Source organism: Acinetobacter sp. YH18001 (assembly GCF_013416975.1).
GTDB lineage: Bacteria > Pseudomonadota > Gammaproteobacteria > Pseudomonadales > Moraxellaceae > Acinetobacter > Acinetobacter pseudolwoffii.
On the sequence record NZ_VPEU01000001.1, the window covers coordinates 115344 to 173014 of the forward strand.

Here is a 57671-nt window from a genome sequence, read left to right on the forward strand (position 1 = left end):
ATTCTCTTAATATAGCAGGATCAGGTAACCATGCTTGTGGAGACTGTGTGACTTTAATGATGAGATTTGAGGAGGTTTCGTCTTCGGGTTCCGGTGTACTCGGTTCAGGCGCATACTGGCACAGACGATAGGCACGTTTCAGTTCAGCAATGAAACCGCTCTTGGATAAGTGTTGTAATACGGCTACTTCGGGTGAAATCTGGCCTTTGGCTGCCATTAGTTCTTCGATCGATTTCAGCGTCGGATTGGCATCATTCAGGCGATAGTAACGCACCAGTTCCTGCAAAAATGCCAATAAAGCGCCATGTAAATGAAATACAGTCGCCTCACGTTGTGCCTGAGCCTGTTGCACATGCTGGGTTTGCTCTGCCTGCTGGCAGGCAAGACGGGAAAAATACAGTTTTTGATTGGTACGGTCCGCATGATAGCGAGCAACACGGGTCATTGATATTTCCTAAGGTTTTAAACAAATTTTGGCTTTTATAAAGTAAAAGGTTCGCTTTCATTTCGCAATCAAAACATGTTTAAACTGAATCCATCCAGTACTGAAATCCAGAAAATCTAACTGCCTGCACGAGTACAACCATGAGCACAACAAGGTTAAATTTCAGCCATAAAAAAGGAGCATATCAAGTGCTCCTTTTCCAGTTTAAGCCTCGGGCTTATCTTCTGCTTGTTTTACCCGGATTCCATGTCCGTGCAAGCGCAAAGTATTCAGGCCTTTAATGGCTTTGATGGCTTCACGTGCATGCGGCATTTCTACAAAGGCAAAACCTTTTGATTTCCCGGTTGCCGCATCGAGCACCAAAGTACAAGTATTCACTGTGCCATATTCCTGGAACAACTTCAGCAACTCGGCTTCTGTGACCGTACGTTCTAAATTACGAACTAAAATTTTCATCTGATAACCTTAAGAAGATAGGCAAAAAATATCAAAAAGCACGCGCCTACTCTACTTTTTGTATGCAACAACTTTGCTATAGTTTAATCGAGATCAATGCCAAAATCTAAATTAATCGATTGACGTTCAATTAAGGCACTTTTCACGGTCTGCTGCCGGGTTTTGTAATGGGTTTCCGTGGTACATAAATGCCGGGTGAGATCATTCAAGAAATAACTTGCGACTTTACGCCCCTGCGCATCGACCGTTTCCCGCGCCCAGTGATTCAGGTTTTGTTTGGTCAAAATCAATTCATTTTTGGCCCGGGTCAGCGCTACATACAGCACACGACGTTCTTCTTCAACATCATCAAAGTCGCCTTGGGCGCGTGCATGCGGATAATTTCCCGGCGTGACATTGGCCACATAACAGACATTTTGCTCTGTGCCTTTGGCTGAATGAATGGTAATCAGGGTCACCACATCATGATCGGACTGGCGTTCAATTTCCGAAATCGACACTGGATCGAGCACATATTCCTCTAAAAATTCACTCAGCTGTGAGTGCTTGGAGGCCAGTTGTTTCACCAGTTCAAAATCACCCTGACGACGTGGCCAGTCTTTTTTATAGTTCTCTGCCAGTTGTGTTTCAATTGCCTGAATCGCAAGACTGACACAAGCCTGTACTTCGCCTTTCAGCACGCTCATCTGCTTCATGATCAGAATCGCATTTAGAGGTATCTTGCCAAATTTCTCCAGTTTATCGGAGATTTTATCGATTTCAGGTTCCAGCAGAATGTGTTGCGCCAGCTTGCTTGCACCGACATCACCGACACCATTCCACAGGGTCAAGAAACGCATCCAGGCGATATCATCCAGCGGATTGGCGACCACACGCAGCATGCTGAGCAAATCTTTGACATGTGCCGTTTCCAGCAGCTTCATACCGCCAATAAATCGATACGGTACATTGGCCGCGATACAGGCTGCTTCAATATGCCGCGCGGCAAAACTGGAACGCACCAGTACCATATGTTCGCCCCATTTGCTGCCCTGTAGATAATGACGCTCTTTAATATCAATTGCGATCCATTTGGCTTCATCAAACTCATTCGGAAATATATGCATGCGCGGCTTTAGGCCCTCGCCACGATAAGCTTCCAGACGTTTGTTATATTTGATTTCAGACTGATCCAGCAGCCAGTTGGACAGATCCAGAATTTCCTGGGTCGAGCGGTAGTTTTTTTCCAGTTTAAAAATCTGCGCATCTGGTACCCGTTCTTTGAAATGATGAATATTTTCAAAGTCTGCGCCACGGAAACCATAAATCGACTGCGCATCATCGCCGACACAGAACAGGCTGATCCGGTCTTTCAGTGGCTCCAGCAAAGCCCATTGCAGCGGATTGGTATCCTGCATTTCATCGACCAGCATATGTCGACAGATTGAAGCCACATAATCGACCAAGCCTTCTGATTGTGCCAAAGCTGTCGCCACCACCGCCAGAATATCGTCATAATCCAGAAAGCTGCGTGCCTGCTTACGTGCTTCGTACTCTTTCATAATCTCGGCAATCTGGTCTTTTAAGGCCAGATATTCCGGCATCTGCTTTTCCAGTGCCAGACTGAGCTTCTGCCGAGTATTACGTGCAAAGGAATATAAATCGCAGAGTTCTTGTGGCTTGGGCAAATGATTGGGATTTTTCTTGTCATCACGGCCACGAATCAGACGGAACATCATCAACTGATCATCACGATCAATAATCGAGAACTGTTCCAGACCAAAGGCCTTCGGAATACGGCGCAACAGATACATACAGAAAGTATGAAAAGTCGAGGCACGCAAACCTTTGGCTTGATCCCCCAAGGCTAATTCCACCCGCGCTACAATTTCACTGGCTGCACGGCGGGTAAAGGTCAGAATCTGAATCTGGTTGGCGGGTACACCCTGCTCAATCAGGTAAGCTGCACGTGCCACGATGGTCTTGGTTTTGCCACAACCTGCCCCGGCCAGCACCAGACTATGTTTTGTTTCTGTGGTCGCTGCTTGCTTTTGTTGGGGATTTAATTCATCAATCAGGTTGGCTAAACTCATTTTCACTCATCGTTTTGTGGATGGCTGTAGTTTAGCAGATCGCTCTTATAATTATGGCTTTTCATCCGCCCTGAAACAGCAGCAAATTTTATCTCTTGATTTGTTTGCTATAGGGTAGACAGCATAGATGCCGTCTGCTGGATTGAGATATAGGAACATACCCTCAATCCAGCAAAGGATTTCTGTTACCTTGCGAAGCAGTGCTTCTCATCCATGAAAAGCAAGATCTGCTTATGCGTTATTATCTGCCATTACGTAAAGCTTGTGCAGCAATGACGATCTTGTAAAAGAAAACTAAATACGCTGTTCCTCAATATTTTTAATTGTTTTGGACACTGCTTTTTCCAGATTCACTTCCGCATTTTTTAAGGCTTCTTCCCGGCTACAATCTGGTGGATTAATCCCGATAATCTGACTAAATCCAGACTCATATAGTGACTCAATCCCATCGCCCACCAGTCCAGCAAATGCAAGCACCGGTTTATTGAATTTTTGCGCTACTTGTGCCACGCCAAATGGTGTTTTTCCTAACTTAGTTTGATGATCAAGCTTGCCTTCACCGGTCAGAACATAATCGGCTTGAGCTATTTTATTGGCTAAATCTGTCTGCTGAATGATGAGTTCCACACCTGATCGAATAGAAGCAGCTGTGAATGCCATTAAGCCAAAACCGAGTCCACCTGCCGCACCCGCACCTGCAACATGACGATGATCACGTCCAATGTGCCGAGCAACCAGATCGGCAAAATGACTGAGGTTTTGATCCAGTTGCTTGACCATTTCCGGTGTCGCACCTTTTTGTGGGCCAAAGATCGCTGAAGCACCATTGGGTCCACACAGCGGATTATTCACATCCGATGCAATGATAATTTCAATATCCGCCAGCCGTGAATCCAGTTCGGATAAATCAATTGCTATGATTTGATCTAGGTTTCCACCGCAAGCCTGTATTTCTAATCCTTGGGCATCTAAAAACCGAGCGCCTAAAGCCTGTGCCATTCCCGCACCGGCATCGTTCGTCACACTGCCACCCAAGCCAATGATGATTTTACTGGCCTCTAAATCGAGCGCAGACTTGATCATTTCTCCTGTGCCACAGGTTGAGGTCAGCAGAGGATTACGCTTTGCAGCTTCCAGCAGATCTATGCCATTGGCTTTGGCCATTTCAATGATTGCGGTTTTTCCTGCATCAATTACGCCAAAATACGTCTGGATGCGCTGATCAGGCAATGGGCCTGTCACTTCACAGGGAATGCGCTGTCCTTTTGAACTTGAGATCAGCGTATCGACAGTGCCTTCCCCTCCATCCGCCATAGGAACATGAATACACAAAGCATCAGGCAACACGTTTTGAATGCCACGCTGCATGGCCTGACAGGCTTGTTCAGCACTCATACTTTCTTTAAAGGAATCTGGAGCAAGAACAAAAGTAAGCGGCATATGGTTATTTTTATCTATCAATAAAGTCTAGATTCTGGATAAATCCAAGAGAATCTACAAGTCTTTATTTCCAGCCCAACTCAATTGCTGTGATCTCATTAATCAGGGTCTGATCCAGAGATCCCGGCATTTTACTCGTGGTTTCGGACAGCGGGATATGTCCTGCCATCAGTTCTGCCTTGGCTTGTGGGAACACAGGTTGCTGATCTGGAAATGCATAACCTATTGGATAAATCGGCTGACCTGTGGCCAGATCATATTTATCACTGGCACCAAAGGCATGCAGTAACTCATGTACCAAAACAATTTTATTTTGTTCAGACTGCTTTTGAGAGGCAAACAGGTTGACCGAACCAATCCGGCCTTTTTGCAAGGCAGTTGAATGCTTTAATTGCCGGGTTTGTGCCGGATCATAATAATTTAAAAACAGGGTCAGACTGGCAGAAGGGTCCGAACTTTGTTGCTGTTTCCAGGCATAAAATCGAAACTTTAAACTCCATACAACAGTATCGAAAATTGAGGCCTGCTCAGGGACTTTAGGCGGTAAAACTTTAAGCTCACGACCCAAATTAAAATAAAAATAAGTGGGTTGATTCCGATATTGCTGTGCTGATTTTTGTAGAAAGTCTCTTGCCGTTTCTAGATCCTGAACTGACAGTTGCTGGATGTATTGCTGTGTGGTCGGTAATCCATCTGCATTAATCGGATGCAACAGAACCATGACCGGCTTTGACCAGTTCTGATTTTGATCACGATAGGCATTGACTGCAACGATCAATAAAATACTTAATAAAATCAGAATCCGAATCTTTTTCCACATATCCCCAAGCAACCTTATTTATTTTTTTTAAAATATCGACACATCATAAATAAAAAATGCCGACTTTCGTCAGCATTTTTTTAAGTTTAAACTTTATTTAGGCTTCAACCCATTTTCCATTCTGGTAAACCAGAGACCATTTGGTTTGCTTGCCTTCCGCATTTTCAGAGCCAATATATTGCGATTGGTTCTTGCGACTGAATTTCACCAAAGTCGGGTTACCTTCCGGATCTGCATCAGGCGCTTGCAAGATAAACTGATATTTCGGATCCAGCTGTTCAGCCACAGAGCGAATCTCGGCAACTTTCGGTGCCCGTGTTTCACGCACTTTCGGGAATTTGCTGGCCGCCAGAAACAGGCCGGCCGCACCATCACGCAGCACAAAGAAGTCATCGTGCTTGGTCGAGCGTAAATGTTCCATCTTGATCGGATCGACACGCGGAGGTGCCGGCTGACCACTCTTTAATACTTTACGGGTATTGTCACAACTGTTGCAGGCGAAGTATGGCCCAAAACGACCCGTTTTAAGCTGCATTTCGCCATCACATTTGTCGCATGGAATGGTTGGGCCATCATAACCTTTGATCTTGAACTCTCCTTCTTCGAGTTCATAACCATCACAGTCCGGGTTATTGCCACAAACATGCAGTTTACGACCGCCATCAATCACATAGCTGTCCATTGCCGTTTCACACACCGGACAACGTTTCTTCGACATCAGGTCAGCGGTTTCGGCCGCATCATCATCAGACAGTGCAGCCAGAGACTCGACTGGGGTCAGGTTCAAGGTTCCCTTGCAACGTTCTTTCGGTGGCAGGTTATAACCAGAACAGCCCAGGAAAACGCCTGTGGTTCCGGTACGAATCTGCATTGGACGCTCACATTCTTTACAATGTACCGCATCCACTTCCACTGGCTGATTACGGCGCATACCGTTCTCGCCTTGTGCCGTAGTCAAACGCTGCTTGAAATCGCCGTAGAAGCTGTCTAACAGCTCTTTCCAGTTACGCTCACCATCTGCCACCTTATCTAGCTGACCTTCAAGATCTGCGGTAAAGGCGTAGTTCATCAGGTTATTGAAGTTTTCATCCAGACGGTCGGTGACGATCTCACCCATCTTCTCGGCAAAGAGACGACGGTTATCGAGCTTCACATAACCACGATCCTGAATGGTCGAGATAATTGCAGCATAGGTCGATGGACGGCCAATGCCTTTTTTCTCGAGTTCTTTGACCAGTGAGGCTTCAGTAAAACGAGCTGGTGGCTTGGTGAAATGTTGAGATGGATCAAGCTTCTCAAGTTTCAGCACTTCACCGACTTTCACTGCCGGTAACAGAATATCGTCATCCGCTTTGTTGGCACCACGCACCCGGGTAAAACCATCAAAGACCAGCGTCCGGCCTTTGGCTTTCAGTTCTACGCCATTGGCATTGACTAAAATGGTTGAAGACAGGTATTCAGCCGGTGTCATCTGACAGGCCACAAACTGGCGCCAGATCAGGTCATAGAGACGCTGTGCATCACGCTCCACACCGACCAGACTGTCACCTTTGAGGCCCACAGTAGATGGACGGATTGCCTCATGCGCTTCTTGCGCGCCGGCTTTATTGCCATAGCGGTTGGGTTTGGCCGGCAGGTACTTCTCACCAAATTCTGATTCGATATGGCCACGGACCATGCTTACCGCATCATCACTCAGGAAGGTCGAGTCGGTACGCATATAGGTAATGAAACCGGCTTCATACAGGCGCTGTGCCAGCATCATGGTTTTCTTCACAGAAAAACCGAGACGGGTACTGGCCGCCTGTTGCAACGTTGACGTGATATAGGGCGCGCTTGGATTGACTTTGGTTGGCTTATCTTCACGGGCAGAAACGGTATAATCCGCATCTTTAATCAGGTTTAAAAGTGCATCCGTTTCGTCTTTATTACGAAGCTTTAAAGTCTTGCCATGTTGCTTGACTGCTTCCAGACGGATGTCATCTTTTTTCGATTTGGTATCGGCAAACACCTGCCAGTATTCTTCAGGAATAAAGGCCCGAATTTCACGTTCGCGCTCAACCACCAGTTTCACCGCAACCGACTGTACACGGCCGGCTGACAGGCCACGGGCAATCTTTTCCCACAAGAGTGGTGAAATCATGAAGCCGACCACGCGGTCCAGAAAACGGCGTGCCTGCTGGGCATTGACTTTATTGGTGTCCAGACGTGAAGGATGCTTAAAGGCTTCCTGAATGGCATTTTTGGTAATTTCGTTGAAGACCACACGTTGATAACGTGACTCATCGCCGCCAATCACTTCTTTTAAATGCCAGGCAATCGCTTCCCCTTCCCTGTCCATATCCGTTGCCAGATAGACTTCATCGACTTGCGCTGCCAGTTTTTTCAGTTCGGCAACCACATGTTCTTTGCCAGGAAGCACTTCGTATTTGGCTTTCCAGTCATGTTCCGGATCGACACCCATGCGGTTAATCAACGCATTCTGTGATTTTTCAGCTTTCTGTTCATCTGTCAGTTTGGTGCGTGTCGCCGGCTTTTTCTCTGTCGATTTGGCAGAGCCGCCTGTTGGCAAGTCACGGACATGACCGACTGATGATTTTACGATGTAGTTTGGACCAAGGTACTTATTGATTGTTTTCGCTTTTGCAGGCGACTCCACAATCACTAAGGCACGCTTACTTCCAGCGTCGGGAGACTTTGCTGTGCTGCTTTTTGATGTGGACCGAGGAGCGTTCGCCATAATTAACCGTTAATCCTGTTTATTTCTAAATTAAAGTTCAGCCAAAGCGTGTAATAGTGCTTTGATATCGTCGAGTTGGGCTGCTCTTAAATCAGCATGTTCATCCCAATACAATCCGACACAGTTGGCCTGCATATCAATAGCATAAATGCCTTTTAATGCAATGGGAAAATCTTTAAATTTCTCATCACCCTGCACAATTTCGAGTTTATTATCGACAACACGGGCACGCATCAAGGGTAAACGCGCATCTGGCATGAGTACGCTGTAGTACGCAACCATACTGGCACGACTTTCAGTGGCCTTTGGAATTTTGGTCCAGTCGGGTGCAACCACCAAACGTGGATGCAGACCCATTTTGCGGGCTTTGTCACGCATGATGCCAAGCGCTTTTTCTCTTGGGCTGACACGTAAGCCAAAAATTGACCCCATGACAAAAATGATGATGATCACCGCTACCCAAATTCCAGTGTTTTCCATAGTTCAACCTTTATGTTCTATTATTAGAGTTGCATAAGCACAATATAAAACGCAAGTTTGCACGATAAAATTAATTCAAGAACATTTCATGACTATATAAAACTTCGTGACCATTCCAGTAAATATAACCCTTCTCAATTAGCTCTTTCAGCAGCAGACGGATATCCGATTGAGGAAAGAGCTGCTCTAGCAAATCACGTAATTCATAAATATCCTTGGGTTTGTCGCCCTGAAGTTCGCGCAGTTTACGTGCGACTTCCAGTTGCACTGGATCAATCCGGTTAAAGTTTTTAAACAGGTCTTGCTGGGCTGACTGAATTGGAGTTTGCAATGCTTCAACTGGAGCATCATCAACTTTGAGCCGGGACATGACCTGATCCAGTTTTGGATTTTCAAGCGGATCTTGTTCATCCAGATTGAGCTGTAGCCACTGTTTCAGGACTTTTTTACGGAAGCTGATCTGCTCATCATAGCGTTTGACAATTTTCAGGTTAATCAGCATGCCGACCACATGCTGGGCCTTCACGGGCATGACGTGCAGAATATTGGCAACTGAATTTTTTAAGGTTTCCAAGGTATTTGGCTTACCACTCATTTTCCCTAGAGCATCACAGTACTTTTTCACCAGTTGCAAGGCCGGTTTGTTGCGGATCGCCTCCAGACTAGGCAGGTAATTTTTAACATGCTCTGCTGGAATAGAGACTTCATCGGGCTGAATCTGAATCAGGCTACATTTAATATCAGAGGCTTGCAGCATCTGCTGCAACATCTCGCTGCTGTCCATCGCCGAGATCAACTCGACTTCGGTTTCCGGCTCCAACAACGCCATCAGCTGACCGACAATGACCGCATATTCATATTCTTTCTGGGGCGATTCAGGTGTATCCAGAATGATGATCTGTCCACTCGCAATCCAGCCGGCCAGCTCGGTTAAATCTTCTAATGAAAATTCAAATGTTCCGGCACAATTAAACAGATACAGGCTGGAATAATGCGTCACAATTTCACGCAGTAACTTGGCCGTCGGAAAATTATTTTCGAGGTCGAGTAGAACAACTTTTGGATGCATGGGACAAGCTTCTGAAATGTACCTGAAAGCCAGTATTAGAGTAGGAAGTGAGTGAAAGGTCAAATAATTTCATGGTGAATATTCAGGTTGCAGCGGATTTACCAGATTCCAACCGAGTGGAAGATTACATATTTGATCTTGCTGCAAGCAGGTCAGAAATCGCTAGATTCCAGGCTGAGAGCTGATTAAATGAATCGAATCATCGGTGAAATAGCAGCTGTAATAAAAAAACCCTTATCGCATATAAGGGTTTTATTAAATGATTGCTTGCAAATTAATAATGTGGCGGACGATCAGCAACCGGATCAAAATCCGCAATTCCTTCAGAACGGTCTGAGGACTCAACACGTTGATATAACAGGCTCATTTGCTTTTTCAGATCGGCAATTTCCAGAGTCTGTTTAGCCACCTGATCATTCAACTGTTCAACTAAATCGTCTAAAAATGCAATTCGCACTTGCAAATCTTCAATGGGTGCGGAAAATGACGCCTGATCATTTAGATTTTGTTGTTTAGTCATTTAAAGTCCTCATTGGGGATTTCAGGAAACATTATGGCCTATATTACCCTTAGGGATGTCCAACTTGCGTTTGGTGGACCCGCCCTGCTCAACGGCGCGAATTTTAACTTGGAGCGCGGCGAACGAGTGTGTTTGATTGGCCGTAATGGTGAGGGTAAGTCTACCTTACTTAAGCTGATTGAAGGAAGTTTACTGCCGGATAGCGGCGAAGTTTCATTACAAAACGGCATTACTATTTCGATGCTGGCGCAAGATGTACCGATGGATTCAGGCAAAGTGGCTAATATCGTGGCAGATGGCGCTGGTGAAGCGTCAGAAGTTCTGCGTGCTTATCATGCTGCCAGTGAAGCCTGTGTACTAGGTGACATGGACGCCTGTGATCGTATGGGCAACCTGCAACACAAAATGGATCAGCTGGATGGCTGGGCGCTGGAAACCAAGGTCAATTCGATTTTAAGCAAAATGGGTCTGGACCCGGATGCAGATCTTGCCGACTTGTCCGGTGGTCGTAAGCGTCGTGTCCTGCTGGCACGTGCTTTACTTACCCAACCTGATGTACTGTTACTCGACGAGCCGACCAACCATTTAGACGTTGAAAGTATCGAGTGGCTGGAAAAATTCCTGCTCGATCAAAACAACCTGACCCTGCTGTTCATTTCGCATGACCGTGCCTTTGTCGATAGCATCGCCACCCGTATTGTTGAACTGGATCGCGGTCAACTGCGTAGTTATGAAGGTAACTATTCACGTTATCTAGACCTGAAAGCCCAGCAAATGGAAGCTGAAGAAAAGCAAAATGCGCTCTTCGATAAAAAGCTGGCTGAAGAAGAAGTCTGGATCCGTCAGGGCATTAAAGCACGCCGTACCCGTAACGAAGGTCGTGTTCGCGCTCTAAAAGCACTGCGTGAAGAATCCAAAGCGCGCCGTTCGCAACAAGGTAAAGTGGCGATGGCGACTCAGGATGCCAACCGTTCCGGCAAACTGGTCTTTGAGATTGAGAACCTGAGTGTGAAATTCGGTGACAATGCACCGATCATTAACAACTTCTCGGCACTGGTTTTACGCGGTGACCGTATCGGTCTGGTCGGTGATAACGGTGTCGGTAAAACCACACTGATTAAAGCCATTCTGGGCGAGCTTGAGCATGGCGGCACGGTGAAAACCGGTACACAGCTGGAAGTAGCCTATTTCGACCAACTGCGTAATGCACTGGATCTGGAAAAGTCGGTCAAAGATAACGTTTCTGAAGGCTCTGACCACGTGGATGTGAATGGTAACCGTCGTCATATCTATAGCTATTTACAAGACTTCCTGTTCTCGCCAGAACGTGCACGTACCCCAGTCAAAGCGTTGTCTGGTGGTGAACGCAACCGTATCTTGCTGGCGAAACTGTTGCTGAAACCATCGAACCTGATTGTGATGGATGAGCCAACCAACGATCTGGATATGGTGACCTTAGAGTTACTAGAAGAAATGCTCGGTGGCTACAAAGGCACCTTGTTATTGATCTCGCATGACCGTGCCTTTATGGATAACGTGGTGACATCGACCTGGGTCTTTGATGGTAAAGGCAATATCGACGAATATGTCGGTGGTTATCAGGATTATCTTGAACAGCGTCCAGATCAGACCGTGGTCGATCAAAAAAGTGCCGTGAAAAAAGCCATGGCCAAAGCTGAAGCCGCACCCGTTGCTGCCAAAAAAGTCAAACTCAGCTACAAAGATCAACGCGCGCTCGAGCAACTTCCGGCTGAAATGGAAGCGCTGGAAAAAGAGCAAGCCGAGATCAATGCACAACTGGCTGATGGCTCTTTATTTGTCAGTGATTCCGATAAAGCCATGCAACTGTCTCAGCGTTTATCAGAAATTGATGAATTGTTACTGGAAAAATTGGAACGTTGGGAAGAGCTGGATAATCTTAGCAACGGTTAAATATTCCACGAGTATTTGCTCAAGCATCTGTATTCGTACAGATGCTTTTTTTTATTTCAAGAATCTTCTCTGTTAGACTGCACTTAATCTTTTAGCCCTATATTGTTCTATGAGTACCCAGCCTGCATATCAACCCGGCGAATTTCAATGGTCATTCCTGTTACCTCGATACTGGGGCAATTGGCTGGGTATTATTTTCCTGATGGTTTTGGCGATTTTACCGTGGGCCATTCAGTATCGTCTGGCCTATCTGCTGGGCCATCTGTCTTTTAAGTATCTGCCCTCACGTCGCGACACCACACTGCGCAATCTGGAAGTCTGTTTTCCTGAATGGTCTGCCGAGCAAATACAGGACAATGCGCGTCAGGTTTTTATCGATCAAATGCTGGGGGTTTTTGAAACCTTAAATGCCTGGTACAGTCCGAAATGGTTTCAGGATCGCGTCAGTATTGAAGGACTGGAACATATTCAGAATGCTCAAGCCGAAGGCCGGGGTATGCTGTTACTAGGCACGCATTCGACCTTACTGGATGCTGGTGGATATCTGTGTGCACAATATTTTGAACCGGATGTGGTGTATCGCCCACAGAATAATCCACTTTTGGACATGCTGATTTACCGTTGTCGCGCCACGATTTATGCCCATCAAATTGATCATGATGATATGCGCGGTCTGGTACGTAATCTGAAAAAAGGCCATGCAATCTGGTACAGTCCGGATCAGGATTATGGTTTAAAACAAGGGGTGATGGCACCTTTCTTTGGTGTACCGGCGGCAACCGTCACCGCGCACCGTCGTTTGTTAAAAATGACCAAAGCTGCCGCGATTCCTTTATATTTCTATCGTCATGGCGATATCAAAAATCCACGCTACCATGTACTGATTGAACCGGCACTGGAGAATTTCCCTAGTGAGAATGAAGTCGAAGATGCTACTCGCGTGAATCTGATAATTGAACAGCAGCTACGCATCGCACCGACCCAATATATGTGGTTCCACCGCCGTTTTAAAACTCGCCCTGAAGGTTATAAGGAAATTTACTAAATCTGTTTGATCCCGAACTTTAAATCGCTACAGCTCCTACAGTTTAAAATCCTGTTCATGATCTGTACCTTGATAGATCTACATAGCTTCCGTTAGTCCCGCACGCGTGAAGCCTAAAGCCTGATAAAAATCCTATTGTCTGCTGATCGGCCACTAAAATCTGCTGATGAAATCCTGAATAATATTGCAGCATACTTTGCATGATCCGCCGACCAATGCCTTGTCGTTGCCAGTCTAGACCAACCAATAAATGGGGGAAATACACCCCCAGAGAGCCATCTGAAATCGCATTCGCCAGTCCGACCAGCTGACCATTTATACGTGCAGTGACCAGACCATGCGAATGTTGTAAAGCCTGTAATAAATGTTGTGGTTTTCGGCAGTAGACCATGGATTGGCACGATAGAGCTGAAGTATTTCTGATCCATTCACTGAGTCATCACTGGCAATAACATTTTCCATTCTGCACTGTAAAAATATAGCTTTAAACCTAAAATTATCTTTAATAATCAATTAAATATTTAAAAAAATTCATCCTAAAAATAATTTAACCCGAGTTCTACATCCTGTAAAACCCGGGTTAATGAGGTTGTGCTTTCATCTATTATAATTGGTTCTATTTTTTGTGATTTCCCTTTCAGCATCATATCCATGATGTTTTCATTCAGCTTCGTCTTCCTTATGAGAATATCCTTTCTCGACTCCCTGTGCTGATAAACCTAGAATACCTGGATTGCTCATGATTGCCCATCCGCAAGAAGCGCAAACTGATGTAAGCAATCTCTTACACTTTTCTCTTAAAAAGTTAAGAAATTTTGCCGCCATCTTTATAAGCCATGGCAATTTCATCGGTCACCATTTTTTCCTCTTTCTCTGCTTTTTGAATCCCTTCTTCTATGGCCTCTTGTGCTTCCTGCTCATCTTCATCGGTTTGCTCCAATTCTTCTTGAATATGCTCAAAGACCCGACCGGTTTGTAAAACCAGAAAGACCGGAAAATGATCAGAACCAATATGGGGCAGACGTTCCATATGGACCAGGGCAAAATCGGTACTGTGAAATACGTGATCGAGCGACCAGCGAAAAAAAGGATAATCTGCATGAAAGGTGTTTACATAATGACGTCCGACGCGTGGGTCCAGCAGCCCGCTAATGCGCTGAAACAGCCGCGTAGTACGAGACCAGGCCACATCATTCAGATCCCCCATGACGATGCAACTTTCATCTAAATCTTTAATCTGATCCCCGATAATTAACAATTCCGCATCACGTAAAGTAGAATCCTTGGCTTCAGTTGGGCTCGGTGGTTTCGGGTGCAGGCAGTACAGCTGCACCGGCTGTCCCGAGCCTAAAATCACCGTGGTATGAATGGACGGAATCTCGTCACTTAAAATAAACTTGACCTGGGTATTGCGAAGTTCCAGTTTACTATATAGGTGCATGCCATACAGGTTATCCAAGGGCACAGGCACACGATAAGGATAATCTGCTTCAATCACCGACAGTTCATTTTGCCAGGTTTGATCCGTTTCCAGCGTTAACACCAAGTCTGGCTGATGGGTCTGGATCTGTTCAATCAATCGATGATATTGAGTATTGGTGGTCAGTACGTTCGAAACAATCAGGGAGATTTGCCGCTGCGGATCCAGTTGATCCTGTTTGACCTGCTTGACCTGTTTTTTCCAGATAAAGGTATAGGGCAATACCATTTTTAGCTGATAAGCCAAAGCCGCAATCAGGGCCACAAAAATCAGCTGATTCAAGACAGTCCAGGGATGTTCCACCACCAAAAACAGCACAAAGGCAATAAAGCCCAAGACCAGAATTTGTAAGCGTGGAAAATCCGCACCTCGAATCCACCATTCATCGCGTGGGATCAGTGACCAGAAACTTAACCAAATGACAATGATTGCCACAATTTGGATAACCCATATCATAAAGCGTGCTCTTAATTAAGTTATTATTTTTTCTGAAAGAAAAATGACGTTATCAATTTTGTATGTATCATAAAGCAGATATTTCGCTCAAGAATATTGATGTTTTGATTGTGTAGCACTTGCAGTTGAGTCCCTTTTTGATACACTCGAATCCCTTTAGAATTTTTAACGCACCGAGGCAAAGTGACATGAGAGTAGGTCTGGTCGGTTGGCGCGGGATGGTCGGTTCCGTCCTAATGCAACGTATGGTTGAAGAGAATGATTTTGCTCATTTTGAGCCATTTTATTTCTCTACCAGTAATGCAGGCGGTGAAGCGCCAGCATTTGGTGGTAAGACTGCCCCAGCACTTATGGATGCATCAGATATTAACAGTCTGAAGCAGATGGATGTCATTATTACCTGTCAAGGTGGCGACTATACCTCTGAGGTTTTCCCGAAACTGAAAGCTGAAAGCTGGAATGGTTACTGGATTGATGCAGCATCGACCTTACGTATGGATGATGAAGCCATCATTGTACTTGATCCGGTCAATATGCATGTGATCAAAGACGGTTTGGTAAAAGGCACCAAAACTTTTGTCGGCGGTAACTGTACGGTTTCCTTGATGTTGATGGGTCTAGGTGGTCTGTTCCAGAATAATCTGGTCGAATGGGCAACGTCTATGACCTATCAGGCAGCGTCTGGTGCGGGTGCGCAAAACATGCGTGAACTGATCAGCGGTATGGGTTATTTATACAATAACACTAAAGAATTACTCGATGATCCACGCTCTCCAATTCTGGATATCGATTCGAGAATTGCTGAATTACAACGCGGTGAAGGCTTCCCATCCAGTAACTTCGGTGTGCCTTTGGCCGGTTCACTGATTCCTTATATCGACAAGCAACTGGAAAGCGGCCAATCGAAAGAAGAATGGAAAGGTCAGGTTGAAACCAACAAGATTCTGGGCAACCAGCAAATCGTGCCGATTGATGGTCACTGTGTGCGTATTGGTGCCATGCGTTGCCACTCTCAGGCATTGACGCTAAAACTGCGTAAAGACGTACCTCTGGATGAAATCGAAGACATCATTGCACGTGCCAATGACTGGTCTAAAGTGGTTCCGAATACCCGTGAAGCCTCGATGACTGACCTGACTCCAGTTGCAGTGACAGGTACCTTATCGGTTCCAGTGGGTCGTCTGCGCAAGCTCAACATGGGTAAAGAATACCTGGGGGCATTCACTGTAGGTGACCAATTGCTTTGGGGCGCTGCTGAACCATTACGCCGTATGCTGCGCATCCTGATTGATTATAAAAACGTTTAATATCCCGAGATGGATATAAAACAAAAAGCCGATCTTTATTGATCGGCTTTTTTATGTAACTATTGCGTAAGTATTTTACAAAAAAGAAACATCCCGTTAATCTATAATTTTCGCTATGCGATAATGACTGAGCTCACAATTAAGATGACTGTATATAACAAATTAAAGCTTGCCATTTTAGCCATTGTTGCTTCACAGAATATTTATGCGATTAACGTAGATCCGGTTCAGATCCAGTCTGCGCCTGGAGAGTTACTCTATGCTGAAATGACCTTTCGACAATCTGATATGAATTTACCGATTGAGGTGAGTCTGGCTTCGCCTGAAGATTTAATGTCGATGGGTGCATCACATCAACCGCCTGGTCATCTGAACTTTTTCACCCGGCGTAGCAGTAATGGCACCGGAGTCATTACCATTACATCGTCTCGACCAATAACTGATCGGGAACTGAATATCATTATCAAAATTAAGGAAGGCAATGCTGCACGTTTGCAACATATCCGCACGCCTTTGCAAGCGAAAACCGATTTATTAAAAGCCAGTCTAAAACAGAATGAACGCCCACTTGCGCCAGTTGTCATGGTCAGTGAAAAAGATATTGCTTTAAACCTGCCAGTGACTACCCATTACAACAGCTCTCCAGCCACTTCAAATAAGCAACCGGTTTTAGAAAAGCCGCTGGCTGTGCAACATGTTAGTCCGCCGACATTGTCTAGCAGTTCAATTCCTCAAGCTGCACTCGCGCCAGCAGCACCATCGATTCCGGCTGCAGCGGAACCTATTCAGTCTTTAGCTGCAAATGAACCGGCGAGCAGAATGCCCTCAGATCAAGTTGCCCCAGAGCAAAATAAAGTATCTATGCAAAAACCGGCTGAGACTGGTTCTGAACATCAAAGCGCTTCCAGCGATCCATTGGTCAAGAAATTTGCCGAGGAACAGGCCAGAAAATCGGCTGGCTCAACTCCTCCTGTACAGACCCCAGCTCCAATTACAACAAAAGTTACACCAGCCAAGAGTGCCTCAGCCCAAGCTCAACCCACTTATATGGTTCAGTCCAATGAGTCGCTGTGGGGAATCGCATCACGAATTGCAGCAGAACAGCAACGTCCGGTTAATGAAGTGATGCAGCAAATCAAGCAAAACAATGAACATGCCTTTATCGGAGGAAATGCCAATCGTTTACGTAAAGGTGCCGCACTGAATTTAGCTATGATGAGTAGTGTAACTGCTCCGATCAAAGTCACCGCCGCCAAGCAGACACAGGTACCTTCTCAGCCTGCTACCAAAACTAAATACCGTCTGAATCAGGCTGAAATGAGTCTGGTTGCTGAGAACCAGCACGATTCCGGACAGCTTTCTGCAAACCAGAACACAGAACACAATCAAACATCGAAGGAATTGTCATTAAAAGTTATGACAGCCCGAGAAAAAACCGTTAAATTACAGAGAAACGTAACCGAATTAGAATTGGCACTCAATCAGAAGGATCACAGAATTCAATTATTAAATGCGCGTCTGGCCCAGCTGCAACAACAGCTTAAAGCCCAACAAGCAGATAAGAAGCCAGTTAATTAAAAGTTACACATGACGATTTATTGGGATGAGTGAACATTGAATACACTCTATCCTCAAGGGGTAAAACATGCTGATTTATGTGATTCCATTAGTGATATTGATCATCGTATTAATTGTCGTCAAAAAACGACAGGATGCTCAAGAATCAGATAAAGCAAAAACTAAAACGCTGAAGTCCCAAAAACCAAGCACGGCTACCAAAGTTACCCCGCAAAAGACCAAAGTGGTTCAATCAAGCGGTGTTGAAAACAAAGCTGTAGTTCCACTGTCTCCTGAAACTCGCAAAAAAATTGAAGGCCTGATTCAGGAAAGCAATTTCTTCGCGGCTGAGGCCCAGATTAACCAGGCACTGAATCGCGACAATTCCCAGCATGAGCTCTATCTTTTGCTATTAGATATTCATATCTTACAAAAAGATGATTTTGCCATTACACAGCTGATCAATCATATTCGGGCGCTGAGTATTGACGATATACTCGCTCAGGCTGAAGAGAAGAGAACTGTTTACGAAAAGATAAAAGAGACTGAGACCAAGCAAGCCTCTCTACCTGCAACCCCTACATCTGATACAACTGATTTTGATGCTCTGACACAGTCTGTACGCTCTGAAGATACAAAATCTGATTTGATCTTTGAGCAGTTACAGCAAGAAATTACACCGGTAAAAGAAGAACAGGCGCCTCTTGAGTTCAATTTTACACCTGGCACTCGATCTGCATCTCCAATAGAGAAAAAGACGAGTCTCGAAGAGAGCAATAGCTTTGATTTCAATTCTACGAGTAGCTTTACTAAAGACACCCCTACTGAGCCAGCATCAAAAGCTAGCAATGAAGTTCAGTTTGACTTTGAATCTCTTAAAGTTGAGACAGCAACACCAGAGGTTGTTTCTTCTATCACACCGAATAGTCCAGAAACAGATTTTAATACCCAGATTGGCAAGAGCCAAGTTCCTAATTTCGATCTCAAATTAGAGGTCAATAATGAACAGTTACCAACCACCACTGAAGAAATTACACCTCTGGATTTCTCATTTTCTATAGAAACTCCAGCGCCTGTCGCCGAAAAAACCTCAGAACCAGCAATTGAGTTTGATCTGTCTAGTCTTTCTGCTGCTGCACCTGTGAGTGAATCTGCGACACAGACAGACCTTTCATCAGGCTTAGACTTTAAATTAGATCATACAGAAACTAAACCTGCTGCAACAGGTGTTACTTTCGACATTCCTGCTACACCAGTTCAAACAGCAACAGACCAGCATGATCCACTGGTACAATCTTTCCCGGAATTACTGGACGTCAATGAGGCCAGTCTGAATCTGGATCTTGCGCAGCAATATATTCAGCTCGGTGCCTATGTTGCCGCACGTGAGATCATTGCAGAGCGAGAAGCTGAATATACGGCCGAGCAACAGCAACGCGCAGAGCAATTACTGAATCAAATCGCATCTTGATGCATTTCGATTTACACTAAAGCAGTCAAGGGTTGGCTGCTTTTTTTATGATGAAAAATATTGCATTAATTTATATGGGTGGCACATTCGGCTGTGTCGGCGATCCACTTGCCCCGATGTCTGCGGATTTATTTATTCCCAAGCTCGAACAGATACTCGCAGACCAATATTTCGTTGAATGCCACCGCGCACCAGCCATTAAAGACAGTAGTGCCTGCACAGCCGCGGACTGGCTGCAATTGGTGCAGTTTATTCAAAAACTGCAATCTCGAAAGATCCAATATTTTGTGATTATTCACGGTACAGATACTCTGAGTTATGCCAGTGCAGTCCTGGCACATTTTCTCGGCAACTCGGCACATGTGGTACTGACTGGTAGTCAATATCCGCTGCTGAATGCTCAGGGCAATGAGCAGCGCGAATTTAGTGATGCGCTGGATAATCTGAGGTTCGCCCTGGATTCTGTCAGCATGTGTACCGCAGGGGTCTATCTGGCTTTTCATCATCAACTAATGCATGCCCAGACGGCACTCAAACAGCATACCACCGAGTTAAATGCCTTCTCAGGTCTTGAGGCCAATATTACAATCCAGGCCAGTCAGCAGTGTTATCAAGTCAAAGCTGAAGATATTAGGAAAGCCGCTGGATTTAACTGCATGAGTATCATGATGCAACCGATTGATCTGGCCCAGCAACTGAACAACCTGCACAGCTTATTAGCCAGACCACCGCATTTTTTATTTCTGCAAGGTTTTGGCACGGGTAATCTCGCTGTCAATGAGGCCCTGATCGCACTCATTGATCAACTCTATGACCAAGGCTGTATCTCTGTACTGACCACCCAGGTGCCTTTTGGCGCGACAGATCAGCGCTATGCCATTGCAGAATGGGTCAATCACTGCAAAATTCTGCTGAATGAAAGTTATGGCCATGCGGATCTGTATGCAAAAGCCCTGAAAATGTATTTACAATACGACACTGTAGAGCAATGGCATCGTCATTGGTACGATCAATAAGGTTTTGAGGTCATTATGCAACGTTTTGCGGTGGGAATTGAGTTTTGTGGGATGCATTATCGGGGATGGCAGACTCAACAGCCGGGTGTTGCAAGTGTGCAGGAAACCATTGAAAAGGTACTGAGCCGGGTTGCCGATCAACCGATTAGCCTACATGGTGCCGGACGTACCGATGCGGGGGTACATGCGACCAATATGGTGGCACATTTTGATAGCAATGCCATTCGTTCTGAACGTGGCTGGCTGATGGGTTGCAATAGCCAGTTGCCCAAAGATATCTCGATTCAGTGGATCAAAGAGATGGATCACAGCTTCCATGCCCGCTTTAAGGCTCAGGCACGCCGTTACCGCTATGTGGTCTATAATCATCCTGTGCGACCTGCCTTGCTGCATAAACAGGTCACCCATGTCTATGCTCCACTCGATATTGAACAGATGATGCTGTCTGCGAAAAAGTTTGAAGGTACACATAATTTTGAAAGCTTCCGTGCTGCAGCCTGCCAATCCAATCAACCGGTGCGCCATGTCAGCCACTGCCGTCTGATTCAGCATGGTCAGTATCTGGTACTGGATATTCAGGCCGATGGCTTTCTGCATCATATGGTGCGTAATATCATGGGCTGCCTACTGGAAATTGGTCAGGGCATGTATGCTGCCGATCATATTGATAGTATTTTCGCGGCCGAAGACCGCAAAGCTGCTGGCGTGACTGCGCCTGCCGATGGTTTATATTTTATTCATGCCGACTATCCGGAGCAGTTTGAATTGCCTAAATTACCTTTGGGGCCGCATTGGCTGAATCTGCCGGAATAATTTTTAAATTTTTTAGAATATTTACCTCCCCTAACTCCTTCTGAAAGGAGGGGAATTCCTCCCTTTTTAAAGGGAGGTTAGGAGGGATTTTTAACGCTGCTTGCGTTTCCTATATTCCACTGGCGTTTCATTGGTCCAGCGTTTAAAGGCACGATAAAACGTACTTGGTTCCGAGAATCCGGTGAGATATACAATTCTTTCAACACTTTCACTGGTACTCGCCAGCAAACGCTTGGCCAGACGACAGCGATAATCCGACAGAATCTGTTGAAAGCTGGTATGTGCTTCACTCAGTTGTGTTCTTAGGCGGCGTGGCGTGATGTTTAGCTGTGCAGCTACAGTTTCCAGTGTGGTTTCGCCACTTTCCAAAGTAGAGCCAATCGCACGACGAACTTCACCGACCAGATCATAACGCGCCAGTTCCTGCAGTTTTTCAATTGCAAGCTGCTCATGTAATTGTAAAAGCTCTGGTTCAGCCTGCCACAGCGGAAACTCTAAAATACTTGGATCGAAATAAAGTCGGGTTTCTTTTTGACCTAAGCTGACCGGACACTCATAAACCCGGAAATATTCCTCGTCAGGAGCACCTTTGGAAAAATTAAAATCGATATAAATCGGTTCAAAACGTCCTTCGGTAATAAATTTAAAGAAACGCAGTACACCCGACATGGCACACTCGGTAAAATGACGATTGACCAGACTTTCAGCAAAAGGCTGCTCGCCATTGGTTAAATAGCAGCGATCATCTTCAATCACCAACTTGGCAGCAAAGGCATCGCTGATCAGTCGTTGATAGGCCAAGGCACGTTTTAGTCCCTCACCAAAATTTTCAGATGAAACAAACAGGTGTTCAATCACCTGACCACGATACAGTGGTAAATGTTCGCCCAGATGCAAACCAATATCCGGGTCCTTACTGACTTCTTCAGCTGCCACCCAAAAGGCATACTGGGCACTCAGCGGCGTACGGTCATTGGCCTCGACCTGATTTAAAGCAACTCCTGCTTTGGTCAAAAGTTCTTCTGTCGGCAAACCCGCACGACGAATCGCCTGATAGCCCAAACGCAATACGACTGATGCATCCGTTAGCTGACTCACTCAAAAGCCTTCCTTGTATGTACTTCATTTATACTTAAAAAGATTAATTTTAGATTAACTGCGATTGACCAAACTGACAACAGAAACCGACATTTTTTTAGTTAAAAAGTTTATCCTGATCGTTCGCTTATTTTACTGACAGATGATCAGTCTAACGCCCGTTTCACCTTGTATTTTGCAAAAAAATTGACTATAATTTGCGCCTTTCCAATTTATTCATTCAGGTAGGCTATGGCCAATAAAGAGGAACTCATCGAGTTCGAAGGCGTTGTCACCGAGACGCTTCCTAATACTATGTTCCGTGTACGTTTAGAGAACGGTCACGAAGTGATTGCCCACATCTCTGGTAAAATGCGTAAACACTATATCCGTATTTTAACTGGCGACAGTGTAAAGGTTGAAATGACACCTTATGATTTGACCAAAGGTCGTATCACCTATCGTGCACGCTAAGTTTTAGCGCAAGCAAAAGCCACTTTTAGTGGCTTTTTTATTGCTTTAATTTTTTATTGAACAATAAAATAATTTGACACTGAACTATAAACTCACGACTATTCATTTAATTAAAATAACATGTCTAAAAACCATGAATATGAAGTGCTTGGTCCTGCTGTGCAGCTTAATACTCGTCGCCTGTGCCACAGGCGGCAAACATCACCTAAATCAGTCGCTACAACACTATGTCGGTCAAACTGCCGCACAGGTTCGCAGCCAGCTTGATCTGAGTGCAATGGGATTTAAAACCGCCCAGCAACCGATTCAGACAGCAGAGTTTCTCAGCTATACTATTTTCCGGGACATGAATATTCCGATGGGCACACCGAATATTAGTCAGAGTATTTCGATCGGTGCACCAATGCCTACGCCCTCAAATGGCGGTTATAGCATCGAGATGAAATGCCAAATCCGGTTTGAGTTGAAAGATGAAATTGTCCAATCCGTTCGCTATACCGGCAGGGCTTGTTAAGCTGTCATCCTGTAGTCCAATTTCTTTGATGGATTGATGTTGAGTTAGCTCTCGCTCCCATCTGTACCGCGTGTCAAATTACAACAATACTAATCACACTTCCTGCCTACACTATTGATGAGTCGTTCCTGTGCAGGAGTGAAATGATGCGATTTTCCTATCTCCAACTATCGCTCGGTATTTTGGCCAGTGTTTTAATAGCGGGCTGTGCACATTCCCCCAATATGGGCCAATCTGACCGCGAAGCCTATTTGCAGCAGTTTATTGGACAAAGTAGCCAGCTGATCGATCAAACTCTGGATCTAAAACGTTTAGGTTATCAGCAGGTCAGTGGGCCTGAACTCAGTGCCCAGCAATTAAGCTATGTGGTACAGCGCCCTGTTGCAATTCCTTTGCCTGTAGCACAGTTTCCGGCAGCAGGCGGTGCCGTACCTATTCCGGTTCCTGTGAGTCCTTCAGGTGGCTATGACGTCAATCTGCAATGTAAGATCACCTTCTTACTCAAAGATAATATTGCAACCGCAGTTCGTACTACAGGTCGAACCTGTTAACCTGAGCTAGATACGAGAAATCTGACATAAAAAAACGCAGCCCAAAGCTGCGTTTTTTAATCATTTTTTTAATCAAAACGGACTTAGTTCAATGCAGCAACCACTGCCTGACCCATTTCAACTGTACCGACTTTGTGCATGCCTTCAGACATAATATCTGCTGTACGCAAGCCTTGATCCAAAACATTGCCTACGGCATCTTCAATCGCTTTGGCTGCAGCTTCTTCACGGAAAGTGTAGCGTAGCATCATCGCAACAGACAAAATTGTGGCCAATGGGTTCGCCAGGTTTTGACCCGCAATATCAGGGGCTGAACCATGACAAGGCTCATACATGCCTTTAGCATTTTCATCTAGCGAGGCTGATGGCAACATGCCGATTGAACCGGTAAGCATCGCTGCTTCGTCAGACAAGATATCACCGAACAGGTTAGAGGTGACAATCACGTCAAACTGTTTTGGCGCGCGCACCAGTTGCATCGCAGCATTGTCGACATACATATGTGACAAGTTAATTTCTGGATACTGTTCTTCTTTCAACGCAGTAACGGTTTGTTTCCACAACTCAGTGACTTCAAGTACGTTGGCTTTATCCACTGAACAGACCTTGGCACCGCGCAGCTTCGCCATTTCAAAGGCAACTTTGGCAATGCGTTTGATTTCAGATTCTGAATACACATCCGTGTTATAACCTTGCTTCTCGCCATTTTCCAATTCACGGATCCCACGTGGCTGACCGAAATAAATACCGCCCGTCAATTCACGCACGATCAGGATATCCAGACCTGCCACGATTTCAGGTTTCAGGCTTGAAGCATCAGCCAATTGTGGATAGAGAATCGCTGGGCGCAAGTTGGCAAACAGGTTCAGTTCGCTACGTAATTTTAATAAACCGCGTTCCGGACGGATTGAGCGCTCGATCGTATCCCATTTTGGCCCGCCGACGGCGCCCAATAAAATTGCATCGGCTTTTTTGGCCTGTTCTGAGGTCACTTCAGGATATGGTGAACCGTGGGCATCAATTGCCGCACCACCGAGTAAACCCTGTTCCCATGTCAAATCGAGATTAAATTTTTCATTTACACGATCCAGTACCTGCTCTGCCGCTTTGACAATTTCAGGACCGATGCCATCACCAGCTAAAATCAAAATTTGTTTAGACATGAGATTTTCCGTTTAAAGCGTCAGATTCAGACCTGACAAAGGTTAAATTTTCTTTTCTACAAACTCTGCAATGCCGTTGACCACATTATAAGGTTTGCAAAAACGACGAATGGTTTTTTGCTCTTGCAATAAATCCACGCAAAGCGGATCAGGTGCAGAGGCATTTAATAAACTGCTGCTACGCGCACTACGGTCGCGGAACATTTTCAAGATATAAGTTTTGTTGGCCTGAAAGCGATGAAACACATGTAAAATTTCCGCTTTATCCTTACTGATTGGATAAAAACGGACGACTAATTCATGCTGTCCTGCGGGTACTGACAAGTAAATCGGATTGGCCTGATTCAAATTCTTAGCCTGCAAACGTACCAGTTTTTGCTTTCGCGCCTCATTACTGAGGCGGCCATTGTCGTTATTGACAATGATGGTCTGGTTTAAGCGCTCGAACTGGCAATCCGATGTTCCTTTACAGTAAATCAACGCATTGTTTTTGCTTTCGGCATTTTCTTTGGCATGTTTGAGCTTCATGGTATCGATGCTTTGACATGCAGTCATCAGCACCGACACCGTACTTAAAGCAAGCCACTGTTTCCAATAATTCGCCATAATGTCTGTCTTACCCAATCAAAAAACCCAATAATCTTCCGATATTAGCAAGGGCATCGCAGTCATGCTATGACAATTTTCGCTGATTTAGCCCTGAATTTCGGCAAATACCCATGGACGTGATTGTTTGGTTTTTTCCTCATAAGCACGAATGTCATCCGCAGCTTGTAAAGTTAAACCAATATCATCCAGACCATTTAACAGGCAATGCTTACGAAATGGATCGACTTCAAATTGAAAGCTTTCACCATTTGGTGTGCGTACTTCTTGTGCGTCCAAATCGATGGTGAGTTGATAACCTTCAGTTGCAAGGCATTCTTTGAATAACTGATCAACAATCTCTTCAGACAAAATCACAGGCAACATGCCATTCTTAAAGCTGTTGTTATAGAAAATGTCGGCATAGCTTGGTGCTATCACGGTACGGAAACCATATTCCTCCAATGCCCATGGCGCATGTTCACGGCTAGAACCACAACCAAAGTTGGCACGTGAAATCAAAATGCTCGCGCCTTGATAACGAGGTTGGTTTAATGCAAAATCCTTGTTTAAAGGTCGTTTTGAGTTGTCTTGACCCAAATAGCCTTCATCCAGATAACGCAATTCATCAAATAAATTCGCACCGAAACCACTACGTTTGATCGATTTCAAAAACTGTTTTGGAATAATTAAATCGGTATCGACATTGGCCCGGTCTAATGGTGCAACGATACCTTGTTCAACGGTATATTTTTTCATTGTCTTTATTCCTAAAGAATGTCATCACTTTAAATCTCCCCTAACCCCCTCTTTATTAAAGAGGGGAACTTCCCCCTTTTCTAAAAGGTGAGAAGCATTGCTTCGCAAGAGGGGGATTTTAGAAACTACGCACGTCAACAAAGTGACCGGCAATTGCCGCGGCGGCTGCCATTGCAGGACTGACCAGATGCGTACGACCGCCATTGCCCTGACGACCTTCAAAGTTACGGTTAGACGTCGATGCACAATGCTCGCCCGGTTGTAACTTGTCAGCATTCATTGCCAGACACATTGAACAACCTGGTTCACGCCATTCAAAGCCGGCTTCTACAAACACTTTATCCAGGCCTTCAGCTTCTGCCTGGGCCTTGACCAGACCCGAACCCGGAACCACCATCGCCTGCTTGATGCTTGCCGCGACTTTACGACCTTTGATCACTTCAGCCGCAGCACGAATATCTTCAATACGCGAGTTGGTGCATGAGCCAATAAAGACACGGTCTAATTGAATTTCAGCCAAGGCCTGCCCGGCATTTAAACCCATATATTGATAAGCACGGTTCCAGTCATTGCGTTGTACTTCGTCTTTGGCTTGTTGCAAAGTCGGTACTGCCTGAGACACTGGAATCACCATTTCAGGAGAGGTTCCCCAAGACACTTGCGGCTCAATCTCTTCGCCTTGCAAGACCACAACCGTATCAAAGTGTGCATCTTCATCCGAATGCAAGGTATTCCAGTAGGCTACGGCCTGATCCCACTGTTCTGCAGTCGGTGCATAAGGACGACCTTTAACATATTCGATGGTTTTGTCATCAACGGCGACCATACCTACGCGTGCACCGGCTTCGATTGCCATATTACACACGGTCATACGACCTTCAATCGACATGTCACGGAACACCTGACCGCCAAATTCAATCGCATGACCAGTACCCCCTGCTGTACCAATCTTGCCGATAATCGCCAAGACCACATCTTTCGGTGTCACGCCCTGACCCAACTGACCGTCAACGCGTACCAACATGTTTTTCATCTTCTTTTGAACCAGGCATTGGGTCGCCAATACATGTTCAACTTCTGAAGTACCGATACCATGCGCCAAACAACCGAAAGCACCATGGGTCGCAGTATGTGAGTCACCACAGACCACGGTCATGCCCGGCAAGGTTAAACCTTGCTCAGGCCCAACCACATGCGCAATCCCCTGACGGATATCATTAATATCAAATTCAACAATATTAAAGGTCTTGCAGTTGTCGTCCAAGGTTTGTACCTGGATGCGCGAAGTTTCATCTTCAATGCCGGCAACACCCTGTTCACGCTCTTTTTTCGAGGTGGGTACGTTATGATCTGGTGTAGCAATGTTTGCGCTTAAACGCCATGGCTTGCGCCCGGCGAGTTGTAAACCTTCAAATGCCTGTGGCGACGTTACTTCATGTAATAAGTGACGGTCGATGTACAGTAAGGCAGAACCATCATCACGTTGTGTTACTAAATGGTCATCCCACAATTTATCATATAATGTTTTTGCTGTTTGGGTTGCGCCTGCCATGTCGATGTACTCCACTGGACTGGGTAAATTCTTGCTCTGATTTTGATTATATCGCTGCTGTCACATAAATCTAATTTATCATTTTTATTAGTTAAAAAACTTTTTGGAATCTTTCAAAAGCTGAATAAAATCATGCTTTCACTGCATTCCTATAAATCTACTTTTCCGATCAATTTATTAAAAATATTCGTTTTTACAAATTAAATAAGAATTATTATTATTCCTGCATAGACAGAGATTTATATTTTGAGGAACTTCGACATGGCACATATCCAACGTTTTGTAGACAATAACCAGCGTATGTTTAAAAAGACCTTCAGCTATTACATTATGCACATCACAGTGGCGATGATTGTGGGTTATTTGGTGACTGGCAGTTTGGCCATGGCAATTGCCTTAAGTTTATTGGAACCCACAGTACAGGCAGTTGCGTTCTTCTTCCACGAAAAAATCTGGGAGCGCAATATCGAACAGCAGAATGAGGACATCACCGCCTGATCTTTTCTGTCGATGTTCCTGACCAAAGACCATCTCACCCAAGAGGGTCTTTTTTTGACGCTATTTAAATCCCAAGGCTTTGAAAATGTTTAGTAATGCAGCAATGCAATACAAACAAGCGAATTATGCTTTGATTTATTCTTAAAAAATAACAATAATATAATTACACATAAAAATTCTTTATAGGTGATTAAGATGAATCTCGCAGCTTTTGAAGCCTTCGTAAAAGTCATGGAAACTGGTTCGATTTCTCTGGCCGCAGATCAGCTTTTTATTACCCAGCCTGCCGTCACCAAACGTATTCACAGTCTGGAAGAATATTTTGGGGTCAAACTGTTTGAATCCGCCGGACGTGGTGTACAAGCCACCCATGCCGCGCATTCGCTATTGCCTAAAGTGAAAAACTGGCTGAATGAACTCGGTGATATTCATTATACCTTGAGCCATGAACAGGGTCAGGTACAGGGAAAATTGAAAATCGGCACCAGCCATCATATTGGCCTGCATCATCTTCCAAGTCATTTGCGCCGCTATGTACAAGAATATCCGGATGTAAGGCTGGATGTACATTTTGTCGATTCCGAGCAGGCGCACGAACAAGTCATTGCCGGCGATCTGGAACTGGCATTTTTAACCTTGCCGCCACGGGGCGATGCACGTCTGAATTATGTCACCATCTGGAATGATCCTCTGGTCTTTGTAGTTGCACCCTTTCATCCACTGGCCCAGCAAAAAAATCTGTGCCTGGAAGATTTGCTGAATTACCCGAGCCTGCTACCGTCTTCACAAACCTATACCTCACAGATTACTTTGGCCGAGTTTGAAAAACAGGGCATTAAACCAAAAGTCAGCATGAGCAATAATCCGCTGGAATCAATCCGCATGCTGGTATCCATTGGTCTCGGCTGGTCTGTGCTGCCAAAAACTCTGGTCAATCACGATCTGCATCAGCTGGATATCAATCTGGAAATGAACCGCCGGCTAGGCATGGTCTGGCATCCGGGTCGTACTCAGTCCAAAGCGGCGCAAGCTCTGGTTCAACTTATGCAAAGTAGTTCCCTGCCTCTTTAATTCATTTCTAAAAATGCTGCATTCAAAACAGTGCAGCATTTTGTTACCTAAATACACCCATCTGGGGATTTCTTTCGCGTATTTTTAAGATAAATCTATTCTTTTGCGATGCAGAGGAATACTTAAAATTATTCGATGGAGCCTGACGGATGCAGCTCGATTCTCCCCTAAAACCCCTCTCTCAAGATAAAACAAATGCCAGCAGCCTATGGCTTTCGGCCAAACCGATGCTGTTGCCTACACCTGCGCTTGATTTTGCCGACGAACAGACAGCGCGACACAGCCTACGTGATTACTTCCTGAATACCTTTGATACCTATGAGCAGTTATTTGAATGCCTCAAGCATGAAGATGCTTTTTTTATCAAGCCAATTAATTTGCGTCATCCGCTGATTTTTTATTTTGGTCATACCGCGACTTTTTTTGTCAATAAACTGCTGCTGAGCAAACTCATTACTGAACGTCTGAATCCGCATTTTGAAAGTATTTTTGCGATCGGGGTTGATGAAATGAGTTGGGATGATCTGGATGAAGTGCATTATGACTGGCCGACTGTGCAAGCAGTCCGGGATTATCGACATCAGGTACGCGCGCTGATTCTGAACATTGTTGAGCATGCCCCGCTGAATCTGCCCTTAAACTGGCACAATCCGTGGTGGACGCTGATTATGGGCATCGAACATGAACGGATTCATCTGGAAACGTCATCGGTGCTGATTCGTCAGCATGCTTTAGAACATGTACACCAGCATCCGCAGTGGCGTGCCAATATCATTACCGGCATTGCCCCGGAAAATAGTTTGATTGCTGTGCCTGAAGGCCAGGTACATCTACAGAAAGATTTTAACCATCCTTTTTATGGCTGGGACAATGAATACGGCCAGCATGAAGCCGAAGTTGCAGCCTTTGAAGCTGCAAAATATCTGGTGTCGAATCAGGAGTTTCTGGCCTTTGTCGAAGCAGATGGCTACCAGACCGGACACTACTGGAGTGAAGAAGGCTTAGGCTGGCTACAATTTTCACAAGCGACTCATCCGTGTTTTTGGCGCAAGACTGAACTCGGCTGGTCATTGCGCCTGATGCTGGAAGAAGTCCCCATGCCCTGGGATTGGCCGGTAGAAGTAAATTATCATGAAGCCAAAGCCTTTTGTCAGTGGAAATCGCAACAGCTTGAAAAAACTATCCGCCTGCCCACCGAAGATGAATGGTATCGCCTGTATGCGGTTTCAGACCTGGATCCAGATTTACCCAGTCCTGAACAGGCCAATATCGAATTGAAATATGGCACCAGTTCCTGCCCGGTCGATCATTTTCGGCAGGGCGATTTCTATGATATTCAGGGCAATGTCTGGCAATGGACTGAAACGCCAATCTATCCGTTTCAGGGCTTTCAGGTGCATCCTCTTTATGATGATTTTAGCACCCCGACCTTTGATGGACGGCATAATATTATTAAAGGTGGCTCCTGGATTTCAGCAGGCAATGAAGCCCTGCACAGCGCACGTTATGCTTTTAGACGGCATTTCTTTCAACACGCTGGCTTCCGCTATGTCGCCTCTGATCAAGCCTTGCAACAGTTTCCTTCACAGTATGAAAGTGACCAGTTGGTGTCTCAATATCTGGAGTTTCAGTACGGCGCCGAATACTTTGGCATCGCCAATTTTGCCAAAACATTGGTGCAGCTGGCGCAGCCGTATATCCGGGAAACTGCATGTAAAAGTGCTCTGGATATTGGCTGTGCTACTGGCCGCGCCAGCTTTGAACTGGCACACTATTTTGATCAGGTCACCGGTCTGGATTTTTCTGCACGCTTTATTCAGCAAGCCGTCTTTCTGGCCCAAGGTCACCGAATCCGTTATCAGCTCCCCGTAGAAGGTGAATTAAGCGAAGAGAAAATCTGCTCGCTTAAGGATTTCGCTTTGGATCGGCTTGCCTCTAAAGTGGAATTTTTTCAGGCCGATGCCTGTAATCTGAAAGCACATTTTATTGGCTATGATTTTATTCTGGCGGCCAATCTGATTGACCGGCTGCATCATCCCAAAGACTTTTTGATGCAGATCCATCAACGGATAAATATGGGTGGAATTCTACTGCTCAGTTCGCCTTATACCTGGCTGGAAGAACATACTGCACGTGATGAATGGCTGGGCGGGTTCAAGCAGGCAGACAGAGAGGTCACTACGCTAGAGGGTATCTCGGAAATATTAAAGGCTCATTTTGAGCTGGTGACCCAGCCTCAGGATGTGCCTTTTGTTATTCGTGAAACCGCCAGAAAATATCAACATAGCTTGTCGCAAGTCAGCATCTGGCGACGCACTCACTAAAGCCTTCAAGCTAAAAAAGCCAATCATTCGATTGGCTTTTATTTCATCCTTCACTGGTTGAGTTTTCATGCAGGGATTCATTGAGTTGATCCACCACAATGGCCCATGAACCATCAGATGCAATTTTTTCGGTTAGAAACTGACGTTGTGCTTCTGACCAGTACGGTGCATCGAGTAAAGTCAGATCTTTATGCAGTTGATGTTCGTGAATAAACTTTTCAATGCCTTCCTGAGTGGCATCCAAGCCAAGCTGCTGAAACAGATGTGTCATACGCGGTCGAACGTGAGTCATAGCATTACACCTCAAACTTTTCCATTATTTTCATGTCCTGTTTTTTGAGCATAACATGTCCGAGGCAAGCGGACTGTGAAAAAACATTAACACTTACATTGAATTCGGGCAGATAAAAAAGCACAACCGAAGTTGTGCTGGATCAATCAGATGGATAAAAGGCAATCAGTTAAATCGACCAGTCCTGTATGTTCCAGCCCTGCGCTTTGGCTAAAACTTCAAGGCGGTCATCCGGATTCACCGCAATGGCATGATCGGCATATTCCAGCAAGAAACGGTCATTAATCGAATCTGAATAGGCCCAAGACTCGGTCACATCGCGACCTTGCAGCCACTGTTCCAGACGCACCAGCTTGCCTTGTTGATAACACGCGGTATTGATCACTTTTCCGGTATATTTGCCATCGAGTACTTCAGCATTGGTGGCAATAATTTCAGTAATGCCGAATTCACGAAAAATTGGTGCAGTAATAAAATCCGAAGTCGCGGTAATTCCGACCAGAGCATGACCGGCGTCTTTATGCCGTTGAATGGCCTTAAAACCTTCTGGACGCATTTGCGGGCGAATCACCTTTTGCATAAACAGCTGGTGCAACTCGGTTAAATAAGCATGCTCATGTTGGGTCAGAAACTGGAACACAAATTCATTATAGGCATAGGGGTCTAACTGACCTTTTTTATAGTCGTCATAGAACTTGTCATTCATGGCACGATGCTGCACCGGATCGACCAAGCCCTCGCTGACCAGAAACTCTCCCCAAGAATGATCCGAATCCGTGTTTAACAAGGTGTGATCGAGATCAAATAGCGCCAATTTCATGAAAATACTCGTAAAAACTGAAATTTAAGAAAAAAATTGTAAATCTATCTCCGCTAGTCGATAGAAATTCGTTAAGATCATAGCAATTTTAACATTTTTAAACTTTGCTTTTTTCGAGTTGGATAAAGAAATAACGCTCCCCGATGGCAAAGGTATAAATTAAACAATTTTTAGGTAGCCAAATGATCGACTCTGAGGGTTTCCGACCAAATGTCGGGATCATTTTGGCAAACGATGCTGGACAAGTTTTATGGGCAAAACGCATTGGTCATAATGCATGGCAATTTCCACAAGGAGGTATCCAATATGGAGAAACCCCTGAGCAGGCACTCTATCGTGAGCTGAGAGAAGAAGTTGGCTTATTGCCCGAACACGTCCAGATCATCGCGCAAACCAAAGGCTGGTTGCGCTATCGTTTGCCGCATCGATACATACGACCGGACTCCGATCCGGTGTGCATCGGTCAAAAACAAAAGTGGTTTTTACTCAAACTCACGGCCCCCGTTCAGCATATTCAGTTGAATCTGTCTGATCCGCCGGAATTTGATCAATGGCAATGGGTCAGTTACTGGTATCCATTAGGTCAAGTCGTGAATTTCAAACGTGATGTTTATCGCAAAGCTCTGGTGGAGTTGTGTCAGCAGCTGCCCCAGCAAAAACCTTAAAAAATCGCATAAATCATGCAGATTTTTTGGTCGGCTATTGTTATAAATAAACGTATCACTGAAATTCTGAATAGACGGAGCAGACCTTATGTCGAATATGCAACTGGACACGTTGAGACGTATTGTTCAAGAGATCAATGCATCTGCCAGTTTGCATGAATCCCTCGATATCATGGTCAAGCATGTCGCAGACGCCATGCATGTCGATGTCTGCTCTATTTACCTTCTGGATGAACGTAACCAGCGTTATCTGCTGATGGCTTCCAAGGGCCTGAAGGCTGAGTCCGTAGGTCACGTATCGTTACAGACTGGCGAAGGTTTGGTGGGTCTGGTCGGCCAGCGTGAAGAAATTGTCAATCTGGACAATGCACCCAAACATGAACGCTTCCTGTTCCTGCCTGAAACCGGTGAAGAGCTGTATAACTCTTTTCTGGGCGTCCCGGTGATGTACCGCCGTAAGGTCATGGGTGTGCTGGTGGTTCAGAATAAAGAATCTCAGGATTTCTCTGAAGCCGCCGAATCATTTCTGGTCACACTGTGCGCGCAGCTCTCTGGCGTGATTGCCCATGCCCATGCGGTGGGCAATATTGATGTCTTCCGCAAGCCAAATAACCTGCCTGCCTATAAAACCTTTCAGGGTGTGTCCGGTTCAGGCGGGATTGCCCTGGGTCGTGCCGTGATTCTCTACCCGCCAGCAGATCTGGCCGCCGTTCCCGATCGTGAAGCCGATGACATCAGCGAAGAACTACAATTATTAGACAGCGCCCTCAACTCCGTCCGTGAAGAAATCCAGTCGCTCGATGACAAGATGCAGGATGCGCTGATGGCCGAAGAACGCGCCCTCTTTAGCGTATTCTTGCGGATGCTGGATGAAAATGCCCTGCCGGCAGAAATCAAGGCGCTCATTCGGGAAGGCCATTGGGCACAGGGTGCAGTGCGCATCGTGATTGATAGTCATGTGGCACAGTTTGCCCAGATGCAGGATGATTATTTACGTGAACGGGTGGCAGACTTAAAAGACTTGGGCCGCCGTATTCTGGCGCGTTTACAGGAAGCTGATGCCAGTCATCGTGAGCTGACCGATGAGAGTATTCTGATAGGGGAAGAGATTTCCACTGCAGCTCTGGTTGAACTGCCAGTGGATAAAATTGCTGCGATTGTCACCACTGAAGGTGCCATGAACTCGCATATGGTAATTGTGGCACGTGCCCTCGGCATTCCGACTGTGGTCGGTGTGACTGAACTGCCAATTAATACCCTGGATGATGTAGAAATGATCGTTGATGCGCATCAAGGCCGGGTCTTCATCAATCCGCCACGGCGTTTGCGCAGTCGCTATAAAGAAATTCAAAAAGAAGAAGAACAGATCGCCAAAGATCTGCGTCAGTACGAAACCAAAGATGCGATTACCCCGGATGGGGTAGCGGTAAAACTGTACGTCAACACCGGCCTGATGATCGATGTGGTCCGTGGCGTGCAACGTGGTGCCAAAGGCGTTGGTTTATACCGTTCTGAAATTCCATTTATGCTACGCGACCGCTTCCCGGGCGAAGAAGAACAGCGCGCGATTTATCGCCAGCAACTCACTCACTTTGCCAATAAACCGGTAGTGATGCGTACCCTGGACATTGGGGCAGACAAAGACCTGCCGTATTTCTCGATTGAAGAAGAAAATTCGGCACTGGGCTGGCGTGGCATTCGTTTTACCCTGGACCATCCGGAAATTTTTTCTTCACAAATTCGCGCCATGCTTAAAGCCAGTATCGGACTGAATAACCTGCATATTCTGTTGCCGATGGTGACCAGTGTCAGTGAGGTCGAAGAAGCTCTCTATTTACTGGAACGTGATCATGCGGCGATTCAGGAAGAAGAACAGGTCAAAGTGAACAAGCCAAAACTCGGCATCATGGTGGAAGTGCCGAGTGTGCTGCATCAAATTGATGAGTTTTCCGAACTGGTCGATTTCTTCTCGGTTGGCTCTAACGATTTGACTCAATATCTTTTGGCAGTCGATCGCAATAATCCGCGGGTTGCCAATGTCTATTCACATTTACATCCTGCCGTACTGCGTGCCCTGACCCGTCTGGTGCAGGACTGTCATCGTAATGAAAAACCGGTCAGTATCTGCGGTGAAATGGCAGGTGATCCGCTGTCTGCGGTTTTGCTCATGGCCATGGGCTTTAATACCCTGTCGATGAGTTCGAGTAATATCCTGAAGGTACGTAAAACCATTTGTCACGTGCCGATGAGTGATGCACAGGAATTGCTACAGCATGTGTTAAAAATGGACAATCCACTGATGGTAAAAAGCTGGCTGGAATATTATTTCAGAACCCATGGTTTGGGTGATATGGTGAAATCAGCCACGCGTATGGTGAGTGCCTAATCCGGGACTTTTCCAGTCCCTCGACGAGTGTAGAGGTGGTTATGGAATTTCTGGTTATCCTGTTCATGCTCATTGCGGTGTTCTATATTGTTATTATTGCACCTGCCTTGCGGGCCCGGAAAAATGCGGATTATTCCGGTTCATCTTATACACGTCCTGCCAGCGGCTATGCCGATCGGCCTAAAATGTCCCCTCTATTGGGCATCGAAATTTCAGCATCCCAGCGACGGCGTTTAGGCCGAAATGATCCCTCTGTGATAGCGGCCAAACTCTATCGTCAGCAAAAAGATCAATTTGCCAGTTTTCAGCATGCCAGAACTGAACCTCACCCTGCACATTATGGACAGCCAAATCAGGGAAGACTGAATAAATTATTTAATGATTTTATACGAGATGAGCCAACAAATTCATCGCGGCGCTCCACTCAAAATACACAAAATCGTAGCAACCGCCCCGTTGCCCCGCTCTCTCCACTTGGAACCAACTCCAAACAGCCAACGCGTCATCCTCAACCACCTTACAGATCTTAAGCTGCCATTAAAAAAGGGCGATCTTCCATGGAATATCGCCCTTGTCTGTGCTTGTTGTAGCCACGTTTTGCATTTTTCTTTCGGTCTACAAAAACCTGACTTTTGTTGACTTCATGCATGTATTTTGCCACAAAATTATGGATCACCACATGCTCGACTGTTTTCTTCTTGGCCATGTTGTACTTTCGCCTTTTAACTAGATTTTAGTGAGTTTCCACGCGAGTGGGAAAATAATGATACGCCATTTTGGACAATTTTCAAGCATATTTGCCAATGCTTTTTTTAAAAATAAAGACCATTTAAGCAGGATATTCTGTATTACAAAAATGAGCGCTATGGCCGGAAAACATGCTGATTACATTCAGCATTTCATGATGTTTTTCACACAGACAAAACCTGATCAAAAAAAGCATTTAAAATAAATCAGTTATAAGATTTATTTTAAACAGCACGATTCATCTATTAGTTTGATCCTTTGATAAAAACAGATGAGGGACTTGAAGATTGTTATTTTCGTTTAATCCGATTCATTATTTGAGTTATCTAAAATATAGAGAATTTGATATTGTCAAAGAGTAGAAAACCGGCTATTTTTAAAAAGTAACCATTTAATTTTCAATATTTTAGACTTTATTAACTTCAAAAATATTTTTTGAGTAACATCACTCAATTATATCCTGTGAATTCCACTTTGTGCGCTAACAGCATTTATATCAAGATATTGAAAATAGAGTAAAACCTGATGCCCTTCGCAGATAACTCAATATTTTATAAATACTGGATAAACGCTACAAGATATTCAAAACTTGGAGAGGAAAAATGAGCCAAGATTTTAAAAAATGCCCTGTTACCCACCTGACCACTGAAGCGGGTGCACCTGTGGTCGACAACCAGAACAGTATGACGGCAGGTGCGCGTGGACCTTTACTCGCTCAGGATTTATGGCTGAATGAAAAACTGGCCAACTTTGTCCGTGAAGTGATTCCAGAGCGTCGTATGCACGCCAAAGGTTCAGGTGCTTTTGGAACCTTTACCGTGACCAACGATATTACCCAATATACCCGCGCGAAAATCTTCTCGGAAGTGGGCAAGAAAACAGACATGTTTGCGCGTTTCTCGACCGTCGCAGGTGAACGTGGTGCGGCCGATGCAGAACGTGATATCCGTGGTTTTGCCCTAAAATTCTATACTGAAGAAGGCAACTGGGATCTGGTCGGCAATAACACCCCGGTATTTTTCCTGCGGGATGCGCGCAAGTTTCCAGATCTGAACAAAGCCGTTAAGCGCGACCCGAAAACCAACAAGCGCAGTGCCACCAATAACTGGGATTTCTGGACATTATTGCCTGAAGCCTTGCATCAGGTTACGATTGTCATGTCGGATCGTGGTATTCCAGACGGTTATCGTCACATGCATGGTTTTGGCAGCCATACCTTTAGCTTTATCAATGCCAATAATGAACGCTTCTGGGTGAAATTCCATATGCGTACCCAGCAAGGCATCCAGAACCTCACCGATGCTGAAGCTGAAGCACTGATTGCCAAAGACCGTGAAAGCAGCCAGACTGACCTGTTTGATGCCATCGAACGTGGTGATTATCCAAAATGGAAAATGTATGTCCAGGTGATGCCGGAACTGGAAGCTGAAACCGTTCCTTATCATCCATTTGACCTGACCAAAGTCTGGCCGAAAGGTGATTATCCGCTGATTGAAGTCGGTGAGTTCGAACTGAACCGCAATCCGGAAAACTATTTCCAGGATGTGGAACAGGCGGCTTTTGCACCCAGCAATCTGGTACCGGGCATCAGCTACTCGCCGGACCGGATGTTACAAGCACGTTTATTTAACTATGCCGATGCCGCGCGTTACCGTGTCGGCGTGAATCACTCACAGGTTCCGGTCAATGCTGCACGCTGTCCGGTCAATTCTAACCGTCGTGATGGTCAGGGTCGTATGGATGGCAACTACGGTTCCTTGCCACATTATGAGCCGAACAGTTTCAGCCAATGGCAGGAGCAACCGGAATTCAGAGAGCCACCACTAAAAATCACCGGTGCTGCCGATTTCTGGGATTTCCGTGAAGATGATAACGATTACTTCAGCCAGCCACGTGCCCTGTTCAACCTGATGAATGATGAACAAAAGCAGGCCTTGTTTAATAACACGGCTGGCGCGATGGGTGATGCACTAGATTTCATTAAATACCGTCACATCCGCAATTGTTATAGTTGCGATCCGGCCTATGGCGAAGGCGTAGCACAAGCACTCGGCATGACAGTGGCAGATGCACAGGCTGCTCGTGAAACCGATCCGGCCAAAGGCTTAGCCAGCTTGCTTTAAGCTGCCTTAGCGATATATAAAAAACCACCCTCGGGTGGTTTTTTAGTGTGATATCAAGCAGTATACAAATAATACGTCACTAGAAAAAATATAACGATGAGCAACGATATTGAAGACATTATTCAACAACACGACATCATTTTATTTGATGCTGTTTGTGTGATCTGTAATGGCTGGGCACGTTTCTTGATTAAATACGATAACAAGATACAGTTTAAACTGGTCTCTGCCCAATCCCCTTTAGGTGTTGCCCTGCTCGAGCATTACCAGATGTCCACTGCACATTACAGCACGATGCTCGTCATCCAAGCTGGCACACTTTATACCGAATCCACTGCCCTGTTAAAAGTCATGCAGCATCTCGGTTTTCCGTTGAATTTAATGAGTACAGGCTATTTAGTGCCGCGTTTTATCCGCGACTTTCTGTATCGTGGCGTTGCTTTAAAGCGCTATCAGCTATTTGGTAAAACTGATTATTGCCTGATTCCATCTAGCGAAAATAAACACCATTTTCTGGAAAATGCTATTCGTGAATTCTGAGCCTGTTTTCACCCAAACACTTCGCAACATTCAGCTAAGCTTGGCAATGCGCTGATTCTATCAAGGACTGATTCCAAAAATACTGTTTCAGTCCCCTGCTGAAATCACAATCTGGCAAAACCTGGGCTTTGAGCGGGTACTGGCCAAAGTCTTGGTTGGATTTTCTGGCATAGGTGAAATGCTGTTTGGCTGATGCTTTCTGTGCTTGCCATTCAACTCATCAAGCAAGAACAGCGTGAAGCCATTAGACAATAATCCGTTTGCCTTCATGTACGCAGTAAAACGGATTAATCAGCTTGGAAGAATGTTTGATAATTTCATGTAATTCATGCTCTGGTGCATCCCGATCTTCATCAGTGAGCTGGAAAGTACGGTAATGAATCGCCAGTGAGCATTTGGCCTGCAAGTCCTGATGTGCATGAAATGCATCTTCCGGATTCATATGAATCGCACGCATCAGTGCACGCGGCTCATAGGCACCGATGGGCAGCAAGGCAATTCGGGGCGCACCCAGACGCTTGCGAACCTCTTTAAAATGCGAGGCATAACCACTATCTCCGGCAAAGAAACAATGTTCCTGACCATGCAATAAGGAAAAGCCACCCCACAAAGCACAATTCTGATCACGCATACCGCGCCCCGAGGCATGCTGTGCCGGCGTATAGACAATGCGGATTTCTTCAAAAAATGCATTTTCCCACCAGTCCATCTCATGCACGGTATAGTGCTTTGGCAAATACCAGGCATTGCCCAGTCCGGTATAAATTGGCATTTCAAATGTGCTATGCAACCATTCCAGTGTGGCCAGATCCATATGATCATAGTGGTTATGGCTGAGCAGCACAGCATCAATATGTGGCAGTTCATCTAGCGCAATACCGGCAGGAATGACCCGCTGCGGGCCAGTGGATGCAGAAGGACTGGCATATTCAGCCCAGACCGGATCGGTCAGGAAATTATAAGGCCCGATTTGAATGAGCACAGTGGCGTGACCAATAAACCAGATTTGCCAGTCATCTAAAGGCGCATCGGGACGCTGCTGTGGCAATGCACGCGGTCGCGCAAAAAACTCGGCACGTTCTGCATCGAGATTGATATTCCAGTTTTTGGATTTTCGGGTAATGAGCCATTTATATAAGTCAAAACGACTGTGCGCCCGAGCAGGATGCTCGAGATTACGAAACTGTTGTCCATTGAAATGATCTGAATGCAGATACTCAAATACCGGCTTAGACCAGAGATGTTTCCAACTGGACTCCGTGGTTAACTGAAATTTTTTAGTTTTGAGAAGATCTTGCATAAACATCCACTATTTATTATTCGCTATATGCAAGACAGCAACCGCTTGAAATGGTCAGGCGACGCATCTTTTAATGAGCATACAAACTAAAAACAGGCGCACTTGAGTATAGTATGAAATCCATCACAGACAATCATGTATGTTTTTGTTATTTTAGCAAAAAAATAGCGCTCTGATAGCCTGCTGGCTGGCCGGACTAGGGGTACTATCGAGAAAGACATGATGCATGCAGTTTTTTAAAAAATACAAAATCATACCAAGCCCTACTCTGCTGATTTCAGCCAAAATTTTATCCTCATAATGTGCTGATTTGATCGTGCATGCCTGAGTTATGCAACGATTGAGAGTGCGGACGATGAAATCTACTATTTTTAACATTTGGCCAATCTGCTAAATAAACTTGCTTAAACTCTTGTGAACGGATGTAGCCATAGACTTCTTTCATCTAAAAAATTTAAAGCATAAAAAAGGGCTTTCGCCCTTTTGATTTGCTACAGATTTAGCGCTTGGAAAAGTATTGCTCACGCCACTCTTTCCAAAAGTACATAATGATGCCGAACATCACCACGGCAATTCCTGCAAAGGCATGACTGCTGATGATTTCATGATTCAGAGTCGCACCAAGTACCAGTGCGATGACTGGCGTCATGACATTACTCAAAGATACTGTTGAAGCATTTAAACGCCGAATCAGCCAGAAATAACACAGCATCGCCACAATCGAGGACATGATCATGGTAAATACAAACCCGATCAGCGCCTGTGTGCCAGGCAACTGGGTCGGCATATGCTGCCAGATAAATGGAATCAAGAGCAGTGAACCGGCTGCTGATAGCAGCAATGAACCTGTCGCTTGTGACATTGGGCTTAAAGGTGCGTTGATCTGTTTGACCCAGAAGATTGAACTGATATAGGACACCATACTGATCAGCATCAGCACCACACCCCAAGGATTCACCTTGCTGTCTGCCGAATCTAAAAATACAAAACTCAGTCCGGCAATGGCAACAGCCATACCCGACCATTGCAGCCACACTAACTGATGAGTTTTTAAGATCACATGCCCGATCAGACCGGCAATCAGCGGCGAAAAACCAAAAATCAGGGCCATCAGACCTGAGGTCAGATAATTGGCTGCCAGATAAATAAACAGCTGTGCACCGATTAAATTCAGACTGCCGGCCAGATAGCTTTTCATTGAGGTGCTGTCAAAAGGCAAAGGATCACGCATGATTTTTAGCAGGAATAGCGCAATAATCGATGCGCCAAAATAGCGAATGATCAGTACCCACATCGGGTGAATCTCGGCCACGCTCCAGACAATCGCCAAAGGCGTTGCGGCCCAAATCAGCACCAGTAAAGCATAAATACTTGCCGTCACCAGCATGGGAGATGAATTTGAATTCATAAAAGACTCAATTAAAGTTAATCAGAAAGAGTTGAACTAACTTCTCGTTCAAATCCACAATCGACAATACTGATTGCGGCATGGATGCCGCCGCTAAACTGGGATATATGGACATATCCTCAGTTTAGAAAAAGATTTTTGTCACCTTGCGCCATGTATGGCTCATCTCTCAAAAGTGAGGCATTACCTACGCAAAGTAATACAAACCAAAACTGAAACTTGAGGTAGTGATCATATAGAGAGTATTCGATCAATATAAAAAAACAGACCTATGCAAAACATAGGTCTGTTCCAAGATATCTCAATACAACTTAAGCAATTTTGCGTAAGTCTTGTGCCAGATCCAAATGTTTTTCAGCTTCAAAAGCCGTATTCTTGCTGATCATTTTTTTCAGATGACGCATTTCTTTGGCCGCATTGACGGTAATACCGGCAACGATTTGACCATCGGTCACACCATACATCACAAATGAATTGTCTGCGCCTTTGGCTGCATCCATGTCACCACGAACCAGCCATTGGGTCGCTGCCATATCACCGACAAACTGGAAGTTGATATTGAGCTGATCGGTCCAGAACCAGGCCGGATTGGCTTTTGGATGTTCGACACCCATGACATGACGCGCAAAAATGCCTGCCTGAAGATTGGCATTTTCCCAAGTCTCGACACGGCGGAATTCGCCGTCTTCACGAAGTTGTGTCGCGACATCACCTGCTGCATAAATATCGGCATTTGAAGTCTGGCAGTTTTCATTGACCTTGATCGCTAGATCAGCATCTAAACCGGCTGCAATGGCAAGCTGTGCGTTTGGCACAATTCCGATTCCATAAACTACAGCATCAGCACGTAACTCTTCGCCATCAGCTAAAGTCACCACAATTTCTTCACCATCTAAACGGCAAGCTGCAACTTGAGTATTTAAGCGAACATCTACGCCTGCCAGACGATGTTGTTCAAGCAGAAACTCACTTAAAATACGCGGTGAACAACGACCCATCACCATTGGTCCCTGCTCAAGCACAGTCACCTGACAGTCTTTGTAACGCGCAGAGGATGCCAGTTCAAGACCGATCACACCACCACCGATCAGCAGAATACGTTGACCTGCTTGCAATACAGGAACCAAGGCTTGTGAATCTTCAAGGTTACGAAGCGTATAAACATGTTTGCCTAACGCATCGAAGTTTGGCAGACGGCGCGCGGCACCGCCTGTTGCGAGAAGCAATTTGTCATAAGCAACAACATCACCATTTTGAAGTTCAACCGTTTTCGCGGTCGCGTTGATTTGAGTCACGCCATTGCCACGAATGGTGGTCACGCCAAGTTCAGCCAGTTTTTCTGCTGACAGAATTTCAATCTTGGTGTCCTCAGGTTTTAGAATCACGTCTTTCGACAGTGGCGGACGCTCATAAGGAAGATGCGTTTCATCACCAATCAGAATGATTTTACCTGCGTACTTGTTGCCACGAAGTTCTAAAATCGCGCTTGCACCTGCCTGGCCAGCCCCTACAATTACGATGGTTTCGATGTTGCTCATGTCAATTAACCTTTTAACTCTGCAGATACGATGCCGAAGCCCGCAATCCATTCACTGATATCTTCATAGCAGTGTGTTGTCATGTCGTATTCGCCCATTTCGCTTAAGGCTGCAAATGCGGCCATCCAGGAACGGACTTCCTGACCACCACGACCGCCGTCACGACGAATTTCATCTTCTGTCATGGCTTCTAAGGTCGCGAAATCAGCGTTCTTGAAGGTTTCAAGTAGTGCACGATCCCATTCAGCATTTAAAGGAACTGCAACCGAAGTATCGCCTGCTGCCAGTTTCTGACCGACTGCAATGACTTTGCCCTGACGTGCTTCACGTGCTTCAGGCGTTGGATTACGACCTGCAATCAGGAATTCTTCTACTTGTGGTGGAACCGAACCCATTTGCGGTGTGGGTGGATCATGCGACAGACCACCTGTACCTAAAACAAGGACACGCTCATTTTCAAGGTTTAAAGATTTAATAAACTGACCTACAGCACGGCCCAAAGCAATGGTACGCTTGGTGGTTGGCATCGGTGCTGCAGCGCCATTAATAAAAATTGGAATCGTTGGATAACGATCGAGTTTGCCGTCACACAGGAAGTGTAATGGCTGAGTCACCCCATGATCCGCCTGCATACGGTAAGAATATGCAACGTCTACACCTTCATCGAGTACACGTCGAACCAAGCCTAATGCTTTGTCTTCAGGTACATCGATGTGATCATTGTCTTTACCATAATCCCAGTCACCCGCAGCTTTGGCACGAATACCGACACAGAAACTTGGCATCAGGTCATAGAAGAAACCATTAAAATGGTCAGGACCAAAGGTAATAATCAGGGTTGGGTCGTAAGCTTTTACTTCAGCAGAGAGTTTTTCAAAAGCATCACGAACGGCTTGTTCTTTACGCTTTTCCTGTGGTGAAGCAAATTCCATTAAAGGACTGTGCGATGCACAAATAAGTTTAACGGCCATGAGAGACTCCAAAAAGGAAGACTTAAATCCTCCCCAACCCTCCTTTAAAAAGGAGGGAGATTTTCCCCCTCTTTTATAAAGAGGGGTAAGGGGAGATTTTTAAAAGCAGATTTTTATTCGTCAAAGAAACCGGCACGGGGCTGACGTAAGCCACGAATTCCCAGACCGCATTCTGCATTGATCAGAACGCCAGTCAAAGGACGGTTATTTTGACGAGATGCCAAGAGTACGTATGAACCTGTCATATCTTCCGGTTCAGGCAAGAAATTCAGTGGCATACCACGTGCAATTTTCTCAGGATCACGTGCATCGAGCAGGCCAACATTTTCCTGACCGAGCGACGCTGCGCCTTTGATATTCACATTCATACCTGACGGTGCAACCGCATTCACTCGTACTTTAGGCGCAAGCTCATAGGCCAATTCTTTCATAATACCCACCCCTGCATGCTTAGATGCAGTATATACAGGGCCTCCGCCAGCGGAGTACAGTGCCGAATTAGACAAAGTAAATATGATAGAACCTTCAGAAGCGATCAATGCCTCCAGTGCAGCCTTCGCACCGAGAATGAGTGACTTGGTATTAATCCCCATAATCTCGTCAAAGGCTTTTTCCAGCTGCTCACCAGAGGTATTGACGATATCGGCATAATGATCCCAGATCCCGGCATTGCCGACGAAACAGTCGAGTTTGCCGAAACGCTCTACAGTGGCATTCACTGCACGAACGTTGTCTGCATAGCTGGCTACATCGCCTTCAATCGCAAGAACTTTACCGCCAAAGTGTTCGTTTAATGCCTCCACTTTTGCTTTTGAACGTTGAAGAACGGCAACTTGTGCACCCTCTTCCAGGAAACGTTCCACTAGCGCCCAGCCTAAGCCTGAACCACCACCGGTAATAAGTGCAACTTCGCCTTGTAGCCAACCCATGATTACTCTCCTGCCATCTCTACATATAATGCGCCGTCTTCAACCACTACCGGGAATGTTTGAATTGGATCAGTTGCCGGCAAGCAAAGTGCTTCGCCGGTTTTCAAACAAAAACGTGCAGCATGAAGTGGACATTCCACTGTACCGTCGTCTTCCAGATAACCTTCAGACATAGACGCATTGCCATGTGAACAGCGGTCGTTCATTGCGAAGAACTCACCACCGTTATTGAATACTGCCAATGCATCAATACCATTCACGCCGCAATCTACTTTTAGCGCTTCGCCTTCGTCTAATTCGTCAACTTGGCAAACAAAAATCTTATTCATTAGAAGAATACACTCAGGTTATGTGAGCTATAGGTCGCTTGATCCAGCATGATCTTACGGTTGAAGATCTGGAAGCCGAGGCCGCCTTCAACTTTACGGATCTTGTCATGGCGTTTACCGCAGTAAATGACAATGTCTTTCTCTTTTTGCGTACGATATAGCAAATAGGTTACATATACGTCGTATTCGCCTTCAACTTCAGCTGGCTCTACGATCACGTTGCTCACCATGTGAGTGGTACGTGATGGAGGCTCTTCAGCCCAAGCCATACCGGTTTCAAGACGTGCGACACGACGCTCTAAAAGGTCTTTGGTATCGTTGAATACCCAAGTCGTCGGTGGCTCAACTGAACGGCGACGGTCACGGGTTTGCGCGTTTGGTGTGGTACGTAGCGTATAAGAAATATCTTCAGCCAAGGTATCCAACCAATCGCGGAATTTCCAGTCGTCCAGCAATTTTGCTTCGCGATACAGGAACTGACTGATTTGATGATGAAGTTCTAAACTCACTTGACTCATTTCATAAGCTCCTTCTCGTATGCGTCAGCTGCTGCTTCAACGTCTTCCCATTTTTCATGGATCAATAAATCTGCCCAGCGGCGGTACATGCCACGTGCTGCAGTTTCAGAGAAAATATAGTTGGTGATCCCCGGAATACCGTCTTCACGGATTTTCTCGTTACCTTTACCCATTTCCATAATGAGTTTGTTTTGACGCGCTTTATAACCACGTAAAACTTTCTGGATTTCGATCCAGTTTTCAGAGTCATCTTGCTCTAGGAAACCAGCTGGACCGAAAGCACGCGTTGCAGAACGTTCAAATGCTTCTTTCACTTCTTGTGATGCTTCAGCATCCGCAATACAGAATGCCCATACTTCAGTTTTGTTTGGACCACGTGGGTGCCATACACGAAGCGTTGCCGTACCGTTCAACCAAGACAAGGTCGGGAACATGGTGTTATGACCTGCAAGACGCAGGGCACGGACTTCACCTAAACGCTCTTTTACTTCTTCATAAGTTTCGCGGAAGTAGTTGGCTACTTCACCGTCGACCCATACGTTTGCATCTGGTTTTTCTGTGAAGAAAAAGCCTGAACCGTGACCACGTGAACCGTACTGAAGTGCATCTTTAGCCGTTTCCCAAACTGGACGAGCCGTTTGTGCAGCACCAAGTTTTTTCGATGCTTCATCATCTGGTTTTGCGCCAAGGACTTGGATCGCAGATGCATGAGAGAACAAGGCATGATACTGGTCAGATGCAAACTGTTCCGCTGCAAATTTCCAGTTACACTCGATTTCCCATTTGTGTACACCACCGATGATTTCTGTACCACCTGGACGACGGTCAAGTACACCATCTAGATACCAAGCGATATCGCCCATGTATTCTTCAAGATCAGGTGTGGTTTCATCCCAACAAGCGAATACCAGGCCTTTGTAAGACTTGACACGATTCACTTCGACCAAGCCCCATTGCTCTTTACATGCACCTTGTGGGTAAGCACGTTCTTCAAGCGGAATGTCTTTTAAAGAACCGTCAATGCCATAAGACCAGCCGTGGTATGGGCAAGTGAATGCACGGGTATTACCACAGTCTGCGAAACTCACACGCATAGAACGGTGACGGCACTGGTTTAAGAATGCTTTGATTGAGCCATCTTTTTGACGTGCCACGATGATCGGATCTTCACCCATATAGGTATTGAAGAAGTCACCCGCCTTTGGAATCTGGCTTTCATGACAAAGGAACAACCAAGTACGGCCAAAAACGCGTTCAAGTTCTAATTCGTAAATATCTGGATCTGTATAGATAGATGGAGTGATACGCCCATTTTGTGCATCGACTAAAGCGTCGATTTCACGCACATCAATTTTTCCACTCATGAAAAGCTCTCCTGTGACCCATCAAGGCACAAAGTAAATAGACTCAATTCGAATGGATAATGGATTTTGGATTGATTTTGGGGAAATATTTTTTTTGTTTCAATTAATAGCTTTAAGCAATTATTCCACGTGCTTGTTCTGATATTAAAACATTAATAAATATCTCAAGAGTATTTACTTTCTAAATATCAAAATAACCTTCACGACATAGTTGTTTATAGATTATACTTCTATGAAATTATAGTAAGACATTTTTTGGATTACTCTTCGGGCTGATGACATGGAATTACGACACCTTCGCTACTTTATCACCGTTGCTGAAGAACTGAACTTTAGTAAGGCAGCACTTAAACTTTATACGGCTCAACCCTCACTTAGCCAGCAAATCAAAGACCTGGAAGAAGATGTCGGCGTCAAGCTACTCAACCGAACCAAACGTAAAGTGGAGCTGACCGAAGAAGGTGCCGTATTTCTGGAACAGGCGCGCCTGACCCTGGCACAAGCAGACAAGGCCGTTGCCATGGCACGTCAGGTGTCACAAGCCAAGCAGCAAATGCTACGGATTGGTTTTGTTCCGGTGGCCGAGATGAAAATCTTCCCGTATATCTTGCCAAATCTGCGTGTGCAAAATCCGGATTTAAAAATTGAATTGCTCAGCCTGAACAATAATGAACAAATGCGTCTGTTGAAAAAAGGTGATCTGGATCTGACTTTTACCCGTCATAACTTCAATAGTGATGAAATTGAAAGCCAGTTTGTAATTCGTGAGCCTTTGATTTTTATATTACCTAAAGATCACCCTCTGGCAAAATACGAGAGAATTCCAGTTAAAGCATTGAATGGTATTGATTTTATTATTCCATCAGCAGAGCAGTCACATACTTTGCATCATGCCATTCTGGACTTTGCCAAAGCCAATAACGTTGAGCTCAACATCGTACAGAAAGCGGATAATATCCTGTTCAATATCAACTCGATTGGTATTGGCTTGGGCTGCACCATATTACCGGGCTATATTGTACCGCTGACCATGGACAATACCGTAATTCGCCCTCTGGACGTGGAACTGCCATATCTGGATCTGTATGTCAGTTACCACAAAAACAACAAATCCTATGCGGTAACCAAATTCCTTGAGCTATTAACTCGGGTGTTTTATCTGGACATTAACCGCGACGAACAGGACTAATCCCGCTCCATCCCAGATCAAGCATATGCCATTCAACTTTTGAGTAGCATGTGCTTTTTTGTTTTATCATTTTTTGCTAAAAAATTTATTTTAAATTCTATTTTTTGATAAAGGATCAATCTGTAGCTCCTTAATTGGTCGCCTGATCTAGGCTAATACTGCCTGTTTTTCACCCTAAACTCCCTTCATTTACAACTTAAGTCTAATAAAAGTTAAGTCAGTTTTTTCTCGGCTTAAATTTAATAACTTGCTAAAAATAATTAGATTTTTACATCAACCTATACAAATGAGAATCATATGCACTTAAATACATTCTGTTCAATATTTTGCCCACAAAAAAAGGATGACCGAAGCCATCCCTTTTTAAAACACGGTAAAATTATTTTACGCCGTGAACAGCAAGATAGTTTTTGATCACAGTATTGAATTCGTCTGCTTTCTCAACTTGAGACCAGTGACCACATTGGCTGAAGATGTGCGCATCAGCATTTGGAACCACATTCAGGATGTCCCAAGTACGTGATACTGGAATGACCACGTCTTGCGTACCATGAATCAATAACACTGGCACAGTAATATCTTTCATTTTTTCGAAATCAAGCGGGAATTCGAAACGGTCACGGTCACGTGCGCCAACTACATCCATCAAACGATTTGATGCATAGTCATTTGCAGCAGAAGCAAAGCGAACTTTAACCAGTTCATCCGTGATCAAGTCTTTATTTACCACAAACATTGACAAGGTTTTCTTGATGCCTTCTTCAGTCAACACCGGGTTTGCATGCGCTTTGAGTGCAGCAGTTTGTTTCGCACCGCCTGTCCCCATAGACACGATACCCAAAACGCGCTCTGGATAATCCAGTGCCAACTGGAATGCCAACCAGCCACCTAAAGAGTTACCCACTAACCAGGTTTTTTCGATACCCAAAGCATCTAGCGTACGGATCGCATGGTCTACCCAGGCACGAATACCATATTCAGTGTTTGGCGCAACCACAGTTTGGCCATAACCAATGGTATCAATCGCGATACAACGTGCTTGCTCACCAATTTGTGGCAGGTTTAACCACCAGTTTGCCGCAGCAGATACACCTGTGCCTGAACCGTGTAAAAATAGAATAGGTGTACCTTCACCAATTTCGTGGTAATGGGTCAACTCACCTTCAGCAGTTTCAATCCATTTGTCTTCCAAGCCAAAGAACGGATCTGTTTGATAGTCAGGGATTTGAACAGTGCTCATATTACTTCCTCTTACAGTCTTTCGCTTGCGTGTCCCTCTCTTTTCAAGAATTCGACGTCAAGTTGACTCATTAAAATGACTTTTTTACATCCTTATCTTAACCGCTCAAGACGGGTCAACTGATACAAAATTACGATTGCACACTACAAAATATATATAATTTAAGCTTATGTTTTATATAGTTATTTTAATATGAAAATCCTTATTTATTTTCAGGATTTAGTTTATATGCAGATAGAAAAACAGCGCTACACCGGATAGCGCTCTTGATCAAGGCAGCAGAATTAGAATTTATAGGTATAAGTGGTTGCTACACGGTATTCCTGAAGGTCTGGTTTTGCTGGATTTGCAAAATTCACATCAATATACATGCCCTGTACGCCTAAACCTTTTAATTTACCTTCTGGCACAGTGTAATTGACGATTGCATTCACTTCATCCGTATTGAAGTTCTGACCTTGATATGCTCCGGTACCTTGCTGATCATAGCCTTTGAAATAAATCGCTGTTGCATTTAGTCCCTTCAAGCCGACTTCAGAAAAGTCATAACCATAAGACACATGCCATGACTTTTCTTCCGGCGCTGTGAAAGTTGCGACTCCCCAGTTTGCCAAATAAGGCTGTGGCACCCAGCCTCCCAATGTCGGGAATGCACTGTCACCAAACATTTGCTGATAACCCACACCGACCGTATGCGTACCATGATTGATTTTTGCAGCTACCGATAATGCCTGGTTGTCGATCTCACCATATAATTTATCGCCAGATTCGGAGTTATTGAAATAACGCACATGACTATCTAATTTGGTTTTTTCACCTAACCCGATTTTGTAACTCACACCCAGATAATGCTGCTGGTAAATGTCTTGAACATCGGCATACCAATAACTTGCACCCAACTCTTTTGTCAGCTGGTGATCTATACCGGCAATCCACATCCCATCCGCTTCTGCACCATTATCAAATTGTGGTGGATTAAATTTGGTTAAATCACGGAACTGGTTGTCATAACGGTTGTTAATCCCGTCAATATAAGCCAGTGTAAGCTTAGTATCTTTAAGCTCTTTCGACTCTAACCATGCACCGCTATAAGTTGTTAACAACTGACGCGATGGATCAAACACTAAAACTGGCGACACTGGGCGTAATTCACCAACTTTTAATTCGGTTTCTGAAACCTTGGCTTTTAAGGTTGCACCGACTTTACCGAAATGGTCTTTTGATTGCTTGCCATCATGCGGTAAAACCCAATCCGGATTCTTATCACGACCTTTGAGTTTAACTGCATGTTGAACTAGCACATCAGCACCGACCTTTATCCCACCGCCAATATCGTGATAACCCGACTTGGCATCCAGAGTCACCCCTTGTGACCAAGAACCCCAGTTACGTGATGAAGCATCATCTTGATACTGGCGATCTAAATAGAAATTTTTAAATTTTAATTGCACATTACTGTCGTCAATAAAATCTGCATTCGCTGCAGTTTTTCCTAAAGTTGCTATCGCAGCAAACATTGCTATCCATAAGTTTTGACGACGCATCATGAGTTCCCCATTTAACAGATAAAATCTATGTCGCCATCATGCGCAAGTCGATTTAAATAAAAAATCCGACCACAGTATTAAGATTTTCTGCTTTCATCGGCCGATATTTCAGACCTCTCCTCAAGCAACCAATCGCTTAGATTTTAAAACGATTAATTAAAATAAAAAATTGACCAGATATTTAATTCAAACTTTTGTTTCTTCTATTAATAAGAGTAAATTTTTTAAAATCTTTCAGCAGCCATTTTTTATTTATCGTTTTTATGTTTAAGGAAAATATAAAGCCAAAATAATCGCCCTACAATATTATAACTAAAACATCTCACCCCAGAGTTTTAATATATTAATCAGTCTCATTTAAAATAAAAAAGCACCCAATTTGGATGCTTTTTTATCAAACTTATTTTAATACTGAGCGATTAAAAGTTAAGCTTGTAACTCACGCGCTTTAGACATGGTTAATGCTAAATCTTCAATCATGTCTTCCTGACCACCGACCGTACCACGACGACCAAGCTCCATCAGGATTTCACGTGCAGAAACGCCATATTTTGCTTCAGCGCGTTTAGCAAACAGCAGGAATGAAGAATACACACCCGCATAACCCAAAGTTGCTGCATCACGATCGGCACGGATCGGGTTGTGCATCATTGGAATGACCAGATCTTCAGCAACGTCTTGTACTTTGAACAAGTCAACGCCAGTGTCCATGCCCATACGGTTTGCAACCGCAATGAACAACTCAAGTGGTGTATTACCCGCACCCGCACCCAAACCTGCAGATGCCAAGTCAACACGTACTGCACCGGCTTGTACCGCAGCAACCGTATTCGATACACCCATACCCAAGTTATGGTGACCGTGGAAACCGAGCTCAATGCTTGGGTCCAAGTGTTGACGTAAATGACCAACACGATCGATGACATCTTGAGGAAGCATATAACCTGCTGAGTCAGTGACATAGATACAGTTTGCACCGTAAGACACCATCTTGTTCGCTTCTTCAAGCAGTTTTTCAGGAGATGCCATGTGCGCCAACATCAAGAAACCGACCGTGTCCATTTCTAGTTTGCGTGCAGCCGTGATGTGCTGTTCAGAACAGTCTGCTTCTGTACAGTGTGTTGCCACACGAATAGTAGATACACCAATTTCATGCGCCATTTTCAAATGGTCAACCGTACCGATCCCAGGCAGAAGAAGTGCAGAAATTTTGGCATTCTTCATACGTGGCACAACAGCAGACAGGTATTCTTCATCCGTTGCCGCAGCAAAACCGTAGTTGACGGATGAACCGCCAAGGCCGTCACCATGCGTGACTTCAATTAAAGGTACGCCTGCATCATCAAGTGCTGTTGAAATCGCAATCATTTGCTCAACAGTGGTTTGATGGCGCTGTGGGTGCATACCATCACGCAAAGTCATATCATGAACAATAATCTTAGACATGTGGTTGCTCCTTAAGCGTCTTTATTGAATACGTGTTCTGCAAACATCTCTGCAGTACGTGCTGCAGCAGCAGTCATGATGTCAAGGTTACCCGCATATTTCGGCAGGAAATCACCAAGCCCTTCAACTTCTAAGTAAATTGACACGCGGTTGCCATCAAAAACTGGACCATTGACAAGCTTGTAACCCGGTACATATTTTTGAACTTCTTTAATCATTGCGTGTACAGATTCAGTGATCGCTGCTTGATCCGGTTCACCTTCTACCAGACAGTGAACCGTGTCACGCATCATCAGTGGTGGCTCAGCCGGGTTGATGATGATAATCGCTTTACCCTGTTTCGCGCCGCCCACTTTCTCAATGGCACCGGCAGTGGTACGGGTAAATTCATCAATGTTTTTACGTGTACCTGGACCTACTGATTTAGTCGATACCGTTGCGATGATCTCACCATATTCAACCGGCTGAACGCGAGAAACTGCAGCTACCATTGGAATCGTTGCCTGACCGCCACAGGTGACCATGTTTACGTTTGGCACTTCGCCACCCGTAAGCAATGCTTCCAGGTTGACCGGTGGTACGCAGAATGGACCGATCGCAGCAGGCGTCAAGTCAATCATCAGTACACCAAGTTCATTGAGCTTGCGGCTGTTTTCAGCATGTACATAAGCAGACGTTGCATCGAATGCAATTTTAATATCATCTGCAATCACGTGAGGCAGAAGACCATCCACACCTTCAGCGGTGGTTTTTAAACCCATTTTTGCAGCACGTGCCAGACCTTCAGAAGTTGGGTCAATCCCCACCATCCACACTGGCTCTAACCATTCGCTGCGTTGTAACTTGTAAAGCAAATCAGTACCGATATTACCTGGACCGATCATTGCACATTTAATCTTTTTCATGAATGTACTCTCTTGGAATCTCGATTATTCAGCAGCAAATGCAGCTGTAACAGAACTGAAGCCTTCAATTTCAACTTTGAATTCATCGCCTGGTTGAGCCACAACCATAGGCCCTAAGGCACCTGTTAAGATAATGTCGCCTGCAAGTAATGGACGACCACGGCGTACCATTTCATCTGCCAGCCAAACTGCAGCATTGAGTGGATTGGCCAGACATGCTTTACCCACACCTTGAGACACAACTTCGTCACCACGCGTCATGACCATTTTGCAGTTCACCAGATCAAGGTTTTCAAGTTTTACAGGTTGAGAACCTAAAACGAATGCTGCGGAAGATGCGTTATCTGCAACTGTATCAATTAAACTGATTTTCCAGTTTTCGATCCGGCTATCGACCACTTCAACTGCAGGCAGGGCATACTCAGTCGCGCTGATGATGTCAGCATAGGTATGTTTTTCTTTGGTCAAATCCTGGTTAATCACCAATGCGATTTCCGCTTCAACCTTAGGTTGAATCAGCAGACCTGCAGGAATTACTTCACCATCGCCATAGGCCATGTCAGCAAACAACATGCCGAAGTCAGGCTGATCTACGCCGAGTTGCGCTTGAACCACTTTAGAGGTTAAACCAATTTTACGGCCTACCAGACGGCGACCTTCAGACAAAGCGCGCTCGGTATTCACTTCTTGAACGGCATAGGCAATATCTACGTCAGCACTTTCACCACCCAGTTCTGGGCGAATCGGCGCGATCGCAGTTTGTGATAATTCAGCGCTACGAAGGGCTTGTGCAACTGATTCAACAACAGCAGAATTCGACATCAATGTTTCCTTAAACTGCAAAAATTAGGCTTATGCTGAGATCTAAGATGGACAGAAAATATGGACATGATCAGGCCGATAATCCGTCAGGATTACCTTTCTCAGAGCGAGCATAGGAATAAACAGTTTTAGAATGGGAAAAATACGGCTTTTATGCCAATAGTTATTTTATTTTTTGCTATAGCTATTATCTATAAAGAAAATTCACAAAAACCAAGACAAAACAAAATCTTAGTATTTAAAATGCATCATCATTTAGCAGAACAACTCCGCTAATCTGACCGAATAAAATCAACATAATTGCAACTTTAGACTAAAAGATAAGAGCAAATGCTTAAATCTGTAGCGCTCCCCGGCAGTTTTAAACCGGGGAAATACCATTTTTTACTGTAACCAAGATAATAGATTAAATTGCTTGTTTCCATTGGACTTTAGCCAACAATGCCGCATGTAAAGCGGTCACATCATCCACGATACAGACCGGATTGAATTGCGCCAAAAGTTCAGGTTCATGCACGCCATAGCTGACACCGATACTTGGCATGGCCATATTTTGTGCCATTTCCAGATCATAAGAAGTGTCACCGACCATAAGCGCATGTTCGGCCTGTACACCCGTTTCTGCCAGTATTTCTTCTAACATGAGTGGATCTGGTTTGGAACGGGTTTCACTGGCAGCACGCGTGGTCACAAACAGCTGCTCACTGTTGGTCTGCTTCAAGACACGATCCAGACCTTTACGGCTTTTACCCGTCGCCACTGCCAGCTTCACACCGTGTTGCTGCAAATCCGCAAGCATATGTGCCACCCCTTCAAACCAGGAATCTCCGGAAGAGTTTGCCACATAGTGTTCTGAATAGCTTTGTAAAATATTGGCATGCAATTCAGGCACATTCGGAAATAAACGCTGTGCCACTTCAGGCAAACCTAAGCCGATAATGCTTTTCGCGTCTTCATCGCTTAAAGGCTGCTGAAACTGTTGTGCTGCAAACTGCAAACTCGCCACGATTTGACTGACCGAATCAAATAACGTGCCATCCCAATCAAAAATGACCAGTTTTACAGGTGTGTTCATAAGGTTTCCTAAATTTGATTCAAGGTTAGGTAGCTTTACCACCTCTCTCTAGCCCTCTCCTTGTAGAAGAGGGTAGAGAGAGGTTTAATGCCTAAAATCTCCCCTAGCCCCTCTTTAAGAAAGAGGGTTAGGGTGGATTGAATTTATTAAAAGAAAAAATAAGTCTTTACTGAGCCGTCGGCTTATCCGCTTTCTGTGCTCTTAACTGTGCCACCAGACTCTGCATATCTTCCGGCAAAGGTGCTTCAATCATGGCATAACCCGGAATTTCCAGACGCATGGCATGCAGGCAAAGACGGCGTGGTTTCGGCCCGTTATAGCCAGTTTCATGACCATACTTTTCATCACCAACCAGCGGATGACCAATACTGAGACCATGTACACGAATCTGATGGGTACGACCCGAAAGTGGAGAGGCATAGACCAGTGTGGCATGCATAAAGCGTTCCTGCACATTCCACTGCGTCTTCGACTCTTTACCTTCTTTCGGCGATACACAGACACGACGCTCGCCATTGGCCAGCTCATACCGATGTAAAGGCGCATCAATCAACTGACGGTCAAGTGCTACGTTACCTTTGACCACAGCAGCATAGGTTTTTTTAATTTTATGTTCACGCAGCATGTCCTGTAAGCTTTTCAGTACGCTACGTTTTTTCGAGATCATCACCAGACCAGACGTGTCACGGTCAATACGATGAATCAGTTCCAGATATTTTTTCCCAGTCGCTGCACGTAAGCCTTCGATCAGACCATATGCGACACCACTACCGCCATGTACCGCGATGCCCGAAGGTTTATTCACCACCATCAGACCTTCATCTTCATAGATCACGCGGGCCAACAAACCATTGGCAACCTTGTCAGAAATGGGCGCAGCAGATTCATCTTTTTGCTCATAACGGATCGGTGCAACACGAATCTGATCAGCAATCGCCAGTTTGGTTTCCGCCTTGATGCGTTTTTTATTGACGCGCACCTGGCCTTCACGAATCAGGCGATAGATACGGCTTTTTGGCACACCTTTCAGACGACTAAACAGGAAATTATCGATGCGTTGTCCATCTTGATGTTCATCCACTTCAAACCAAGTGACGTTTTGCCATTGTTGCGTAGAATTCATACAGTTACTATGACCCAAAAAATACTAAAATTGATTAAAAACTGATCACTTAGATTATGCTTTACACAAGAAACATAAGCTTAGCCCATAGGCAGATGATGCAAGGTTTGATATAGTCAGCGCACGGAAACCATCGTTTGTGGGTAAAAGTTGAATCATTTCAGATTTTTCTGAACTTGATTGTTCAATTAAAGACTCACATGATACGGGAAGGTCCCCAAAGAATTATGCCGACGCCGAAGGCTTATTATATCGGCAAACAAAGCAAACTGTTGCGTTTAATTGTACCTCAGGTACATAAATCAGTTTGTCTTAAAAAATATGTCGCCAACTTTCGTTGGTTTTTAAACGTAAACTGATACACATCAGATTAGTCGCACCCTGAAGACGACTTCAGGCTACAGCGTCGATGCATTGGATCTGCACAGTTTGTAAAGATACGACGACAATTCCGTATCAAGACACTTTCTATAAAGAAGGGATGATCTTCGAGCAATGTGACAGTGAAAGTTACATACATCCAATGCACCGCTCGTCCGCCAGTGAAGCGTTCAGGTGACTTTAATCCGTTTAAAGATTGAAGCCGTATTGCCATCATCAATACGTGAATCAAAACCGAAGCCTATCTATACAAGTAGAAGCCGGTAAGAAAAGACTCAGACCACAATGAAATTCATTGCAGATTTGAGCCATTGATCCGTGATGTG

The 57671-nt window shown here is 45.0% G+C and carries 53 protein-coding genes and 1 pseudogene (1 of these 54 only partly in view); 20 read left to right on the top strand and 34 right to left on the bottom strand.

The genetic code is table 11. The annotated features are described in order from the left end of the window. From FTV48_RS00550 to FTV48_RS00590, 9 genes are all read right to left on the bottom strand, one after another. Positions 1-445, bottom strand: the 5' portion of a protein-coding gene (locus tag FTV48_RS00550) for a DUF6586 family protein (RefSeq protein WP_179999086.1). Its footprint begins 59 nt before the window's first position; only the first 445 of its 504 coding nucleotides appear in the window; it begins with the start codon at positions 443-445; its stop codon lies beyond the left edge, outside the window. 204 nt (positions 446-649) lie between these two features. After that, the gene (locus tag FTV48_RS00555) at positions 650-901 is read right to left on the bottom strand and encodes an RNA-binding protein (protein ID WP_005095517.1); all 252 of its coding nucleotides are present in this window, start codon (positions 899-901) and stop codon (positions 650-652) included. An 83-nt stretch (positions 902-984) separates the two neighbouring features. Further along, positions 985-2973 (bottom strand): ATP-dependent helicase, encoded by a 1989-nt coding sequence (locus FTV48_RS00560; protein WP_179999087.1) that lies wholly within the window; start codon positions 2971-2973, stop codon positions 985-987. Between the two features lie 294 nt (positions 2974-3267). Continuing rightward, positions 3268-4413, bottom strand: coding sequence for a glycerate kinase (locus FTV48_RS00565; RefSeq protein WP_179999089.1), 1146 nt, complete (start codon positions 4411-4413; stop codon positions 3268-3270). 64 nt (positions 4414-4477) lie between these two features. Continuing rightward, on the bottom strand, positions 4478-5233 hold the full coding sequence (locus FTV48_RS00570) for a hypothetical protein (RefSeq protein WP_005172813.1): 756 nt from the start codon (positions 5231-5233) through the stop codon (positions 4478-4480). A gap of 97 nt (positions 5234-5330) precedes the next feature. Then, entirely contained in the window at positions 5331-7973 is a 2643-nt protein-coding gene (topA, locus tag FTV48_RS00575; RefSeq protein ID WP_179999091.1) for a type I DNA topoisomerase, read from the bottom strand. A 30-nt stretch (positions 7974-8003) separates the two neighbouring features. Beyond that, positions 8004-8453, bottom strand: a complete 450-nt coding sequence (locus tag FTV48_RS00580; RefSeq protein ID WP_005095506.1) for an ammonium transporter — start codon at positions 8451-8453, stop codon at positions 8004-8006. A gap of 70 nt (positions 8454-8523) precedes the next feature. Beyond that, a complete protein-coding gene (locus tag FTV48_RS00585) occupies positions 8524-9522 on the bottom strand; it encodes a hypothetical protein (RefSeq protein WP_005172818.1) in 999 nt (332 codons plus the stop codon). A gap of 274 nt (positions 9523-9796) precedes the next feature. Then, positions 9797-10042, bottom strand: coding sequence for a SlyX family protein (locus tag FTV48_RS00590; RefSeq protein WP_005095502.1), 246 nt, complete (start codon positions 10040-10042; stop codon positions 9797-9799). Positions 10043-10075: 33 nt separating this feature from the next. Between FTV48_RS00590 and FTV48_RS00595 the strand changes: the two genes are divergently transcribed. Continuing rightward, a complete protein-coding gene (locus FTV48_RS00595) occupies positions 10076-11974 on the top strand; it encodes an ATP-binding cassette domain-containing protein (protein WP_179999093.1) in 1899 nt (632 codons plus the stop codon). A gap of 109 nt (positions 11975-12083) precedes the next feature. Further along, positions 12084-13019 (top strand): lauroyl acyltransferase, encoded by a 936-nt coding sequence (locus FTV48_RS00600; protein ID WP_179999095.1) that lies wholly within the window; start codon positions 12084-12086, stop codon positions 13017-13019. 55 nt (positions 13020-13074) lie between these two features. Here the strand turns inward: FTV48_RS00600 and FTV48_RS00605 are convergent, their stop codons facing one another. Both FTV48_RS00605 and FTV48_RS00610 read right to left on the bottom strand, forming a co-directional pair. Further along, positions 13075-13410 (bottom strand): GNAT family N-acetyltransferase, encoded by a 336-nt coding sequence (locus tag FTV48_RS00605; protein WP_253602682.1) that lies wholly within the window; start codon positions 13408-13410, stop codon positions 13075-13077. Between the two features lie 414 nt (positions 13411-13824). Then, positions 13825-14955: an endonuclease/exonuclease/phosphatase family protein gene (locus tag FTV48_RS00610; RefSeq protein WP_179999097.1), complete on the bottom strand. Its 1131-nt coding sequence runs from the start codon at positions 14953-14955 to the stop codon at positions 13825-13827. Between the two features lie 188 nt (positions 14956-15143). Here FTV48_RS00610 and asd point away from each other — a divergent pair, with 188 nt between their 5' ends. The 5 genes from asd (at position 15144) to truA (ending at position 21119) form a co-directional block, all read left to right on the top strand. Continuing rightward, complete coding sequence (gene asd / locus FTV48_RS00615; protein WP_005095490.1) at positions 15144-16262, top strand: aspartate-semialdehyde dehydrogenase; 1119 nt, start codon at positions 15144-15146, stop codon at positions 16260-16262. A 123-nt stretch (positions 16263-16385) separates the two neighbouring features. After that, entirely contained in the window at positions 16386-17840 is a 1455-nt protein-coding gene (locus FTV48_RS00620) for a hypothetical protein (protein WP_179999099.1), read from the top strand. A 67-nt stretch (positions 17841-17907) separates the two neighbouring features. Further along, the gene (locus tag FTV48_RS00625; RefSeq protein ID WP_179999101.1) at positions 17908-19290 is read left to right on the top strand and encodes a fimbrial protein FimV; all 1383 of its coding nucleotides are present in this window, start codon (positions 17908-17910) and stop codon (positions 19288-19290) included. Positions 19291-19337: 47 nt separating this feature from the next. Next, on the top strand, positions 19338-20306 hold the full coding sequence (locus FTV48_RS00630; RefSeq protein WP_179999103.1) for an asparaginase: 969 nt from the start codon (positions 19338-19340) through the stop codon (positions 20304-20306). Between the two features lie 15 nt (positions 20307-20321). After that, complete coding sequence (gene truA / locus FTV48_RS00635; RefSeq protein WP_179999105.1) at positions 20322-21119, top strand: tRNA pseudouridine(38-40) synthase TruA; 798 nt, start codon at positions 20322-20324, stop codon at positions 21117-21119. Between the two features lie 90 nt (positions 21120-21209). Here the strand turns inward: truA and FTV48_RS00640 are convergent, their stop codons facing one another. Next, entirely contained in the window at positions 21210-22217 is a 1008-nt protein-coding gene (locus FTV48_RS00640) for an AraC family transcriptional regulator (RefSeq protein WP_005095477.1), read from the bottom strand. A 231-nt stretch (positions 22218-22448) separates the two neighbouring features. Between FTV48_RS00640 and infA the strand changes: the two genes are divergently transcribed. From infA to FTV48_RS00655, 3 genes are all read left to right on the top strand, one after another. Next, complete coding sequence (gene infA, locus FTV48_RS00645) at positions 22449-22670, top strand: translation initiation factor IF-1 (RefSeq protein ID WP_001284370.1); 222 nt, start codon at positions 22449-22451, stop codon at positions 22668-22670. Between the two features lie 133 nt (positions 22671-22803). Beyond that, positions 22804-23184, top strand: a complete 381-nt coding sequence (locus FTV48_RS00650) for a hypothetical protein (RefSeq protein WP_005095476.1) — start codon at positions 22804-22806, stop codon at positions 23182-23184. 146 nt (positions 23185-23330) lie between these two features. Beyond that, positions 23331-23735 carry a hypothetical protein gene (locus FTV48_RS00655; RefSeq protein WP_005095474.1) on the top strand — a complete coding sequence of 135 codons (405 nt, stop codon included), beginning with the start codon at positions 23331-23333 and terminating at the stop codon, positions 23733-23735. An 83-nt stretch (positions 23736-23818) separates the two neighbouring features. Here the strand turns inward: FTV48_RS00655 and leuB are convergent, their stop codons facing one another. The 4 genes from leuB to leuC all read right to left on the bottom strand — a co-directional run bounded on the left by leuB (position 23819) and on the right by leuC (position 27794). Beyond that, positions 23819-24898, bottom strand: coding sequence for a 3-isopropylmalate dehydrogenase (gene leuB, locus FTV48_RS00660; protein ID WP_100329280.1), 1080 nt, complete (start codon positions 24896-24898; stop codon positions 23819-23821). 42 nt (positions 24899-24940) lie between these two features. Further along, a complete protein-coding gene (locus FTV48_RS00665; protein ID WP_179999107.1) occupies positions 24941-25504 on the bottom strand; it encodes a hypothetical protein in 564 nt (187 codons plus the stop codon). Positions 25505-25591: 87 nt separating this feature from the next. Continuing rightward, positions 25592-26242, bottom strand: coding sequence for a 3-isopropylmalate dehydratase small subunit (leuD, locus tag FTV48_RS00670; protein WP_005095469.1), 651 nt, complete (start codon positions 26240-26242; stop codon positions 25592-25594). A gap of 118 nt (positions 26243-26360) precedes the next feature. Then, positions 26361-27794, bottom strand: a complete 1434-nt coding sequence (gene leuC, locus FTV48_RS00675) for a 3-isopropylmalate dehydratase large subunit (protein WP_005095467.1) — start codon at positions 27792-27794, stop codon at positions 26361-26363. A 261-nt stretch (positions 27795-28055) separates the two neighbouring features. On the opposite strand from leuC, the gene FTV48_RS00680 reads away from it, so the two are divergent. From FTV48_RS00680 to ovoA, 3 genes are all read left to right on the top strand, one after another. Further along, positions 28056-28292 carry a DUF2061 domain-containing protein gene (locus FTV48_RS00680; protein WP_005172852.1) on the top strand — a complete coding sequence of 79 codons (237 nt, stop codon included), beginning with the start codon at positions 28056-28058 and terminating at the stop codon, positions 28290-28292. 195 nt (positions 28293-28487) lie between these two features. Further along, the gene (locus tag FTV48_RS00685) at positions 28488-29363 is read left to right on the top strand and encodes a LysR family transcriptional regulator (RefSeq protein WP_005095462.1); all 876 of its coding nucleotides are present in this window, start codon (positions 28488-28490) and stop codon (positions 29361-29363) included. A gap of 149 nt (positions 29364-29512) precedes the next feature. Beyond that, on the top strand, positions 29513-31687 hold the full coding sequence (ovoA, locus tag FTV48_RS00690; RefSeq protein ID WP_179999109.1) for a 5-histidylcysteine sulfoxide synthase: 2175 nt from the start codon (positions 29513-29515) through the stop codon (positions 31685-31687). Positions 31688-31730: 43 nt separating this feature from the next. On the opposite strand, the gene FTV48_RS00695 is transcribed toward ovoA, so the two are convergent. Together FTV48_RS00695 and FTV48_RS00700 are read right to left on the bottom strand one after the other, a co-directional pair. After that, on the bottom strand, positions 31731-31979 hold the full coding sequence (locus FTV48_RS00695; protein ID WP_005095458.1) for a DUF2789 family protein: 249 nt from the start codon (positions 31977-31979) through the stop codon (positions 31731-31733). Between the two features lie 169 nt (positions 31980-32148). Then, entirely contained in the window at positions 32149-32799 is a 651-nt protein-coding gene (locus FTV48_RS00700) for an HAD family phosphatase (protein ID WP_005095456.1), read from the bottom strand. Positions 32800-32981: 182 nt separating this feature from the next. On the opposite strand from FTV48_RS00700, the gene FTV48_RS00705 reads away from it, so the two are divergent. From FTV48_RS00705 to FTV48_RS00715, 3 genes are all read left to right on the top strand, one after another. Further along, a complete protein-coding gene (locus FTV48_RS00705) occupies positions 32982-33464 on the top strand; it encodes an RNA pyrophosphohydrolase (protein ID WP_005095455.1) in 483 nt (160 codons plus the stop codon). Between the two features lie 88 nt (positions 33465-33552). Then, on the top strand, positions 33553-35850 hold the full coding sequence (ptsP, locus tag FTV48_RS00710) for a phosphoenolpyruvate--protein phosphotransferase (protein ID WP_005172856.1): 2298 nt from the start codon (positions 33553-33555) through the stop codon (positions 35848-35850). Between the two features lie 41 nt (positions 35851-35891). Continuing rightward, on the top strand, positions 35892-36380 hold the full coding sequence (locus tag FTV48_RS00715) for a hypothetical protein (RefSeq protein WP_159516203.1): 489 nt from the start codon (positions 35892-35894) through the stop codon (positions 36378-36380). Here FTV48_RS00715 and FTV48_RS00720 read toward each other — a convergent pair. Continuing rightward, positions 36377-36556 (bottom strand): hypothetical protein, encoded by a 180-nt coding sequence (locus FTV48_RS00720; protein WP_159516202.1) that lies wholly within the window; start codon positions 36554-36556, stop codon positions 36377-36379. The genes FTV48_RS00715 and FTV48_RS00720 overlap by 4 nt on opposite strands. A gap of 643 nt (positions 36557-37199) precedes the next feature. On the opposite strand from FTV48_RS00720, the gene FTV48_RS00725 reads away from it, so the two are divergent. From FTV48_RS00725 to FTV48_RS15100, 3 genes and pseudogenes are all read left to right on the top strand, one after another. Further along, on the top strand, positions 37200-38720 hold the full coding sequence (locus FTV48_RS00725) for a catalase (RefSeq protein WP_005095448.1): 1521 nt from the start codon (positions 37200-37202) through the stop codon (positions 38718-38720). A 96-nt stretch (positions 38721-38816) separates the two neighbouring features. Next, a complete protein-coding gene (locus FTV48_RS00730; RefSeq protein ID WP_179999111.1) occupies positions 38817-39260 on the top strand; it encodes a thiol-disulfide oxidoreductase DCC family protein in 444 nt (147 codons plus the stop codon). After that, positions 39250-39450: pseudogene (locus FTV48_RS15100) on the top strand (DoxX-like family protein); the annotation flags it as partial. The gene FTV48_RS00730 and the pseudogene FTV48_RS15100, both read left to right, overlap by 11 nt. Before the next feature lie 54 nt (positions 39451-39504). Here FTV48_RS15100 and FTV48_RS00740 read toward each other — a convergent pair. The 8 genes from FTV48_RS00740 to hcaE all read right to left on the bottom strand — a co-directional run bounded on the left by FTV48_RS00740 (position 39505) and on the right by hcaE (position 47617). Continuing rightward, the gene (locus FTV48_RS00740) at positions 39505-40560 is read right to left on the bottom strand and encodes an MBL fold metallo-hydrolase (RefSeq protein WP_074383975.1); all 1056 of its coding nucleotides are present in this window, start codon (positions 40558-40560) and stop codon (positions 39505-39507) included. A gap of 499 nt (positions 40561-41059) precedes the next feature. After that, on the bottom strand, positions 41060-41968 hold the full coding sequence (locus FTV48_RS00745) for a DMT family transporter (RefSeq protein ID WP_100534656.1): 909 nt from the start codon (positions 41966-41968) through the stop codon (positions 41060-41062). 311 nt (positions 41969-42279) lie between these two features. Continuing rightward, positions 42280-43506: a 3-phenylpropionate/cinnamic acid dioxygenase ferredoxin--NAD(+) reductase subunit gene (hcaD, locus tag FTV48_RS00750; RefSeq protein ID WP_179999113.1), complete on the bottom strand. Its 1227-nt coding sequence runs from the start codon at positions 43504-43506 to the stop codon at positions 42280-42282. A gap of 5 nt (positions 43507-43511) precedes the next feature. Continuing rightward, on the bottom strand, positions 43512-44477 hold the full coding sequence (locus tag FTV48_RS00755) for a 3-carboxyethylcatechol 2,3-dioxygenase (RefSeq protein WP_100357564.1): 966 nt from the start codon (positions 44475-44477) through the stop codon (positions 43512-43514). A gap of 113 nt (positions 44478-44590) precedes the next feature. Beyond that, positions 44591-45406 carry a 3-phenylpropionate-dihydrodiol/cinnamic acid-dihydrodiol dehydrogenase gene (gene hcaB, locus FTV48_RS00760; RefSeq protein ID WP_005172874.1) on the bottom strand — a complete coding sequence of 272 codons (816 nt, stop codon included), beginning with the start codon at positions 45404-45406 and terminating at the stop codon, positions 44591-44593. Between the two features lie 2 nt (positions 45407-45408). Then, a complete protein-coding gene (hcaC, locus tag FTV48_RS00765; RefSeq protein ID WP_005095433.1) occupies positions 45409-45735 on the bottom strand; it encodes a 3-phenylpropionate/cinnamic acid dioxygenase ferredoxin subunit in 327 nt (108 codons plus the stop codon). Further along, on the bottom strand, positions 45735-46253 hold the full coding sequence (gene hcaF / locus FTV48_RS00770) for a 3-phenylpropionate/cinnamic acid dioxygenase subunit beta (RefSeq protein WP_005095432.1): 519 nt from the start codon (positions 46251-46253) through the stop codon (positions 45735-45737). The genes hcaC and hcaF overlap by 1 nt, the downstream gene beginning before the upstream one ends. Next, complete coding sequence (gene hcaE, locus FTV48_RS00775) at positions 46250-47617, bottom strand: 3-phenylpropionate/cinnamic acid dioxygenase subunit alpha (protein ID WP_005095430.1); 1368 nt, start codon at positions 47615-47617, stop codon at positions 46250-46252. The genes hcaF and hcaE overlap by 4 nt, the downstream gene beginning before the upstream one ends. A 280-nt stretch (positions 47618-47897) precedes the next feature. On the opposite strand from hcaE, the gene hcaR reads away from it, so the two are divergent. Further along, complete coding sequence (gene hcaR, locus FTV48_RS00780; protein WP_005172878.1) at positions 47898-48806, top strand: DNA-binding transcriptional regulator HcaR; 909 nt, start codon at positions 47898-47900, stop codon at positions 48804-48806. A 379-nt stretch (positions 48807-49185) separates the two neighbouring features. Here the strand turns inward: hcaR and FTV48_RS00785 are convergent, their stop codons facing one another. The 7 genes from FTV48_RS00785 to FTV48_RS00815 form a co-directional block, all read right to left on the bottom strand. After that, positions 49186-50046, bottom strand: coding sequence for an alpha/beta fold hydrolase (locus tag FTV48_RS00785; protein WP_005095425.1), 861 nt, complete (start codon positions 50044-50046; stop codon positions 49186-49188). A 284-nt stretch (positions 50047-50330) separates the two neighbouring features. After that, positions 50331-51590: an OprD family outer membrane porin gene (locus tag FTV48_RS00790; RefSeq protein ID WP_179999131.1), complete on the bottom strand. Its 1260-nt coding sequence runs from the start codon at positions 51588-51590 to the stop codon at positions 50331-50333. A gap of 429 nt (positions 51591-52019) precedes the next feature. After that, entirely contained in the window at positions 52020-53039 is a 1020-nt protein-coding gene (gene dmpG, locus FTV48_RS00795) for a 4-hydroxy-2-oxovalerate aldolase (RefSeq protein ID WP_005102984.1), read from the bottom strand. Positions 53040-53050: 11 nt separating this feature from the next. Next, complete coding sequence (locus tag FTV48_RS00800; protein ID WP_179999115.1) at positions 53051-53944, bottom strand: acetaldehyde dehydrogenase (acetylating); 894 nt, start codon at positions 53942-53944, stop codon at positions 53051-53053. A gap of 24 nt (positions 53945-53968) precedes the next feature. Beyond that, positions 53969-54766, bottom strand: a complete 798-nt coding sequence (locus tag FTV48_RS00805) for a 2-keto-4-pentenoate hydratase (RefSeq protein ID WP_179999117.1) — start codon at positions 54764-54766, stop codon at positions 53969-53971. Between the two features lie 406 nt (positions 54767-55172). Further along, positions 55173-55841, bottom strand: a complete 669-nt coding sequence (locus FTV48_RS00810; protein ID WP_005095419.1) for an HAD-IA family hydrolase — start codon at positions 55839-55841, stop codon at positions 55173-55175. A 166-nt stretch (positions 55842-56007) separates the two neighbouring features. Further along, positions 56008-56964: an RluA family pseudouridine synthase gene (locus FTV48_RS00815; protein ID WP_005095416.1), complete on the bottom strand. Its 957-nt coding sequence runs from the start codon at positions 56962-56964 to the stop codon at positions 56008-56010. Positions 56965-57671 lie beyond the last annotated feature (707 nt).

Excerpts from the sequence above, each read along its gene's own strand:
- FTV48_RS00805 (WP_179999117.1), bottom strand. The coding sequence starts at position 54,766 with ATGTCGAATTCTGCTGTTGTTGAATCAGTTGCACAAGCCCTTCGTAGC.
- hcaF (WP_005095432.1), bottom strand. The coding sequence starts at position 46,253 with ATGAGTCAAGTGAGTTTAGAACTTCATCATCAAATCAGTCAGTTCCTG.
- FTV48_RS00630 (WP_179999103.1), top strand. The coding sequence starts at position 19,338 with ATGATGAAAAATATTGCATTAATTTATATGGGTGGCACATTCGGCTGT.
- FTV48_RS00665 (WP_179999107.1), bottom strand. The coding sequence starts at position 25,504 with ATGGCGAATTATTGGAAACAGTGGCTTGCTTTAAGTACGGTGTCGGTG.
- hcaB (WP_005172874.1), bottom strand. The coding sequence starts at position 45,406 with ATGGGTTGGCTACAAGGCGAAGTTGCACTTATTACCGGTGGTGGTTCA.
- topA (WP_179999091.1), bottom strand. The coding sequence starts at position 7,973 with ATGGCGAACGCTCCTCGGTCCACATCAAAAAGCAGCACAGCAAAGTCT.
- FTV48_RS00800 (WP_179999115.1), bottom strand. The coding sequence starts at position 53,944 with ATGAAAAAGATTAAATGTGCAATGATCGGTCCAGGTAATATCGGTACT.
- FTV48_RS00610 (WP_179999097.1), bottom strand. The coding sequence starts at position 14,955 with ATGATATGGGTTATCCAAATTGTGGCAATCATTGTCATTTGGTTAAGT.
- FTV48_RS00590 (WP_005095502.1), bottom strand. The coding sequence starts at position 10,042 with ATGACTAAACAACAAAATCTAAATGATCAGGCGTCATTTTCCGCACCC.
- FTV48_RS00685 (WP_005095462.1), top strand. The coding sequence starts at position 28,488 with ATGAATCTCGCAGCTTTTGAAGCCTTCGTAAAAGTCATGGAAACTGGT.
- FTV48_RS00560 (WP_179999087.1), bottom strand. The coding sequence starts at position 2,973 with ATGAGTTTAGCCAACCTGATTGATGAATTAAATCCCCAACAAAAGCAA.
- asd (WP_005095490.1), top strand. The coding sequence starts at position 15,144 with ATGAGAGTAGGTCTGGTCGGTTGGCGCGGGATGGTCGGTTCCGTCCTA.
- FTV48_RS00555 (WP_005095517.1), bottom strand. The coding sequence starts at position 901 with ATGAAAATTTTAGTTCGTAATTTAGAACGTACGGTCACAGAAGCCGAG.
- FTV48_RS00680 (WP_005172852.1), top strand. The coding sequence starts at position 28,056 with ATGGCACATATCCAACGTTTTGTAGACAATAACCAGCGTATGTTTAAA.
- FTV48_RS00620 (WP_179999099.1), top strand. The coding sequence starts at position 16,386 with ATGACTGAGCTCACAATTAAGATGACTGTATATAACAAATTAAAGCTT.
- FTV48_RS00740 (WP_074383975.1), bottom strand. The coding sequence starts at position 40,560 with ATGCAAGATCTTCTCAAAACTAAAAAATTTCAGTTAACCACGGAGTCC.
- FTV48_RS00625 (WP_179999101.1), top strand. The coding sequence starts at position 17,908 with ATGCTGATTTATGTGATTCCATTAGTGATATTGATCATCGTATTAATT.
- FTV48_RS00815 (WP_005095416.1), bottom strand. The coding sequence starts at position 56,964 with ATGAATTCTACGCAACAATGGCAAAACGTCACTTGGTTTGAAGTGGAT.
- FTV48_RS00720 (WP_159516202.1), bottom strand. The coding sequence starts at position 36,556 with ATGGCCAAGAAGAAAACAGTCGAGCATGTGGTGATCCATAATTTTGTG.
- FTV48_RS00585 (WP_005172818.1), bottom strand. The coding sequence starts at position 9,522 with ATGCATCCAAAAGTTGTTCTACTCGACCTCGAAAATAATTTTCCGACG.
- FTV48_RS00695 (WP_005095458.1), bottom strand. The coding sequence starts at position 31,979 with ATGACTCACGTTCGACCGCGTATGACACATCTGTTTCAGCAGCTTGGC.
- FTV48_RS00705 (WP_005095455.1), top strand. The coding sequence starts at position 32,982 with ATGATCGACTCTGAGGGTTTCCGACCAAATGTCGGGATCATTTTGGCA.
- FTV48_RS00725 (WP_005095448.1), top strand. The coding sequence starts at position 37,200 with ATGAGCCAAGATTTTAAAAAATGCCCTGTTACCCACCTGACCACTGAA.
- infA (WP_001284370.1), top strand. The coding sequence starts at position 22,449 with ATGGCCAATAAAGAGGAACTCATCGAGTTCGAAGGCGTTGTCACCGAG.
- FTV48_RS00650 (WP_005095476.1), top strand. The coding sequence starts at position 22,804 with ATGAATATGAAGTGCTTGGTCCTGCTGTGCAGCTTAATACTCGTCGCC.
- FTV48_RS00785 (WP_005095425.1), bottom strand. The coding sequence starts at position 50,046 with ATGAGCACTGTTCAAATCCCTGACTATCAAACAGATCCGTTCTTTGGC.
- FTV48_RS00810 (WP_005095419.1), bottom strand. The coding sequence starts at position 55,841 with ATGAACACACCTGTAAAACTGGTCATTTTTGATTGGGATGGCACGTTA.
- truA (WP_179999105.1), top strand. The coding sequence starts at position 20,322 with ATGCAACGTTTTGCGGTGGGAATTGAGTTTTGTGGGATGCATTATCGG.
- leuD (WP_005095469.1), bottom strand. The coding sequence starts at position 26,242 with ATGAAAAAATATACCGTTGAACAAGGTATCGTTGCACCATTAGACCGG.
- FTV48_RS00715 (WP_159516203.1), top strand. The coding sequence starts at position 35,892 with ATGGAATTTCTGGTTATCCTGTTCATGCTCATTGCGGTGTTCTATATT.
- FTV48_RS00790 (WP_179999131.1), bottom strand. The coding sequence starts at position 51,590 with ATGCGTCGTCAAAACTTATGGATAGCAATGTTTGCTGCGATAGCAACT.
- dmpG (WP_005102984.1), bottom strand. The coding sequence starts at position 53,039 with ATGTCTAAGATTATTGTTCATGATATGACTTTGCGTGATGGTATGCAC.
- FTV48_RS00655 (WP_005095474.1), top strand. The coding sequence starts at position 23,331 with ATGCGATTTTCCTATCTCCAACTATCGCTCGGTATTTTGGCCAGTGTT.
- hcaD (WP_179999113.1), bottom strand. The coding sequence starts at position 43,506 with ATGAGCAACATCGAAACCATCGTAATTGTAGGGGCTGGCCAGGCAGGT.
- hcaE (WP_005095430.1), bottom strand. The coding sequence starts at position 47,617 with ATGAGTGGAAAAATTGATGTGCGTGAAATCGACGCTTTAGTCGATGCA.
- leuB (WP_100329280.1), bottom strand. The coding sequence starts at position 24,898 with ATGTCTAAACAAATTTTGATTTTAGCTGGTGATGGCATCGGTCCTGAA.
- FTV48_RS00745 (WP_100534656.1), bottom strand. The coding sequence starts at position 41,968 with ATGAATTCAAATTCATCTCCCATGCTGGTGACGGCAAGTATTTATGCT.
- FTV48_RS00565 (WP_179999089.1), bottom strand. The coding sequence starts at position 4,413 with ATGCCGCTTACTTTTGTTCTTGCTCCAGATTCCTTTAAAGAAAGTATG.
- hcaC (WP_005095433.1), bottom strand. The coding sequence starts at position 45,735 with ATGAATAAGATTTTTGTTTGCCAAGTTGACGAATTAGACGAAGGCGAA.
- FTV48_RS00605 (WP_253602682.1), bottom strand. The coding sequence starts at position 13,410 with ATGGTCTACTGCCGAAAACCACAACATTTATTACAGGCTTTACAACAT.
- FTV48_RS00730 (WP_179999111.1), top strand. The coding sequence starts at position 38,817 with ATGAGCAACGATATTGAAGACATTATTCAACAACACGACATCATTTTA.
- FTV48_RS00755 (WP_100357564.1), bottom strand. The coding sequence starts at position 44,477 with ATGGCCGTTAAACTTATTTGTGCATCGCACAGTCCTTTAATGGAATTT.
- FTV48_RS00700 (WP_005095456.1), bottom strand. The coding sequence starts at position 32,799 with ATGAAATTGGCGCTATTTGATCTCGATCACACCTTGTTAAACACGGAT.
- ovoA (WP_179999109.1), top strand. The coding sequence starts at position 29,513 with ATGCAGCTCGATTCTCCCCTAAAACCCCTCTCTCAAGATAAAACAAAT.
- FTV48_RS00570 (WP_005172813.1), bottom strand. The coding sequence starts at position 5,233 with ATGTGGAAAAAGATTCGGATTCTGATTTTATTAAGTATTTTATTGATC.
- FTV48_RS00595 (WP_179999093.1), top strand. The coding sequence starts at position 10,076 with ATGGCCTATATTACCCTTAGGGATGTCCAACTTGCGTTTGGTGGACCC.
- FTV48_RS00600 (WP_179999095.1), top strand. The coding sequence starts at position 12,084 with ATGAGTACCCAGCCTGCATATCAACCCGGCGAATTTCAATGGTCATTC.
- ptsP (WP_005172856.1), top strand. The coding sequence starts at position 33,553 with ATGTCGAATATGCAACTGGACACGTTGAGACGTATTGTTCAAGAGATC.
- hcaR (WP_005172878.1), top strand. The coding sequence starts at position 47,898 with ATGGAATTACGACACCTTCGCTACTTTATCACCGTTGCTGAAGAACTG.
- leuC (WP_005095467.1), bottom strand. The coding sequence starts at position 27,794 with ATGGCAGGCGCAACCCAAACAGCAAAAACATTATATGATAAATTGTGG.
- FTV48_RS00580 (WP_005095506.1), bottom strand. The coding sequence starts at position 8,453 with ATGGAAAACACTGGAATTTGGGTAGCGGTGATCATCATCATTTTTGTC.